General features: G+C 68.8%; 56 protein-coding genes (2 of these 56 cut by a window edge). 25 read left to right on the top strand and 31 right to left on the bottom strand.

The genetic code is table 11. The features are described from left to right. From WDZ95_RS20875 to WDZ95_RS20855, 5 genes are all read right to left on the bottom strand, one after another. Window positions 1-976: the 5' portion of a DUF58 domain-containing protein gene (locus WDZ95_RS20875; protein ID WP_425781343.1), read on the bottom strand. Its footprint begins 65 nt before the window's first position; the window shows 976 of its 1,041 coding nt (coding positions 1-976); the start codon lies at window positions 974-976; its stop codon lies off the left edge, out of view. Window positions 977-1,067: 91 nt separating this feature from the next. Continuing rightward, window positions 1,068-2,072 (bottom strand): AAA family ATPase, encoded by a 1,005-nt coding sequence (locus tag WDZ95_RS20870; protein ID WP_166223988.1) that lies wholly within the window; start codon window positions 2,070-2,072, stop codon window positions 1,068-1,070. A 22-nt stretch (window positions 2,073-2,094) separates the two neighbouring features. After that, a complete protein-coding gene (locus WDZ95_RS20865; RefSeq protein WP_425781340.1) occupies window positions 2,095-3,000 on the bottom strand; it encodes a S1C family serine protease in 906 nt (301 codons plus the stop codon). Window positions 3,001-3,053: 53 nt separating this feature from the next. After that, window positions 3,054-5,933, bottom strand: coding sequence for an aconitate hydratase (locus WDZ95_RS20860; protein ID WP_425781338.1), 2,880 nt, complete (start codon window positions 5,931-5,933; stop codon window positions 3,054-3,056). 99 nt (window positions 5,934-6,032) lie between these two features. After that, window positions 6,033-6,443 (bottom strand): hypothetical protein, encoded by a 411-nt coding sequence (locus WDZ95_RS20855; RefSeq protein WP_425781336.1) that lies wholly within the window; start codon window positions 6,441-6,443, stop codon window positions 6,033-6,035. A gap of 112 nt (window positions 6,444-6,555) precedes the next feature. Here WDZ95_RS20855 and WDZ95_RS20850 point away from each other — a divergent pair, with 112 nt between their 5' ends. The 3 genes from WDZ95_RS20850 (at window position 6,556) to WDZ95_RS20840 (ending at window position 9,561) form a co-directional block, all read left to right on the top strand. Continuing rightward, window positions 6,556-7,365, top strand: coding sequence for a helix-turn-helix domain-containing protein (locus WDZ95_RS20850; RefSeq protein WP_425781334.1), 810 nt, complete (start codon window positions 6,556-6,558; stop codon window positions 7,363-7,365). A gap of 81 nt (window positions 7,366-7,446) precedes the next feature. Beyond that, the gene (locus tag WDZ95_RS20845; protein ID WP_425781332.1) at window positions 7,447-7,914 is read left to right on the top strand and encodes a hypothetical protein; all 468 of its coding nucleotides are present in this window, start codon (window positions 7,447-7,449) and stop codon (window positions 7,912-7,914) included. Between the two features lie 48 nt (window positions 7,915-7,962). Then, complete coding sequence (locus WDZ95_RS20840; RefSeq protein ID WP_425781330.1) at window positions 7,963-9,561, top strand: hypothetical protein; 1,599 nt, start codon at window positions 7,963-7,965, stop codon at window positions 9,559-9,561. Window positions 9,562-9,639: 78 nt separating this feature from the next. Here WDZ95_RS20840 and acnB read toward each other — a convergent pair whose 3' ends face one another. Genes acnB through WDZ95_RS20825 form a run of 3 tightly spaced genes read right to left on the bottom strand, consistent with a single transcriptional unit; the run spans window position 9,640 to window position 14,254 of the window. Further along, window positions 9,640-12,240, bottom strand: a complete 2,601-nt coding sequence (gene acnB / locus WDZ95_RS20835; RefSeq protein WP_425781328.1) for a bifunctional aconitate hydratase 2/2-methylisocitrate dehydratase — start codon at window positions 12,238-12,240, stop codon at window positions 9,640-9,642. 32 nt (window positions 12,241-12,272) lie between these two features. Continuing rightward, a complete protein-coding gene (locus WDZ95_RS20830) occupies window positions 12,273-13,253 on the bottom strand; it encodes an HpcH/HpaI aldolase/citrate lyase family protein (protein WP_425781326.1) in 981 nt (326 codons plus the stop codon). A gap of 14 nt (window positions 13,254-13,267) precedes the next feature. After that, complete coding sequence (locus WDZ95_RS20825) at window positions 13,268-14,254, bottom strand: malate dehydrogenase (protein WP_287469642.1); 987 nt, start codon at window positions 14,252-14,254, stop codon at window positions 13,268-13,270. A 200-nt stretch (window positions 14,255-14,454) separates the two neighbouring features. Between WDZ95_RS20825 and WDZ95_RS20820 the strand changes: the two genes are divergently transcribed. The 19 genes from WDZ95_RS20820 (at window position 14,455) to WDZ95_RS20730 (ending at window position 33,204) form a co-directional block, all read left to right on the top strand. Further along, entirely contained in the window at window positions 14,455-15,249 is a 795-nt protein-coding gene (locus WDZ95_RS20820) for a GntR family transcriptional regulator (protein WP_425781324.1), read from the top strand. 161 nt (window positions 15,250-15,410) lie between these two features. Then, entirely contained in the window at window positions 15,411-15,842 is a 432-nt protein-coding gene (sdhC, locus tag WDZ95_RS20815; RefSeq protein WP_425781322.1) for a succinate dehydrogenase, cytochrome b556 subunit, read from the top strand. A 20-nt stretch (window positions 15,843-15,862) separates the two neighbouring features. Further along, window positions 15,863-16,228, top strand: a complete 366-nt coding sequence (sdhD, locus tag WDZ95_RS20810) for a succinate dehydrogenase, hydrophobic membrane anchor protein (RefSeq protein WP_166223958.1) — start codon at window positions 15,863-15,865, stop codon at window positions 16,226-16,228. 3 nt (window positions 16,229-16,231) lie between these two features. Further along, window positions 16,232-18,037, top strand: a complete 1,806-nt coding sequence (gene sdhA / locus WDZ95_RS20805; RefSeq protein WP_425781320.1) for a succinate dehydrogenase flavoprotein subunit — start codon at window positions 16,232-16,234, stop codon at window positions 18,035-18,037. A 22-nt stretch (window positions 18,038-18,059) separates the two neighbouring features. Further along, entirely contained in the window at window positions 18,060-18,761 is a 702-nt protein-coding gene (locus WDZ95_RS20800) for a succinate dehydrogenase iron-sulfur subunit (RefSeq protein ID WP_251709877.1), read from the top strand. Between the two features lie 21 nt (window positions 18,762-18,782). Continuing rightward, window positions 18,783-19,088: a succinate dehydrogenase assembly factor 2 gene (locus WDZ95_RS20795; protein ID WP_425781317.1), complete on the top strand. Its 306-nt coding sequence runs from the start codon at window positions 18,783-18,785 to the stop codon at window positions 19,086-19,088. Beyond that, complete coding sequence (locus tag WDZ95_RS20790) at window positions 19,085-20,395, top strand: citrate synthase (protein WP_425781315.1); 1,311 nt, start codon at window positions 19,085-19,087, stop codon at window positions 20,393-20,395. The genes WDZ95_RS20795 and WDZ95_RS20790 overlap by 4 nt, the downstream gene beginning before the upstream one ends. A gap of 120 nt (window positions 20,396-20,515) precedes the next feature. Further along, window positions 20,516-21,937 carry a 3-isopropylmalate dehydratase large subunit gene (gene leuC, locus WDZ95_RS20785; protein WP_425781313.1) on the top strand — a complete coding sequence of 474 codons (1,422 nt, stop codon included), beginning with the start codon at window positions 20,516-20,518 and terminating at the stop codon, window positions 21,935-21,937. Window positions 21,938-21,969: 32 nt separating this feature from the next. After that, window positions 21,970-22,131 (top strand): entericidin EcnAB, encoded by a 162-nt coding sequence (locus tag WDZ95_RS20780; RefSeq protein ID WP_166223941.1) that lies wholly within the window; start codon window positions 21,970-21,972, stop codon window positions 22,129-22,131. A gap of 10 nt (window positions 22,132-22,141) precedes the next feature. Further along, a complete protein-coding gene (leuD, locus tag WDZ95_RS20775) occupies window positions 22,142-22,792 on the top strand; it encodes a 3-isopropylmalate dehydratase small subunit (protein ID WP_166223938.1) in 651 nt (216 codons plus the stop codon). 12 nt (window positions 22,793-22,804) lie between these two features. After that, window positions 22,805-23,890 (top strand): 3-isopropylmalate dehydrogenase, encoded by a 1,086-nt coding sequence (leuB, locus tag WDZ95_RS20770; protein ID WP_166223935.1) that lies wholly within the window; start codon window positions 22,805-22,807, stop codon window positions 23,888-23,890. A gap of 80 nt (window positions 23,891-23,970) precedes the next feature. Further along, window positions 23,971-25,101 carry an aspartate-semialdehyde dehydrogenase gene (asd, locus tag WDZ95_RS20765; protein WP_425781310.1) on the top strand — a complete coding sequence of 377 codons (1,131 nt, stop codon included), beginning with the start codon at window positions 23,971-23,973 and terminating at the stop codon, window positions 25,099-25,101. 217 nt (window positions 25,102-25,318) lie between these two features. Beyond that, on the top strand, window positions 25,319-27,964 hold the full coding sequence (locus WDZ95_RS20760) for a FimV/HubP family polar landmark protein (protein ID WP_425781308.1): 2,646 nt from the start codon (window positions 25,319-25,321) through the stop codon (window positions 27,962-27,964). 51 nt (window positions 27,965-28,015) lie between these two features. Continuing rightward, window positions 28,016-28,804 (top strand): tRNA pseudouridine(38-40) synthase TruA, encoded by a 789-nt coding sequence (gene truA, locus WDZ95_RS20755; RefSeq protein WP_166223930.1) that lies wholly within the window; start codon window positions 28,016-28,018, stop codon window positions 28,802-28,804. Further along, window positions 28,801-29,484, top strand: coding sequence for a phosphoribosylanthranilate isomerase (locus tag WDZ95_RS20750; RefSeq protein ID WP_425781306.1), 684 nt, complete (start codon window positions 28,801-28,803; stop codon window positions 29,482-29,484). The genes truA and WDZ95_RS20750 overlap by 4 nt, the downstream gene beginning before the upstream one ends. A 45-nt stretch (window positions 29,485-29,529) precedes the next feature. Then, a complete protein-coding gene (gene trpB, locus WDZ95_RS20745; RefSeq protein WP_425781304.1) occupies window positions 29,530-30,816 on the top strand; it encodes a tryptophan synthase subunit beta in 1,287 nt (428 codons plus the stop codon). Beyond that, window positions 30,813-31,622 carry a tryptophan synthase subunit alpha gene (gene trpA / locus WDZ95_RS20740; RefSeq protein WP_166223921.1) on the top strand — a complete coding sequence of 270 codons (810 nt, stop codon included), beginning with the start codon at window positions 30,813-30,815 and terminating at the stop codon, window positions 31,620-31,622. Before trpB ends, trpA begins: the two co-directional genes overlap by 4 nt. A gap of 26 nt (window positions 31,623-31,648) precedes the next feature. Beyond that, window positions 31,649-32,527: an acetyl-CoA carboxylase, carboxyltransferase subunit beta gene (gene accD, locus WDZ95_RS20735; protein WP_166223918.1), complete on the top strand. Its 879-nt coding sequence runs from the start codon at window positions 31,649-31,651 to the stop codon at window positions 32,525-32,527. Next, window positions 32,524-33,204 (top strand): LON peptidase substrate-binding domain-containing protein, encoded by a 681-nt coding sequence (locus tag WDZ95_RS20730; RefSeq protein WP_166223915.1) that lies wholly within the window; start codon window positions 32,524-32,526, stop codon window positions 33,202-33,204. Before accD ends, WDZ95_RS20730 begins: the two co-directional genes overlap by 4 nt. A gap of 19 nt (window positions 33,205-33,223) precedes the next feature. Here the strand turns inward: WDZ95_RS20730 and nagZ are convergent, their stop codons facing one another. The 22 genes from nagZ to WDZ95_RS20620 all read right to left on the bottom strand — a co-directional run bounded on the left by nagZ (window position 33,224) and on the right by WDZ95_RS20620 (window position 52,510). Further along, window positions 33,224-34,303, bottom strand: a complete 1,080-nt coding sequence (gene nagZ, locus WDZ95_RS20725; RefSeq protein ID WP_425781301.1) for a beta-N-acetylhexosaminidase — start codon at window positions 34,301-34,303, stop codon at window positions 33,224-33,226. Further along, on the bottom strand, window positions 34,300-34,707 hold the full coding sequence (acpS, locus tag WDZ95_RS20720; RefSeq protein WP_425781299.1) for a holo-ACP synthase: 408 nt from the start codon (window positions 34,705-34,707) through the stop codon (window positions 34,300-34,302). The genes nagZ and acpS overlap by 4 nt, the downstream gene beginning before the upstream one ends. Further along, complete coding sequence (locus WDZ95_RS20715; protein WP_425781297.1) at window positions 34,704-35,456, bottom strand: pyridoxine 5'-phosphate synthase; 753 nt, start codon at window positions 35,454-35,456, stop codon at window positions 34,704-34,706. Before WDZ95_RS20715 ends, acpS begins: the two co-directional genes overlap by 4 nt. 2 nt (window positions 35,457-35,458) lie before the next feature. Beyond that, a complete protein-coding gene (gene recO / locus WDZ95_RS20710; protein WP_166223903.1) occupies window positions 35,459-36,250 on the bottom strand; it encodes a DNA repair protein RecO in 792 nt (263 codons plus the stop codon). Next, complete coding sequence (gene era, locus WDZ95_RS20705; RefSeq protein ID WP_425781295.1) at window positions 36,247-37,239, bottom strand: GTPase Era; 993 nt, start codon at window positions 37,237-37,239, stop codon at window positions 36,247-36,249. The genes recO and era overlap by 4 nt, the downstream gene beginning before the upstream one ends. 8 nt (window positions 37,240-37,247) lie before the next feature. Further along, window positions 37,248-37,931, bottom strand: coding sequence for a ribonuclease III (gene rnc, locus WDZ95_RS20700; protein WP_425781293.1), 684 nt, complete (start codon window positions 37,929-37,931; stop codon window positions 37,248-37,250). A gap of 19 nt (window positions 37,932-37,950) precedes the next feature. Continuing rightward, window positions 37,951-38,298 (bottom strand): DUF4845 domain-containing protein, encoded by a 348-nt coding sequence (locus WDZ95_RS20695; RefSeq protein WP_166223894.1) that lies wholly within the window; start codon window positions 38,296-38,298, stop codon window positions 37,951-37,953. Window positions 38,299-38,323: 25 nt separating this feature from the next. Next, on the bottom strand, window positions 38,324-39,289 hold the full coding sequence (gene lepB, locus WDZ95_RS20690) for a signal peptidase I (protein ID WP_425781291.1): 966 nt from the start codon (window positions 39,287-39,289) through the stop codon (window positions 38,324-38,326). Between the two features lie 11 nt (window positions 39,290-39,300). Continuing rightward, window positions 39,301-41,109, bottom strand: a complete 1,809-nt coding sequence (lepA, locus tag WDZ95_RS20685) for a translation elongation factor 4 (protein ID WP_166223887.1) — start codon at window positions 41,107-41,109, stop codon at window positions 39,301-39,303. A 520-nt stretch (window positions 41,110-41,629) separates the two neighbouring features. Next, window positions 41,630-43,111, bottom strand: a complete 1,482-nt coding sequence (locus WDZ95_RS20680) for a Do family serine endopeptidase (RefSeq protein WP_425781288.1) — start codon at window positions 43,109-43,111, stop codon at window positions 41,630-41,632. A gap of 93 nt (window positions 43,112-43,204) precedes the next feature. Next, entirely contained in the window at window positions 43,205-44,266 is a 1,062-nt protein-coding gene (locus WDZ95_RS20675) for a MucB/RseB C-terminal domain-containing protein (protein ID WP_166223882.1), read from the bottom strand. Continuing rightward, window positions 44,256-44,918 (bottom strand): sigma-E factor negative regulatory protein, encoded by a 663-nt coding sequence (locus WDZ95_RS20670; RefSeq protein ID WP_425781285.1) that lies wholly within the window; start codon window positions 44,916-44,918, stop codon window positions 44,256-44,258. Before WDZ95_RS20670 ends, WDZ95_RS20675 begins: the two co-directional genes overlap by 11 nt. Before the next feature lie 26 nt (window positions 44,919-44,944). Continuing rightward, entirely contained in the window at window positions 44,945-45,586 is a 642-nt protein-coding gene (gene rpoE, locus WDZ95_RS20665) for an RNA polymerase sigma factor RpoE (protein ID WP_166223876.1), read from the bottom strand. 40 nt (window positions 45,587-45,626) lie between these two features. Then, the gene (locus WDZ95_RS20660; RefSeq protein WP_425781283.1) at window positions 45,627-46,079 is read right to left on the bottom strand and encodes a hypothetical protein; all 453 of its coding nucleotides are present in this window, start codon (window positions 46,077-46,079) and stop codon (window positions 45,627-45,629) included. Between the two features lie 15 nt (window positions 46,080-46,094). Next, the gene (fabF, locus tag WDZ95_RS20655; RefSeq protein ID WP_425781281.1) at window positions 46,095-47,339 is read right to left on the bottom strand and encodes a beta-ketoacyl-ACP synthase II; all 1,245 of its coding nucleotides are present in this window, start codon (window positions 47,337-47,339) and stop codon (window positions 46,095-46,097) included. A 7-nt stretch (window positions 47,340-47,346) separates the two neighbouring features. Next, window positions 47,347-47,586: an acyl carrier protein gene (acpP, locus tag WDZ95_RS20650; protein WP_166223867.1), complete on the bottom strand. Its 240-nt coding sequence runs from the start codon at window positions 47,584-47,586 to the stop codon at window positions 47,347-47,349. 86 nt (window positions 47,587-47,672) lie between these two features. Further along, window positions 47,673-48,434 carry a 3-oxoacyl-ACP reductase FabG gene (gene fabG, locus WDZ95_RS20645; RefSeq protein WP_425781279.1) on the bottom strand — a complete coding sequence of 254 codons (762 nt, stop codon included), beginning with the start codon at window positions 48,432-48,434 and terminating at the stop codon, window positions 47,673-47,675. A 13-nt stretch (window positions 48,435-48,447) separates the two neighbouring features. Continuing rightward, window positions 48,448-49,398, bottom strand: coding sequence for an ACP S-malonyltransferase (fabD, locus tag WDZ95_RS20640; RefSeq protein ID WP_425781277.1), 951 nt, complete (start codon window positions 49,396-49,398; stop codon window positions 48,448-48,450). Window positions 49,399-49,442: 44 nt separating this feature from the next. Continuing rightward, window positions 49,443-50,420, bottom strand: coding sequence for a beta-ketoacyl-ACP synthase III (locus WDZ95_RS20635; protein WP_425781275.1), 978 nt, complete (start codon window positions 50,418-50,420; stop codon window positions 49,443-49,445). A gap of 41 nt (window positions 50,421-50,461) precedes the next feature. Continuing rightward, the gene (gene plsX, locus WDZ95_RS20630; protein ID WP_166223854.1) at window positions 50,462-51,520 is read right to left on the bottom strand and encodes a phosphate acyltransferase PlsX; all 1,059 of its coding nucleotides are present in this window, start codon (window positions 51,518-51,520) and stop codon (window positions 50,462-50,464) included. 120 nt (window positions 51,521-51,640) lie between these two features. Next, window positions 51,641-51,823, bottom strand: coding sequence for a 50S ribosomal protein L32 (gene rpmF, locus WDZ95_RS20625; protein ID WP_011794326.1), 183 nt, complete (start codon window positions 51,821-51,823; stop codon window positions 51,641-51,643). A gap of 99 nt (window positions 51,824-51,922) precedes the next feature. After that, window positions 51,923-52,510, bottom strand: a complete 588-nt coding sequence (locus WDZ95_RS20620) for a YceD family protein (RefSeq protein WP_425781272.1) — start codon at window positions 52,508-52,510, stop codon at window positions 51,923-51,925. A gap of 36 nt (window positions 52,511-52,546) precedes the next feature. Here WDZ95_RS20620 and WDZ95_RS20615 point away from each other — a divergent pair, with 36 nt between their 5' ends. Then, window positions 52,547-53,146 (top strand): Maf family protein, encoded by a 600-nt coding sequence (locus tag WDZ95_RS20615; protein WP_425781270.1) that lies wholly within the window; start codon window positions 52,547-52,549, stop codon window positions 53,144-53,146. Then, on the top strand, window positions 53,143-53,916 hold the full coding sequence (locus WDZ95_RS20610; protein ID WP_425781268.1) for an SAM-dependent methyltransferase: 774 nt from the start codon (window positions 53,143-53,145) through the stop codon (window positions 53,914-53,916). The genes WDZ95_RS20615 and WDZ95_RS20610 overlap by 4 nt, the downstream gene beginning before the upstream one ends. A gap of 16 nt (window positions 53,917-53,932) precedes the next feature. On the opposite strand, the gene galU is transcribed toward WDZ95_RS20610, so the two are convergent. Beyond that, entirely contained in the window at window positions 53,933-54,817 is an 885-nt protein-coding gene (galU, locus tag WDZ95_RS20605) for a UTP--glucose-1-phosphate uridylyltransferase GalU (RefSeq protein ID WP_166223842.1), read from the bottom strand. Between the two features lie 126 nt (window positions 54,818-54,943). Between galU and WDZ95_RS20600 the strand changes: the two genes are divergently transcribed. Continuing rightward, window positions 54,944-55,649, top strand: the start of a protein-coding gene (locus WDZ95_RS20600; protein WP_425781266.1) for a mannose-1-phosphate guanylyltransferase/mannose-6-phosphate isomerase. It continues 713 nt past the right edge of the window; only the first 706 of its 1,419 coding nucleotides appear in the window; it begins with the start codon at window positions 54,944-54,946; the stop codon falls past the right edge of the window.

The raw sequence follows: 55,649 nt of genomic DNA, 5'->3' as shown, positions 1-55,649 counted from the left end.
TCAAGCGCACACGCTGGCGGCGCATGTCCACGAAGCGCAGCACGGTGTCGGCGAGGTCGTCGTCGGTGCCGAGCTCGAGCGTGTCCACCCCGGCGCGCGCCAGGCCCTCGCGCAGCTGCGCCTCGCGCTGCGCCGCGATGCGCGCGAAGCGCTGGCGAAAGCCCTTGTCGTGCGTGTCCACCATCAGCTGCTCGCCGGTCTCGGCGTCGCGGATCGGGATCAGGCCCAGGTCGGGCAGTTCGAGTTCGAGCGGGTCGACCAGGCGCACGGCCACCACGTCGTGGCGGCGCGCGAGCTCGCCCAGCGGCTGCTCCCAGCCGGGCTGGCTGATGAAGTCGGACACCACGAACACGGTGCTGCGCTGGCGCACGCTGAGCGCGGCCCCGCGCAGCAGGTCGCCCAGCCGCGTGGCGTCTTCGCCGCTGGGCTTGTGCGCCGCGGGCGCGGCGGGTTGCATCAGCAGCTGCATGAGCTGCAGCACGTGCAGCCGGCCGCCGCGCGCGGGCAGCACCGCGTTCACGCGCGCCTGGCCTTGCTGGCCGTACACCATGGCGCCCACGCGGTTGCCGTGGCGCGAGATCAGCCGCGCGAGCACGGCGGTGAACTGCAACAGCACCTCGCTCTTGCGCTGCTCACCCGAGCCGAAGTTGACCGAGGGGCTGAGGTCGAGCAGGAACCAGGCCGCCATTTCGCGGTCCTCGGTGAACACGCGCACGTGCGGCTGCTGCAGCCGCGCGGTCACGTTCCAGTCGATGTGGCGCACGTCGTCGTGCAGCTGGTACTCGCGCAGGTCGGCCAGGTCGAGCCCGGTGCCGCGCATGAGCGTGCGGTGGTCGCCCTGCAGCAGGCCGTCGAGCCGGCGCATCACGGTCCATTCGAGGTGGCGCAGCAGCGCCTCGGCGCGCTGCACCGCGGGCGCGGCGGCGGCCGGTGCGGGGCTGGCCGGAGCGCGGGGGCCGAACAGGCGGGCGAACATGGTCAGGCCTCCCGCCGGGCCGCCCCAAGGGAGGCCTGCGCCCCCCCGGGGGGCAGCGACGACACGAAGTGCGGAGCGTGGGGGCTCATGGTCAGGCGCGTTTGCTGTCGGCCTCCAGCGGGCGGGCCGGCGCAGGGATGTGCTTCATGATGCGCGCGATCAGCGCGTCGCTCGTGAGGCCTTCGGACAGGCCTTCGTACGAGAGCACCACACGGTGGCGCAGCACGTCGGGCACCAGATCGACCATGTCCTCGGGCAGCGCGTAGCTGCGGCCGCGCAGCATGGCGAGCGCGCGCGCGCCTTCGACCAGGCCGATGGTGGCGCGCGGGCTGGCGCCGAAGGTGATGAGCCGGCCCATGTCCTTCAAGCCGTGCTTGTCGGGCGTGCGCGTGGCCGACACCAGCTTCACCGCGTACTGCACCAGCGACGGGTCCACGTAGACCTCGCGGCACTGGGCCTGCAGGGCCGCAAGCTGCTCGGTGGTGGCCACGGGGTTGAGGGTGATCGCGGGGCCGGTGACGCGCTCGACGATCACGTACTCCTCGTCGTCGGTCGGGTAGTCGACGATCACCTTCATCATGAAGCGGTCGACCTGGGCCTCGGGCAGCGGGTAGGTGCCCTCGGTCTCGATCGGGTTCTGCGTGGCCATCACGAGGAATGGCCGCGGCACCTTGTGCGTCTCGCCCGCGATCGTCACCTGGCGCTCCTGCATCACCTCGAGCAGCGCGCTCTGCACCTTGGCGGGCGCACGGTTGATCTCGTCGGCCAGCAGCAGGTTGGCGAACACCGGGCCCAGCGAGGTGCTGAAGTCGCCGGTCTTCTGGTTGTAGATGCGCGTGCCGACGAGGTCGGCGGGCACGAGGTCGGGCGTGAACTGGATGCGCTTGAAGCGGCCGCGCACCACGTCGGCCAGGCTCTTGACGGTGAGCGTCTTGGCCAGGCCCGGCACGCCTTCGACCAGCAGGTGACCCTGGGCCAGCAGCGCGACCATCACGCGTTCGAGGAAGCGGTCCTGCCCGACCACCATGCGCTTGACCTCGTAGAGGATCTGCTCCATGAGCTGGGCGGTTTCGGGGGCGTTGGGTGTGTCGCTCATGCAGCGCTCCGGTGGGGGGATGTCAGAACGGGGGCAGCCCCGCGGCGGACGCGGCACTTTCGATGGGCACGGCAAAACCGATGCCCACGAAGGTGCGCGCGCTGGTGGGATTGAGGATGCCGGTGACGATGCCGACCACCTCACCGTCCATGGTGACCAGCGGCCCGCCCGAATTGCCCGGGTTGGCGGCGGCGTCGAACTGGATCAGGTTGCCGATGACCTGCTTGCCTTCGGGCGACTTGAACTCGCGCTTGAAGCCCGAGATCACGCCGGCCGACACCGAGGGGCCGATGCCGAAGGGAAAGCCCACGGCCACCACGCCGTCGCCCGCCACGAGGTCGGCGGTGGAGCGCATGGTGGCGGCCGAGAGGTCGTCGGGAATGGTGTGGGCCTGCAGCACGGCGAGGTCGTTCTCGGGCTGCGCGCCCGTGACGCTGGCGCCCGACTCGGTGCCGTCGGCGAAGGTGATCTTGAGCCGGTCGGCGCCCTGCACCACGTGCAGGTTGGTGAGGATCACGCCCTTGTCGACGATCACCACGCCCGTGCCCACGCCCGACTCGTCCTCCTTGCCGTCCTTGTCGCGGTTGTAGGAGAGCACGCGCACCACCGAGGGGCGGATCTTCTCGGCCGCGCGCGCCGTGGGCGACGGCATCACCTGGGTGGTGAGCGTGCGCAGCACGGCGGCGTCGATCGCCTTCTGCGTGAGCGGCGCGGGACCGTTGCGCTGCTGCCAGATGGTGGCGATGAGCGCCAGCGAGAGCAGCGCCACGGCCAGCCACAGCAGCCGCTGCTGCGAGAGCTGTCGCGCCAGCGCCGCGCGCAGGCGCCCTGGCTGTCGAACCTGGCTGATGCCCTCGTCCGCCGCCGGCCCGGCCACCTCGGGGGCGGCGGGGCGTCGCGACGGGCTGTACTTCGCTGACTGGCGCATGGCGACCCCCGAAGAACCCGTGGGTCACATGATGCCGGGATGCAGCAACCGGCTCAAGCGGTCAACAATTGCCGCAGGACGTACGGGAGAATGCCACCGGCCCGGTAGTAGTCGACCTCGACCGGGGTGTCGATGCGCAGCGTGACCGCGACCTCGCGCCGCTGGCCGTCGGCGCTGGTGATCACCAGCCGGGCCTCGCTCTGCGGCCGCAGCCCGGGGTCGGGCAGCACCTCCACCGTCTCGTCGCCGCGCAGGCCCAGCGACTCCCACGAGTCGCCGGGCTTGAACTGCAGCGGCAGCACGCCCATGCCCACGAGGTTGCTGCGGTGGATGCGCTCGAAGCTGCGCGCGATCACGGCCTTGATGCCCAGCAACTGCGTGCCCTTGGCGGCCCAGTCGCGGCTCGAGCCGGTGCCGTACTCCTCGCCCGCGAAGATCACCGTGGGCACGCCCTCGGCGATGTAGCGCATGGCGGCGTCGTAAATCGGCAGCTTCTCGGGCCGCGCGCCGGTGGCCCGCGCCGCGGGCGTGGGCTGGTGCAGCGTGACGCCGCCCTCCTCGCGCGAGCCGTCCGGCCGGGCCGGGATCATGAGGTTCTTGATGCGCACGTTCGCGAAAGTGCCGCGCATCATCACCTCGTGGTGGCCGCGGCGCGCGCCATAGCTGTTGAAGTCGGCCGGCAGCACGCGCTGCGCCTGCAGCCACTGCCCGGCCGGCGAACTGGCCTTGATGTTGCCCGCGGGCGAGATGTGGTCGGTGGTGATCGAGTCGCCGAACAGCGCCATGATGCGCGCGCCCTTCACCGCCACCGGCGCCGCCTGTTCGCGTTCGGCCAGCGTGAAGCCCTCGAAGAACGGTGGCTCGGCGATGTAGGTGCTGGCCGGCCAGTCGTAGGTGGTGCCGCGCGTGCCCGGAATGGCCTCCCACAGCGCGCCGGGCTCGCTCTTCACGAGCGCGTAGTTGTCGCGGTAGGCCTTGCCGTTCATGGCGCTCTTCATGAGCGCGTGGATCTCGTCGCTGCTGGGCCAGATGTCGCCCAGGTACACGGGCTTGCCGCCCTTGCCCTGGCCCACGGGCTGGCTCATGAGGTCGACCATCACGTTGCCCGCGATGGCGTAGGCCACCACCAGCGGCGGGCTCGCGAGGAAGTTGGCCTTGAGGTTGGGGTGGATGCGGGCCTCGAAGTTGCGGTTGCCCGAGAGCACCGCGGCACACACCAGATCGTTCTCGACGATCACCGCGTTGAGCTCGGGCGCGAGGTCGCCCGCGTTGCCGATGCAGGTGGTGCAGCCGTAGCCCGCGAGCGCGAAGCCCAGCTTCTCGAGGTAGGGCAGCAGCCCGGTCTTGCTCAGGTACTCGGTGACGATGCGCGAGCCCGGCGCGAGCGAGGTCTTGATGTGCGGCTTGACCTTGAGCCCCTTCTCGACCGCCTTCTTGGCCAGCAGACCCGCGGCCAGCAGCACACCGGGGTTGCTGGTGTTGGTGCAGCTCGTGATGGCCGCGATCAGCACGTCGCCGTTGCCGATGGTGAGCTGGGTCTCGGGCGCGGGCGCGGCCGGGGCCTTGGCACGCACCGGCCGGTTCGACACCATCTCGGCCTCGTAGCGCGGCGCGCCCTCGGGCGTGGGCTTGACCTCGGGCGTGGGCGGCGGCGACGCCTCGGGCTCGGCGAGGTAGCGCGTGTGCAGCAGCTGGGCCGGGCGGTTGAAGCCGTTCTGCGCGCTGGGCAGGCTGAACAGGGTGCAGAACTGCTCGGCCACCTTGCCCAGTTCGATGCGGTCCTGCGGACGCTTGGGGCCGGCCAGGCTGGGTGTGACCTTGCCCAGGTCGAGCGTGACCACCTGCGAGTAGTCGATGTCGCCGCGGCGCGGCACCCCGAACAGGCCCTGCGCGCGGAAGTAGGCCTCGAAAGCCTCGATCTCGGCCTTGCTGCGGCCCGTGCCGCGGAAGTAGTCGATGGTTTTTTCGTCGACCGGGAAGAAGCCCATGGTGGCGCCGTACTCGGGTGCCATGTTCGCGATGGTGGCGCGGTCGGGCAGCGTGAGCGAGGCCGTGCCCTCGCCGAAGAATTCCACGAACTTGCCCACCACCTTGTGCTGGCGCAGGATCTCGGTCACCGTGAGCACCAGGTCGGTGGCCGTGACGCCGCCGCGCAGGCGCCCGGTGAGCTCGAAGCCCACCACGTCGGGCGTGAGGAAGTACACCGGCTGGCCCAGCATCGCGGCCTCGGCCTCGATGCCGCCCACCCCCCAGCCCACCACGCCGATGCCGTTGATCATGGTGGTGTGGCTGTCGGTGCCCACCAGCGTGTCGGGGTAGTAGAGCCCGCCCTTCATGTGCACGCCACGCGCGAGGTACTCGAGGTTCACCTGGTGCACGATGCCGAAGCCCGGCGGCACCACACCGAAGGTATCGAAGGCCTGCATGCCCCACTTCATGAAGCCATAGCGCTCGCGGTTGCGCTGGAACTCCAGCTTCATGTTCAGGTCGAGCGCGTTCTTCGTGCCGTAGTGGTCCACCATCACCGAGTGGTCCACCACCAGATCGACGGGCACCAGCGGCTCGATCTTCTTCGGGTCCTGGCCCAGGCGTTCGGCCGTGCTGCGCATGGCGGCCAGGTCGGCCAGCAGCGGCACGCCGGTGAAGTCCTGCAGCACCACGCGCGCCACGGTGAAGGGAATCTCGTCGGTGCGCGGCGCGTTGGGCTGCCAGTTCGCGAGCTGCTGCACGTGCTCGCGCGTCACGCGCTCGCCGTCGCAATGGCGCAGCACGCTCTCGAGCACGATGCGGATGGCCTGCGGCAGGCGCTGCACATTGGGAAATTCGCGCGCCAGCGCCGGCAGCGAATACAGCCGGCCGGACTTGCCGGCCGACGGGTTGAAGGTCTTGAGCGTGTGGGCGAAGGGGTGCGCGAAACGCGTGGGGGCGTTCATGAGGGGGTCTCTCCTGAAGATCGTTCGCAGAGCGGCCATTCTGCGACCTTCTGCAGACGCCGCAAGCGCGGCGCCCGATTGCCCCCTGCGCGGGCTGCGTCACACCGCCGGCCGCAGCCCAGGCGCCCGCCAGCCCAGGAACTCCAGATCGGCCAGCACCAGCACCGCGACCGCGAACGCCGTGAGGTAGGCCTGGCCCAGCGGCGTCACCCCGGTGCCGCCCCAGGCCAGTGCCAGGCAGGCCAGCGCCCAGCCCAGATTGCCCAGCACCAGCAGCAGCAGCCAAGCGCGCGAGGGCGTGCGCTGGCGCGCCAACAGGCCGGCCAGCAGCGCGTAGACCGGCAGGGCCCAGCCCATGGCAGTGAGCAGGCCCTGGGCCAGGCCGAACCAGGCCGCCAGCGGGGCAGCGAGCGCCAGGTGCAGCACGGCCAGGCCCGCGCCGGCCAGGGCGTCGAAGGCCAGCACCTGGCGCAGCTGGCGGGTGGGAAGGTGGAGCGTGGCAAAGTTCATGGAGGATCTCCTGAGGGGGTTGAACAGGCGGCCCATGGTGGCCACGCCCCCGCAGCGGGTCCATGACCCCGCAGGTCATGGCGGCCGCGCACGCCCGCCCTACCATGGCCCCATGCACGCCCACCACGCCGCCCCCGCCCCCTTCGGCGAACGCCTGCGCCAGTGGCGCCAGCGCCGCCGCCTGAGCCAACTCGAACTCGCGCTGCAGGCCGAGGTGTCCACGCGCCACCTGAGCTGCGTGGAAACCGGCCGCGCCAGCCCGAGCCGCGAAATGGTGATGCGCCTGGCCGAACGCCTGCAGCTGCCGCCCCGCGAACGCAACGCCCTGCTGGTGGCCGCGGGCTATGCGCCCATGTACCGCGAGCGTGCGCTCGACGATCCGGCCATGGCGGCGGCACGCGCGGCGGTGCAGCGCATCCTCGATGCGCACGAGCCCTGGCCCGCCCTGGCCATGGACCGCCACTGGAACCTCGTGATGCACAACCGGCTCGTGCCCTTGCTGCTGCAGGGCGTGGCGCCTGCGCTGCTGCAGCCGCCCGTGAACGTGCTGCGCCTGAGCCTGCACCCGCAAGGCCTGGCGCCGCGCATCCACAACCTGCCGCAATGGCGCGAGCACTTGCTGGAGCGCCTGCGCCAGCAGATCGCCGCCACGGGCGACGGCGTGCTGGCCACACTGGCCGAAGAGCTGCGCGCCCTGCCGGCGCCGTCGCCTGCGGCCGGCGCCACACTGCCCGGCGAGCACCTGGGCGTGCTCATGCCGTTCCGCTTCGACACCCCGGTGGGTGAACTCCACCTCGTGAGCACCACCACGGTCTTCGGCACGGCCGTCGACATCACCCTGCAGGAACTGGCGCTGGAGACCTTCTTCCCCGCCGACGAGACCACGGCCGAACGGCTGAGGGCGCTGGCCAGCGCCGGCTGATCGACCCGCCGGCCCGGGGGGCCCGGAACCGTCCCCCGGAGCGGGTTACTGAGGCAGGACGCAGCCCACCCGCGCCCCGCCATGACCCATGAGCCGTTCGACACCCTGTGCCACCGCGCCAGCCTGGCGCTGAACCTGGCCGATCCCCATGCCCTGGGCCGGGGCCACACCGTCACGCTCGACGGCGTGCACATCGAACTGCACCACCGCGAGCCCAGCGCCCACTTCCTGCTGTTGGCCGAAATCGCCCTGTTCCCCGAAGCCCAGCGCGCCGCGGTGCACGAGCACCTGCTCACGCTGCAGCTCATGACCACCGACCACCCCAACCTGCGCTTCGGCTTTCACGCCAAGCGCAAGACCACCCTGCTCTGCCTCTCGGCCACGCCGCCGCAAAAGGGCATGGCGCCTGAGGATTGGCTCGCGCAGCTGGTGCGTGACACGGTGCAGCAGGTGCTGGTGTGGCGCCAGGCCTTGCGCGAGTCGGGCCGCACCGGTCTGAACCACAACACCCACCCCGATTTCCTTCAACACGCCACCCAGCGCGCCTGAGTTCTCCTGCCCCCATCCGAAACCGGCACCTTCTCGCCCCAGATCGCCATGAATCCTCTGTCCAGAACGCCCAATCGCTCCGCCCTACAAGCAGCAGACAAGCCCACCCTGCAGCGAGCGCAATCGCAGCCCGCGCTCTCGGTCACGAGGGAACCATTGACCGCGGCCAATGGCGAGCCGCAGGACCTCACGGGCCCAACCAACCTGATGAGCGAGCCCGAGCCGGGCGAAGCGGATGCGACGCTGACGGTTTTGCTCCCCTTGACCCAGACGCAGGCGGAGCCCTTCGTCCTGGAGCGGGCGGCGGAGCGCCTGGCGCCCGAGCCCCGGTCCGACTGCAATGTGGTCCAGGAAGTGCCAACGGCCCCTGCGCCGCTGCCGGACCTGATGGCCATGAAGAACGGCATCAGGGTGCAGACCGATTTGGCCCTGTTTTTCGCCGAAATGCAGGGCGTGCTGAGCAAGGCTGTGACCGACCATGGACTGCCGGCCAATACCTTCCAGGGACTCGACCAACTCTTCACCCAGGCGAGAGACACCTGCCGCAAACTCGTCGAGCGAGACAGCCGTGAACTTCTGGGGTACGCCGCCCGTCTGAATGACGACGCCGAGCAATTCGGCCGATTGGCCAGACAAGCCCAAGGAGGCACGGCACTGCCCTCGGATGGCGAACTGGCCCGTGAAATCTCGAAGATTCCGGACGCCACCCAGCGCGACCAGGTCGCAGCGGCGGCGGGCCGCGCCCAGGACATTGTCGGTGGGCGACCAACCCCCGGTCGTTCAGCCAATGCCAAGGAACTTCGCGCCCGGTTTCTTCGGGAGGAACTGCCCGGCGACGCGGCCCCGCCACCTGCCAACACCATGGGCTTTTCCAGAAAGGCAGATTCGTCTCCCTCCAACGACGTGGACTACGACCCACTTGCTGAGCTGGTCGCCGATTTGAAAGGCGATCCTCGCTATTCGGGTCAGTTCGAAGACACTGAGGAATCGGAATTTGGCGATCAAGCGACACACCCGGTCGGGCCGCTCAAGCCACAACAATCGGCTCAGGGCGATCGGTCGGAGCTGCAGCCTCCCCCCATCACACCTGCGCCTGTTACTGCGGCTCGGTCGCCTATCGAAGAGGCCCAGAAGGAACTTGCCGCGGCATTGACGGCAAAGCCATTCAACCCTTCAAGCGTGGAGGCTGCGCGAGCGAAATTGGCCGAACTGGAAAATGGGGAAACCTCGAATTCCGATCGCGCTCCTGAACCTGACCTGTTTACAACCAGGGACGAGCAGCATTTCGAAGAGCTCAAGGCAAAGCTCGATGCCGATCGGCGCGAAATTGCGAGAGAAGAAGAAAAACAAGAAGAAATGCGGCGCCAGCACATGCTCAGGGCCGGCGCCAACGCCCATAACCAAAAGAAGCCTGCCAGTGAAAAATCCCCCCCGGGAGAGCTTGGCCCTGGCATGCGCTTCACATGGGCAGCCGCCAAAGCGCTGGAGGAAGAAGAGCAGAAACTGAAAATAGCCGACGTTATGCTGGATGAGCAGACGAGAGAACTCAACCAGCGCCAGGCCGAAACCGAAAAGCTGCATGCAAACAGCATGACCAAGTTGAATGAACTTTACGGTCGGCTTCAAAAACCATTCGGCAAAAAATAACAGCAGCAATTCCAAGAACTCAAAATAAAAAAGCGCCACCCGGCCGACCGGGTGGCGCTTTGCCTTGAAGCTCGAAGGTCAGGCCGTCACGCCCTTGGCCACGTCTGCGTACTCCTCGATCTGGTCGAAGTTCATGTAGCGATACACGCTGGCGGCGTCCTTGTTGATGATGCCCATCTCGGCGTGGTACTCGGCCACGGTCGGGATGCGGCCCAGCTTGGACGCGATGGCCGCCAGTTCGGCCGAGGCCAGGAACACGTTGGTGTTCTTGCCCAGGCGGTTCGGGAAGTTGCGGGTGCTGGTGCTGACCACCGTCGCGCCTTCACGCACCTGGGCCTGGTTGCCCATGCACAGGCTGCAGCCGGGCATTTCGGTGCGCGCACCGGCCGTGCCGAAGGCGGCGTAGTGGCCTTCCTTGATCAGCTCGCTCTGGTCCATCTTGGTGGGCGGGGCCACCCACAGCTTCACCGGGATGTCGCGCTGGCCGCCGAGCAGCTTGGCCGCGGCGCGGAAGTGGCCGATGTTGGTCATGCACGAGCCGATGAAGGCTTCATCGATCTTGGTGCCGGCCACTTCGGACATGAACTTGGCGTCGTCCGGGTCGTTCGGGCAGCAGACGATGGGCTCCTTGATATCGGCCAGATCGATCTCGATCACGGCCGCGTACTCGGCGTCCTTGTCGGCTTCGAGCAGCTGCGGGTTCGCCAGCCAGGCCTCGACCTTCTCGATGCGGCGCTGCAGGGTTTTGGCGTCCTGGTAGCCGTCGGCGATCATGTTCTTCATCAGCACGATGTTGCTGGTGAGGTACTCCTTGATCGGCTCGGGGTTGAGCTTGATGGTGCAGCCCGCGGCCGAGCGCTCGGCGCTGGCGTCGGACAGCTCGAAGGCCTGTTCCACCTTGAGGTCGGGCAGGCCTTCGATCTCAAGGATGCGGCCCGAGAACACGTTCTTCTTGCCGGCCTTGGCCACGGTCAGCAGACCGGCCTTGATGGCGTACAGCGGGATCGCGTGCACCAGATCGCGCAGCGTCACGCCAGGCTGCATCTGGCCCTTGAAGCGCACCAGCACCGACTCGGGCATGTCCAGCGGCATCACGCCGGTGGCGGCGCCGAAGGCCACGAGGCCCGAGCCGGCGGGGAAGCTGATGCCGATCGGGAAGCGCGTGTGCGAGTCGCCACCGGTGCCCACGGTGTCGGGCAGCAGCAGGCGGTTGAGCCAGCTGTGGATCACACCGTCACCGGGGCGCAGGGCCACGCCACCGCGGTTGCTGATGAAGGCGGGCAGCTCGCGGTGGGTCTTCACGTCCACGGGCTTGGGATAGGCCGCGGTGTGGCAGAACGATTGCATCACGAGGTCGGCGCTGAAGCCCAGGCAGGCCAGGTCTTTCAGCTCGTCGCGCGTCATGGGGCCGGTGGTGTCCTGGCTGCCCACGGTGGTCATCTTGGGCTCGCAGTAGGTGCCGGGACGCACGCCCTGGCCCTCGGGCAGACCGACCGCGCGGCCCACCATCTTCTGCGCCAGCGTGAAGCCGGCCTTGCTCGCGGCCGGGGCCTGCGGCAGGCGGAACGCGCTGGAGGCCGGCAGGCCCAGGAACTCGCGCGCCTTGGCGGTCAGGCTGCGGCCGATGATGAGGTTGATGCGGCCGCCGGCTCGCACTTCGTCGAGCAGCACCTCGCTCTTGAGCGCGAACGTCGCCACCACGGCGCCGTTCTTGGTGATCTTGCCGTCGTAGGGCAGCACCTCGATCACGTCACCCATCTCGAGCTTGCTCACGTCCACTTCGATCGGCAGCGAGCCCGAGTCTTCCTGCGTGTTGAAGAAGATGGGCGCGATCTTGCCGCCGAGCGTGACGCCGCCGAAGCGCTTGTTGGGCACGAAAGGGATGTCCTGGCCCGTGGCCCAGATCACCGAGTTGGTGGCCGACTTGCGCGAGGAGCCGGTGCCCACCACGTCGCCCACGTAGGCCACGAGGTGGCCCTTCTTCTTGAGGTCCTCGATGAACTGCATCGGGCCGCGCTTGCCGTCTTCCTCGGGCTTGAACGCCGCGTCGGGACGCGTGTTCTTGAGCATGGCGAGGTAGTGCAGCGGGATGTCCGGGCGGCTCCAGGCGTCGGGCGCGGGCGAGAGGTCGTCGGTGTTGGTTTCGCCGGGCACCTTGAACACGGTGACGGTGATGCTCTTGGGCACTTCGGGGCGCGAGGTGAACCACTCGGCCTCGGCCCAGCTCTTCATCACTTCCTGCGCCTTGGCGTTGCCGGCCTTGGCCTTGGCCGCCACGTCGTTGAAGTAGTCGAACATCAGCAGGGTCTTCTTCAGGCCCTCGGCCGCCACGGCGGCCACGCCCGGGTCGTCGAGCAGCTCGATCAGCGGATGCACGTTGTAGCCGCCCACCATGGTGCCCAGCAGCTCGGTGGCCTTGGCCTTGTCGATCAGGCCCACCTGAATGTCACCGTGGGCCACGGCCGCCAGGAAGCTGGCTTTGACCTTGGCCGCATCGTCCACGCCGGGCGGCACGCGGTGCGTGAGCAGCTCCAGCAGGAAGGCTTCTTCGCCACCGGGCGGGGTCTTGATCAGCTCGATCAGGTCGGCCACCTGCTGCGCCGAAAGCGGCAGCGGCGGGATGCCCAGCGCGGCGCGTTCGGCGGCGTGGGCGCGGTAGTCGGCGAGGAAGTTGGACATGGGGTTTCTCCGTGGGACAAACAAATGAGGGGTCAGGTGGCGGCGAACAGGGCTTGCACCGGCGCGGGCAGGCCCCGCCCGGTGCGTTGGGCGCGTTCGAGCACCTGCCAGTAGTAGCGGTAGCTCGCGCGGTCGTGCAGGCGGCCACCCACCTGCACCGGCGCCCAGGCCGCAGCAGCGGCGCGCTCGATGACGGTGGCGGCTTCGTCCACCTCGTCGGCCGCGGGCGTGAAGGCCGCGACGATGGGGCGGATCTGGTCGGGGTGGATGCTCCACATGCGCGTGAAGCCGAGCTCGTGCGCGGCGCGGCGCGCAGCGGTCTGCAATGCGGCCAGGTTCTTGAACTCGGTGACCACGCCGTGCGCGGGCACCTTGCCGTGCGCGTGGCAGGCACTGGCGATCTCGATCTTGGCGCGCAGCACCAGCGGGTGGCTGAACTGGCCCTGCGAGCTCATGCCCGCCGAGGGTATGGCCCCGCCGTGCGCGGACACGAAATCCATCAGGCCGAAGCTCAGGCTCTGCAGGCGCGGGTGGGCCGCGATGTCGAAGGCGCGGTGCACCGCGGCGGGCGATTCGATGAGCGCGTGCAGCGCAAGCGTGGGGGCGCCAGCCGCATCGAGCAGGGCCGCGGCGCGGTCCACGTCGGCCACCGATTCGACCTTGGGCAGCATCACGTGGCACAGCCGGGCGCCCGCGCGGCCCACGATGTGGGCGATGTCGCTTTCGAAAGCCGGGTGGTCGACCGCGTGCACGCGCACCGCGACGCGCGCACCCGGTGGCGCCGACAGCGCGAGTTCGGTGACCAGCGCGGCGTGTTCGGCCTCGCCGCCCACCGGGGCGCCGTCTTCGCAATCCAGGGTGACGTCGAACACGCAGGCGCCGAACTCGTCAGCGAGTTCGGCCTGCAGCGACAGGCTCTTGCGCATGCGCGCCTCAACCCCGCTGTAATGGTCACAGACCGGCAGCGCGATGGCGCCGGCCTGGGGCCCGAGCAGGATGGTGCGAGGGTTCACGCGCGAGGGCTGGATCAGAGCAGGTGCTTGACGCCGTCCTGCTCGCCCACGAGCTCGGCCAGGGTCTTGTCGATGCACTTCTGGCTGAACTCGTCGATGGGCAGGCCTTCGACGATCTTGTACTTGCCGCCTTCGGTGGTGACCGGGAAGCCGAACATCACGTCCTTGGGGATGCCGTACTCGCCGTTGGAGGGCACGCCCATGGTGACCCACTTGCCGTTGGAGCCCAGGGCCCAGTCGCGCATGTGGTCGATGGCGGCGTTGGCGGCCGAGGCGGCCGACGACAGGCCACGCGCTTCGATGATGGCGGCGCCGCGCTTGCCCACGGTGGGCAGGAACACGGTTTCGTTCCAGACCTGGTCGTTGATCAGGTCCTTGACGCTCTTGCCGCCGATGGTGGCGAAGCGGTAGTCGGCATACATGGTGGGCGAGTGGTTGCCCCACACGGTGAGCTTCTCGATCTCGCCGACCTTGCCACCGGTCTTGGCGGCGATCTGGCTGGCGGCGCGGTTGTGGTCCAGGCGCAGCATGGCGGTGAAGTTCTCGCGCGGCAGGTTGGGCGCGCTCTTCATGGCGATGTAGGCGTTGGTGTTGGCGGGGTTGCCGACCACCAGCACCTTCACGTCGCGGCTGGCCACGGCGTTCAGGGCCTTGCCCTGGGCGGTGAAGATCTGGGCGTTGGCGGCCAGCAGGTCGGCACGCTCCATGCCGGGGCCGCGGGGACGGGCGCCCACGAGCAGCGCGTAGTCGGTGTCCTTGAAGGCGGTCATCGGGTCGGCGTGAGCTTCCATGCCGGCCAGCAGCGGGAAGGCGCAGTCTTCGAGTTCCATCATCACGCCCTTGAGCGCCTTCTGGGCCTTCTCGTCCGGGATCTCCAGCAGTTGCAGGATCACGGGCTGGTCCTTGCCGAGCATTTCGCCGGAGGCGATGCGGAACAGCAGGGCGTAGCCGATCTGGCCGGCGGCGCCGGTGACGGCGACGCGAACGGGCTTCTTGGTCATGGTGGGAGCTCCAGGGATGGGTGTTGGAATGCGGAGGGACCGGGGCCGCTGGAACGGCGCGCCACGCGGGGTATCGGTGGCGGCGATCGGGGCTTGAGTCGGGCGGGAGTGTACCCGCGTAAACCCTAGGCGGTCAATTTGTCTTATGTCTTATATAAGATATCATTGGCCTTCGCGGCACCGCGCCGCCCATACCCCCCATGGCCACATCGCCCTCTCCTTCCGACACAACCCAGCCGGGCGAAGGCAGCACCGCTGCCGAGTCGGGGGCGCCTGCGTTCAGCCCGCTGTACCAGCAGATCAAAGGCCTGATCCTGCGCAGCCTGCAGGCCGGCGAGTGGAAACCCGGCGACATGATCCCGAGCGAGTTCGACCTCGCTGCGCGCTACAAGGTCAGCCAGGGCACGGTGCGCAAGGCCATCGACGAACTCGCCACCGACAACCTCGTGGTGCGGCGCCAGGGCAAGGGCACTTTTGTGGCCACCCACGCCGAGCAGCACATCCAGTTTCGCTTCCTGCGCCTGCTGCCCGACCAGGGCACGCTCGACGAGCAGGGCCCGGCCGAGCGCCAGATCATCGACTGCCGCCGCCTGCGCGCGAGCGCCGAGGTGGCGCGCCAGCTCGGTCTGCGCACCGGCGACGGGGTGCTGCAGGTGCGCCGCGTGCTGGCCTTCGGCGGCACGCCCGCGATCCTCGAAGAGATCTGGCTGCCCGGCGGCCCCTTCAAAGGTCTCACCATCGACACCCTGGCCAGCGACAAGGGCCCCATGTACGCGCTGTTCGAATCGCAGTTCGGCGTGCGCATGGTGCGCGCGGTCGAGAAGCTCAAGGCCGTGAGCGCCGATGCCGAAGCGGCTGAACGCCTGGCCGTCGCGCCTGGCCATCCGCTGCTCAGCGTGGAGCGGCTGGCCTTCACCTACAACGACACCCCCATGGAGCTGCGCCGGGGCCTTTACCGCACCGACGCACGCCATTACCGCAATGAATTGAGCTGAGAACCCGCGTACGGCACTTCGGTACCGGCTTGTCAGGTACACGACGGCCTGCTGCGTTGCAATAGAATTTGCCCGCTCCTGGTGCGAGTTACGAACGAGTTACCAGCGAGTTGCCAAACCCCTTCCCCCGCCCGAGCGCCTTTCCCACGAAAGCCCCATCCATGCCCGAGTTGACCAACAAGCGGCCCGAGTTCCGCAACATCAACGCGTTCAAGGATCTCACCACCTACCGCCTGCCCGCCGCAGGCTGGGTGTCGATCCTGCACCGCATCAGCGGCCTGTTGATGTTCCTGTTGCTGCCACTGATCGTGTGGCTGTTCGACACCTCGGTGTCGTCCGAGATCTCCCACGACGTGTTCGTCGGCGCCTTCGAGGGCGGCATCGGCTTCGTGCCGGGCTGGTTCCTCAAGCTCGTGGTGCTTGCCCTCATCTGGGCCTACCTGCACCACTTCATCGCCGGTGTGCGCCACCTCTGGATGGACGCCACCCACGCCGTGACCAAGTCGTTCGGCAAGTCCTCGGCCGTCGTCACGCTGGTGCTGAGCATCGGCCTGACCGTCGTGCTGGGCGCCAAGCTGTTCGGCCTGTACTGATCGCCCGCGAGGTTCCATTCATGTCCGTCAACTACGGTTCCAAACGCGTCGTCACCGGCGCCCACTACGGCATGCGCGACTGGCTCGCGCAGCGCATCACGGCCGCGCTCATGGCGCTGTTCACCCTCGTGGTACTCGCCAAGGTGCTGTTCACCAGCGGCCCGCTCGGCTATGAAGGCTGGGCCGGCATCTTCGCCCCGCAATGGATGAAGGCCCTCACCTTTGCGGTGTTCGTGGCCCTGGCCTACCACGTGTGGGTCGGCGTTCGCGACATCTGGATGGACTACGTCAAGCCCGCGGGCCTGCGCGTCGTCATGCACGTGTTCACCCTGGTCTGGCTGCTGGCCTGCCTTGGCTGGGCAGTCCAAGTTCTCTGGAGAATCTGAGTCATGTCCGCCCCCACCCCTGTCAACAAGCGCCAGTTCGACGTCGTCATCGTCGGTGCCGGTGGCTCCGGCATGCGCGCCTCGCTGCAGCTCGCGCGCGCCGGCCTCAAGGTCGCCGTGCTGTCCAAGGTCTTCCCCACGCGCTCGCACACCGTGGCTGCGCAAGGCGGCATCGGTGCCTCGCTCGGCAACATGAGCGAAGACAACTGGCACTACCACTTCTACGACACCATCAAGGGCTCCGACTGGCTCGGTGACCAGGACGCCATTGAATTCATGTGCCGCGAAGCACCCAAGGTGGTGTACGAGCTCGAGCACATGGGCATGCCGTTCGACCGCAACCCCGACGGCACCATCTACCAGCGCCCCTTCGGCGGCCACACCGCCAACTACGGCGAGAAGGCCGTGCCGCGCGCCTGTGCCGCGGCCGACCGCACCGGCCACGCCATGCTGCACACGCTGTACCAGCAGAACGTGGCGGCGCGCACCACCTTCTTCGTCGAATGGATGGCGCTCGACCTCGTGCGCGATGCCGAGGGCGACGTGGTGGGCGTGACCGCGCTCGAGATGGAAACCGGCGAGGTGTACCTGCTCGAAGCCAAGACCACACTGCTGGCCACGGGCGGCGCGGGCCGCATCTTCGCGGCCTCGACCAATGCGTTCATCAACACCGGCGACGGCCTGGGCATGGCCGCGCGCGCGGGCATCCCGCTGCAGGACATGGAGTTCTGGCAGTTCCACCCCACCGGCGTGGCCGGCGCGGGCGTGCTGCTCACCGAGGGCTGCCGCGGTGAAGGCGCCTTCCTGGTCAACAGCGAAGGCGAGCGCTTCATGGAGCGTTATGCGCCCACGCTCAAAGACCTGGCGCCGCGCGACTTCGTCTCGCGCTGCATGGACCAGGAAATCAAGGAAGGCCGTGGCTGCGGTCCCAACAAGGACTACGTGCTGCTGAACTTCAGCTACCTCAGCGCCGACACCATCCACAAGCGCCTGCCTTCGGTGTACGAGATCGGCGTGAACTTCGCGAACGTCGACATCACGCGCGAGCCGATCCCGGTCGTGCCCACCATCCACTACCAGATGGGCGGCATCCCGACCAACATCAATGGCCAGGTCGTCACGCCCGACGGCAACGGCGGCCAGAAGGTGGTCAACGGCCTGTACGCGGTGGGCGAATGCTCCTGCGTGAGCGTGCACGGCGCCAACCGCCTGGGCACCAACTCGCTGCTCGACCTGCTGGTGTTCGGCCGCGCGGCCGGCAACCACATCGTGCAGTACAACGACAAGAACAAGACCCACAAGCCCGTGCCCAAGGACGGTGCCGACTACACGCTCGCCCGCCTGGCGCGCCTGGACAACGCCACCACCGGCGAATACGCGCAGGACGTGGCCAACGACATCCGCTCGGCCATGCAGCAGCACGCCGGCGTGTTCCGCACCCAGGCCGGCATGGACGAGGGCGTCCAGAAGATCAATGCCATCCGCGAGCGCGTGAAGGCGATCGGTCTCAAGGACAAGTCCAAGGTCTTCAACACCGCGCGCATCGAAGCGCTGGAAGTCGAGAACCTGATCGAGTGCGCCCAGGCCACCATGACCTCGGCCGCCGCCCGCAAGGAATGCCGCGGCGCGCACACCGTGTACGACTACGAGCGCCCCGCCGACGACGCCCAGTTCCCGCTGGGTCGCAACGACGCCGAGTGGATGAAGCACACCCTGTGGCACAGCGCCGACAACTCGCTGACCTACAAGCCGGTGAACCTCAAGCCGCTGACCGTCGAATCGGTGCCGCCCAAGGTCCGCACGTTCTGAGCACGCCTTCCGGAGACCCCCCATGCTTCGCACTTTCAAGATCTACCGCTACGACCCCGAGAAGGACGCCAAGCCCTACATGCAGACCATCCAGGTCGAGCTCGACGGGCACGAGCGCATGCTGCTCGACGCGCTGATGAAGCTCAAGGCCGTGGACCCGTCCATCTCGTTCCGCCGCTCGTGCCGCGAAGGCGTGTGCGGCTCGGACGCGATGAACATCAACGGCAAGAACGGCCTGGCCTGCCTGACCAACATGAACACGCTCAAGGGCGACATCGTGTTGAAGCCGCTGCCCGGCCTGCCGGTGGTGCGCGACCTGATCGTGGACATGACGCTGTTCTTCAAGCAGTACCACAGCATCAAGCCCTACCTCATCAACGACAGCATCGCGCCCGAGAAAGAGCGCCTGCAGTCGCCCGAAGAGCGTGAAGAGCTCAACGGCCTGTACGAGTGCATCCTGTGCGCGAGCTGCTCCACGAGCTGCCCGAGCTTCTGGTGGAACCCCGACAAGTTCGTGGGCCCCGCCGGCCTGCTGCAGGCCTACCGCTTCATCGCCGACAGCCGCGACCAGGCCACGGGCGAGCGCCTCGACAACCTCGAGGACCCGTACCGCCTGTTCCGCTGCCACACCATCATGAACTGCGTGGACGTCTGCCCCAAGGGCCTGAACCCCACCAAGGCGATCGGCAAGATCAAGGAAATGATGGTGCTGCGCTCGGTCTGACCGAGGCCATCGAAGACCCCCATGACCGGCACCGACGACGCCCTCCTCGACCCGCGCGGCCTGAGCAAGCTGCGTTGGCGGTGCCGCCGTGGACTGCTCGAGAACGACCTGTTCATCGAGCGCTTTTTTGCCCGTCACGCCGAAGGCCTGACGGTGCGCCAGGCCGATGCCCTGGGCCTGCTGATGGACCTGTCGGACAACGACCTGCTCGATCTGCTGCTCGGCCGCAAGCCCCTCTCGGGCGAACTCGCACGCGACGACGTGACGCAAGTGCTCGCACTGATGCGCGACGTCAGCCCCACCTCCAGTACCAAGGAACCTGCATGAAACTCGTCGACAACAAGGCCACCCTGACGTTCTCCAACGGCAGCCCCAGTGTCGATCTGCCGGTGTACGCCGGCAACATCGGCCCCGATGTGATCGACATCCGCAAGCTGTACGCGCAGACGGGCATGTTCACGTATGACCCGGGTTTCCTGTCCACCGCTTCGTGCCAGTCGGCCATCACCTACATCGACGGCGACAAGGGCGAGCTGCTGTACCGCGGCTACCCCATCGAGCAACTGGCCACGCACTGCGACTACCTCGACGTGTGCTACCTGCTGCTCAAGGGCGAGCTGCCCGACGAGACGCAGCGCACCGACTTCCACAAGCTCGTGACCAACCACACCATGGTCAACGAGCAGATGCAGTTCTTCCTGCGCGGCTTCCGCCGCGATGCCCACCCCATGGCCGTGCTCACGGGCCTGGTGGGCGGTCTGTCGGCCTTCTATCACGACAGCACCGACATCAACAACCCGCAGCACCGCGAGATCTCGGCGATCCGCCTGATCGCCAAGATGCCCACGCTGGTGGCCATGGCCTACAAGTACGGCGTCGGCCAGCCCTACATGTACCCGCGCAACGAGCTGTCCTACGCGGGCAACTTCCTGCGCATGATGTTCGGCGTGCCCTGCGAGGACTACAAGGTCAATCCGGTGCTCGAGCGCGCGCTCGACCGCATCTTCATCCTGCACGCCGACCACGAGCAGAACGCCTCCACCTCCACCGTGCGCCTGTGCGGCTCGTCGGGCACCAACCCCTTCGCCGCCATCGCGGCCGGTGTGGCCTGCCTCTGGGGCCCCGCGCACGGCGGCGCGAACGAAGCCTGCCTGAACATGCTCGAAGACATCCAGCGCAACGGCGGCGTGGCCAAGGTCGGCGAGTTCATGGAGAAGGTCAAGGACAAGAACTCCGGCGTCAAGCTCATGGGCTTCGGCCACCGCGTGTACAAGAACTACGACCCGCGCGCCAAGCTCATGCAGGAAACCTGCAACGAGGTGCTCGAGGAACTCGGCCTGGGCAACGACCCGCTGTTCAAGCTCGCCAAAGAGCTCGAGAAGATCGCCCTCGAAGACGACTACTTCGTGCAGCGCAAGCTCTACCCGAACGTCGACTTCTACTCGGGCATCGTGCAGCGCGCGATCGGCATCCCGGTCAACCTGTTCACCGGCATCTTCGCGCTGGCCCGCACCGTGGGCTGGATCGCGCAGCTCAACGAGATGATCAGCGACCCCGAGTACAAGATCGGCCGTCCGCGCCAGCTCTTCACCGGTTCGGTGCGCCGCGACGTGCCGGCCGCCGCCAGGAAGTGATCGGCGTCTGCGCCTGATCCGCTCACGCCCGCCCTGGCGCTTCGCCACGGCGGGCGTGGTTTTTTCGCCGCGCACGTAAAATCGCCGGCCGGCCCACGAACCGCCGCACCGAGACAAGCCATGGCCCGCACGCTCTACGACAAGATCTGGGACGAACACGTCGTCCACACCGAAGAAGACGGCACCGCCGTTCTCTACATCGACCGCCACCTGGTGCACGAAGTCACCAGCCCGCAGGCCTACGAGGGCCTGCGCCAGGCCGGCCGCAAGGTCTGGCGCGTGAGCTCGGTGGTGGCCACGGCCGACCACAACACGCCCACCACGGGCTGGGAGCGCGGCTACGACGGCATCGCCGACCCGATCAGCAAAGAGCAGATCACCACGCTCGACGCCAACATCGCCGAGTTCGGTGCGGCGGCGTTCTTCCCCTTCCTGTCGCAGCGCCAGGGCATCGTGCACGTGATCGGCCCCGAGACCGGCGCCACCCTGCCCGGCATGACCGTGGTCTGCGGCGACTCGCACACCAGCACGCACGGCGCCTTCGGTGCACTGGCGCACGGCATCGGCACCAGCGAGGTCGAGCACGTGCTGGCCACGCAGACCCTGCTGGCCAAGAAGGCCAAGAACATGCTGATCAAGGTGGAAGGCGCCCTGGCCAAGGGCGTCACCGCCAAGGACGTCGTGCTCGCCATCATCGGCCGCATCGGCACCGCGGGCGGCACGGGCTACACCATCGAATTCGCGGGCAGCGCCATCCGCGGTCTGTCCATGGAAGGCCGCATGACGGTGTGCAACATGGCCATCGAGGCCGGTGCGCGCGCTGGTCTGGTGGCCGTGGACGACAAGACCATCGAGTACGTGAAGGGCCGCCCGCTGGCGCCCACCGGCGTCGAATGGGAGCAGGCCGTGGCCTACTGGCGCACGCTGCACTCCGACCCGGGGGCGCACTTCGACACCGTGGTCGAACTCGATGCGGCCCAGATCGTGCCGCAGGTCACCTGGGGCACCTCGCCCGAAATGGTGCTGGGCATCGACGCGCGCGTGCCCGATCCCGACAAGGAAAAGGACGCCAGCAAGCGCGGCGCCATCGAGCGCGCGCTGCAGTACATGGGCCTGGAGCCCGGCAAGCCGCTCAACGACATCTTTGTCGACAAGGTCTTCATCGGCTCGTGCACCAACAGCCGCATCGAAGACATGCGCGAGGCCGCGGCCATGGTGAAGAAGCTCGGCCAGAAAGTGGCCAAGAACGTCAAGCTCGCCATGGTGGTGCCGGGCTCGGGCCTGGTGAAGGCCCAGGCCGAGCGCGAAGGCCTGCACGAGATTTTCCGGGCCGCGGGCTTCGAATGGCGCGAGCCCGGCTGCAGCATGTGCCTGGCCATGAACGCCGACCGCCTCGAGCCCGGCGAGCGCTGCGCCTCCACCAGCAACCGCAACTTCGAAGGCCGCCAGGGCGCTGGCGGCCGCACCCACCTCGTGTCGCCCGCCATGGCGGCCGCCGCCGCGGTGCACGGTCATTTCGTCGACGTTCGAACCCTCGCCTGAACGCCTCCATTCCACCGTCCAAGGAGCATCGCATGAAGACCATCGCTTCCATCGCCGCGCTGGTGGCCCTGTGCATCGGCCTCACCGCCTGCAACACCTGGAGTGGCGTCAAGCAGGACGCCAAGGAAGTCGGCCAGGCCGCCGGCCGCGGCATCGAAAAAGCCGGCGAAAAGATCCAGGACGTCGCCAAGTAACGCCCCCACCATGCAGAAGTTCACCGTGCACAAGGGCCTCGTGGCCCCGATGGACCGCGAGAACGTCGACACCGACGCCATCATCCCCAAGCAGTTCCTCAAGTCGATCCGCAAGACGGGCTTCGGCCCCAACCTGTTCGACGAGTGGCGCTACCTCGACAAGGGCGAGCCGGGCCAGGACCCGGCCGCGCGCAAGCCCAACCCCGACTTCGTGCTCAACGAGCCGCGCTACGCGGGCGCGTCCATCCTGCTGGCGCGCAAGAACTTCGGTTGTGGTTCGAGCCGCGAGCACGCGCCCTGGGCCATCGAGCAGTACGGCTTTCGCGCGCTGATCGCGCCGAGCTTTGCCGACATCTTCTTCAACAACTGCTTCAAGAACGGCCTGCTGCCCATCGTGCTGCCCGAGACCACCGTGGCGCGGCTGTTCGATGAGGTGGCCGCCTTCCCGGGCTACGAGCTCAGCATCGACCTCGAGCGCCAGGTGATCGTCGAGCCGCAGGGCAATCAGATCCCCTTCGACGTGCAGCCTTTCCGCAAATACTGCCTGCTCAACGGGCTGGACGACATCGGCCTGACGCTGCGGCACAAGGACAAGATCACCCAGTTCGAAGCACAGCGCCTCGCCACCAAGCCCTGGCTGGCCCACACCCTCGCCGGCTGATTGCCCCACCCCATGAAAATTGCAGTTCTCCCCGGTGACGGCATCGGCACCGAAATCGTCGCCGAAGCGGTCAAGGTCCTCGACACGCTCGACCTGAAGTTCGAGATGGAAACCGCCCTGGTGGGCGGCGCGGCCTACGAGGCCCACGGCCATCCGCTGCCCGAATCCACGCTCAAGCTGGCCATGGCCGCCGACGCCGTGCTGTTCGGCGCCGTGGGCGACTGGAAGTACGACAAGCTCGACCGCCCGCTGCGCCCCGAGCAGGCCATCCTGGGCCTGCGCAAGCACATGGGCCTGTTTGCCAACTTCCGTCCCGCCATCTGCTACCCCGAGCTCGTGGGCGCCTCCAGCCTCAAACCCGAGGTGATCTCGGGCCTGGACATCCTCATCATCCGCGAGCTCACGGGCGACATCTACTTCGGCCAGCCGCGGGGCCGCCGCACCGCCGTCGACGGCCACTTCCCCGGTGCCGAAGAAGCCTTCGACACCATGCGCTACAGCAAGCCCGAGATCGAGCGCATCGCGCACGTGGCCTTCCAGGCCGCGCGCAAGCGCAACAAGAAGGTCACGAGCGTGGACAAGGCCAACGTGCTCGAGACCTTCCAGTTCTGGAAGGACGTGGTGACCGAGGTGCACGCCCAGTACCCCGACGTGGAGCTGGAGCACATGTACGTGGACAACGCCGCCATGCAACTGGTGCGCGCGCCCAAGAAGTTCGACGTGGTCGTGACCGGCAACATGTTCGGCGACATCCTGTCCGACGAGGCCTCAATGCTCACCGGCTCCATCGGCATGCTGCCTTCGGCCTCGCTGAACACCAAGAGCCAGGGCCTGTACGAACCGAGTCACGGCAGCGCGCCCGACATCGCGGGACAAGGCATCGCCAATCCTCTGGCTACAATCCTGTCCGCTGCCATGATGCTCCGTTTCTCTCTCAACCAGCCCGAAGCTGCCGCCCGCATTGAATCTGCGGTGGGCAGCGTGCTCGCGTCTGGCTTGCGCACGGCCGACATCTGGTCGCCTGGCACCACGAAGGTCAGCACCCGCGACATGGGTGACGCCGTCGTGGCCGCCATCACCAAAACCATTAAGGGCTGATCTCAGCTCCGGTTCGTCACGCCCACCCCCGGCACGACGAGCCGGGGGCAAACGGTTTTTCAACTGAAAAGGGCAATGTCATGACGAAACTCGTGGGACTCGTGGGCTGGCGCGGCATGGTCGGCTCCGTGCTGATGGACCGCATGGTCGAAGAAAAAGACTTCGACCTCATCGAACCCCTGTTCTTCTCCACCTCCAACGCCGGCGGCGCCGCCCCGGCCATGGCGAAGAACGAAACCAAGCTGCAGGACGCGCACGACATCGAGGCGCTCAAGCGCTGCGACATCGTCATCACCTGCCAGGGCGGCGACTACACCAACGAGGTGTTCCCCAAGCTGCGGGCCGCCGGCTGGAACGGCCACTGGATCGACGCCGCGTCCTCGCTGCGCATGAAGGACGACGCGGTCATCGTGCTCGACCCGGTCAACCTGCCCGTGATCCAGAACGCGCTGGCCAAGGGCGGGCGCAACTGGATCGGCGGCAACTGCACCGTGAGCTGCATGCTGATGGGCGTGGGCGCACTCTACAAAGCGGGTCTCGTGGAGTGGATGAGCACCCAGACCTACCAGGCCGCCAGCGGCGGTGGCGCCCAGCACATGCGCGAGCTGCTCACGCAGTACGGCACGCTCAACGCCGAGGTTCGCAGCCTGCTCGACGATCCCAAGAGCGCGATCCTCGAGATCGACCGCAAGGTGATCGCCAAGCAGCGCAACCTGTCCGACGCCGAGACCTCCAACTTCGGCGTGCCCCTGGGCGGCTCGCTCATTCCCTGGATCGACAAGGACCTGGGCAACGGCATGTCCAAGGAAGAGTGGAAGGGCATGGCCGAGACCAACAAGATCCTCGGCCAGGGCGAAGGTTTCGGCAGTGCCGCCGTGCCGGTCGACGGCTTCTGCGTGCGCGTGGGCGCCATGCGCTGCCACTCGCAGGCCCTGACCTTCAAGCTCAAGAAAGACGTGCCGCTGGCCGACATCGAATCCATGATCGCGGCCGACAACGCCTGGGTGAAGGTGGTGCCCAACACCCGCGAAGCCACGCTGCGCGACCTCACGCCCGTGGCCGTCACGGGCACCATGACCATCCCCGTGGGACGACTGCGCAAGATGGCCATGGGCCCCGAGTACCTGGGCGCCTTCACCATCGGCGACCAGCTGCTGTGGGGCGCGGCCGAGCCGCTGCGCCGCATGCTGCGCATCCTGCTGCAGGGCTGATCCGGCGGCGCCTCGACAAGGCATGGCCCCTGGTCACGTTGCACACCTGCAACGTGACCAGACGCACGTTCAGTGACGAGCGGTAGGCTCCGAAACTCAAGCGGATTCTCAGCTTGTAACCGTAATGCGTTGATGCTATGGTCAATTCTCGGATTTTGACGTCGAGGTAACAGTGCCAGCCCACCCCCGCCACACCCCATCGCCGCTGACTGCGCCCGTGTCAAAACGCACGGGCCGCCGCGGCCTTGCGAGCCTGCACGCGATCGCGGCCGCGGCGCTGGTGTCCACGCTGCTGCTGCAGCCCGGCGACGCGCAGGCGCTCGCCCTGGGTCGTGTGATCGTGCAGTCGGCGCTTGGCGAACCGCTGCGCGCCGAGATCGACGTCCCCGACATCACGCCCGCCGAAGCGTCGAGCCTGCGCATCGGCCTGGCCCCGAGCGCCACCTACCGCAGCGCCGGCGTCGAGATCAACCCCGCGCTCAGCCAGCTTGAAGTCACGCTGCAGCGCCGCGCCGATGGCCGTGCCTACCTGCGCCTGCGCAGCCCGAACCCGATCAACGACCCCTTCGTCGACCTGATCATCGAAGCCAACTGGGCCAGCGGCCGCCTGGTGCGCGACTACACGCTGCTGTTCGACCCGCCCAACCTTCGCGCGGCCACGCCCGCCCCGGCGCCGATCGCCCCGGTGACGCCTGCGCCGCGCGCGAGCGCGCCGGCCCCTGCGCCCGCTCCGGCCGTGGTGGCGCCCGCTCCGGCGCCCGCGGCCAGTGCACCCTCAGCAGCCCCCAGAGCCCCGGCCCCCGCAGCGGCCCCGGCCGGCGCCGACACGCCGCGCCAGGTGACCGTGCAGCGCGGCGACACGGCCGGCCGCATCGCTGCCCAGAACAAGCCCGCTGGCGTGTCGCTCGATCAGGTGCTGGTCGCGATGCTGCAGGCCAATCCCAATGCCTTCATCGACGGCAACGTCAACCGCATCCGCGCCGGTGCCGTGATCGATCTGCCCGGCCGTGAAGCCGCCGCCGCGGTGAACGCCACCGAGGCGCGCCAGACCATCGCCGCCCAAAGCCGCGACTTCGACGAGTACCGCCGCCGGCTGGCGGGTTCGGCGCCCGCCGCGCAGGTCGAGGCCGCCGACCGCCGTGCCGCCGGCCGCGTGCAGACCGAGGTGCAGGACCGCGCGGCACCCGCGCCATCGAGCGACCGCCTCACGCTCAGCCAACCGCAGGGCGGGGCCGCGGGTGAAGCCAAGATCGCCCAGCAGCGCCAGGCGCAGGACGCGGCACAGCGCTCGGCCGAGCTGAGCCGCAACATCGAAGAACTGTCCAAGCTGGGGCAGCAGGCGGCCGCGCCTGCGGCACCGGCACCGGCACCGGCGGCCGCACCGGCTGCACCCGCCGCACCGGCCCCTGCCGCTCAGGCGCCTGCAGCAGCCCCCGCGCCCGCTGCCCCGGCCCCGGCCCCGGCGGCCGAAGCGCCTGCTGCCGCACCGGCACCTGCGCCCGCCGCCGAAGCACCGGCCGCCGCACCGGCGCCCGCCCCCGCAGCGCCCACGGTCACGGCCCCGACGCCGCCCGCGCCGCCCGCACCGGCGGGCGACGAACCCGGCTTCTTCGGCAGCCTCACCGAAAACCCGCTGCTGCTGCCCGCCGCGGGCGGCCTGCTGGCCCTGCTCGCGGGCCTGGGTCTGTGGCGCGTGCGCCAGCGCAAGACGGCGTCCAACGTCGACAGCTCCTTCCTCGAAAGCCGCCTGCAACCCGACTCGTTCTTCGGCTCCAGCGGTGGCCAGCGCATCGACACCGCGGAGGCATCGGCCTCGGGCTCGTCCATGGTCTATTCGCCCAGCCAGCTCGACGCGGCGGGCGACGTCGACCCGGTGGCCGAGGCCGACGTGTACCTCGCTTATGGCCGCGACCTGCAGGCCGAGGAGATCCTCAAGGAAGCGATGCGCAGCACGCCCACGCGCGTGGCCATCCACACCAAGCTGCTCGAGATCTACGCCAAGCGCCGCGACGCGCGCGCGTTCGAGGTCGTCGCCAGCGAGGCCTTCGGGCTCACACAGGGCATGGGCGCCGAATGGGAGCGCGCCTGCGAGCTGGGCCGCGAACTCGATCCCGGCAACCCGCTGTACCAGCCGGGGGGCCACCCGGTGTCCAAGCCCGGCGCCGCCGGCACGGCCACCATGGGGCTGCACCCCGCGCCCTTCGCACCGAGCACCGTCAACATGGTGGCCGGCGCGGGGGCGGCCGCGGGCGCTGCAGGCGCGCTCGACCTCGACCTCGATTTCTCGCTCGATGAAAGCCCCGCCGCGCCCGAATCGCGGCCGCCCGAATCGCCCACCTCCAACCTCGACGACCTCGAGGCCACGGCAGCGCTCACGGCCGAGCCCGCCGCCAGTGGCCCGCCGTCGATGTTCGACCTCGACGACCTGCCCGACCCCTCGCCCGCGGTGCACGAGCGCGCCGAGACCGCACCCGTGACGCTCGAAGTGCCCAGCCTCGATCTGGACAACAGCGACCCGGTCGTGGCCGAGCCGAATTTCGACCTCGACCTGGGCGAGCCGCTTGCACCGCCTGCGGTGGCGGCCGAACCCACACCCGTGTCGGGCATGATGGACTTCAACCTCGGCGACCTGAACCTCGATCTCGGCGACGGCACGGGCAAGGCGCCTGAAACCGAAACGGTGGCCCCCACGCCGGCCGAACTCACCGAGGAGAACCCGCTCGAGACCAAGCTCTCGCTGGCCGAGGAATTCCGCGCCATTGGCGACTTCGAAGGCGCGCGCTCGCTCGCCGAAGAGGTGCTGGCCGAGGCCTCGGGCCCGCTCAAGTCCAAGGCCAGCACCTTCCTGGCCGACCTGGCCTGACGCCATCGCTTGACCGTCACCGACGTCCCCTCCCCCGCCACGCCCAGCCCGATGCAACGCATCGCGCTGGGCGTGAGCTTTAACGGCCGGCCTTTCGATGGCTGGCAGAGCCAGCCCAGCGGCAACACGGTGCAGGACCACCTCGAACAGGCCCTGGCCCGCTTCTGCGACCGCCCCGGCGTGAACACCCTGTGCGCCGGCCGCACCGACGCCGGCGTGCACGGCCTCATGCAAGTGGTGCACTTCGATACCCCGCTGCGGCGCAGCGAGTACGCCTGGGTGCGCGGCACCAACAGCTTCCTGCCGCCCGAAATCGCGGTGCAGTGGGCGCGTGAGGTGCCTGCGGCCTTTCACGCGCGCGCCAGCGCGGTGGCGCGGCGCTACGCCTACGTGCTGCTCGAATCGCCCGTGCGGCCCAGCGTGGACAACGGCCAGGTGGGCTGGGTGTTCCGCCCGCTGTCGCAGCCGGCCATGCAGGCCGCGGCCGACGCGCTGCTGGGCGAACACGACTTCACCTCCTTTCGCGCCTCGCAGTGCCAGGCGCACACGCCGGTGAAAACGCTGCGCCGCATCGAGATTTCGCGCCGCGGCGCCTACTGGCGCTTCGAGTTCGAGGCCAACGCCTTCCTGCACCACATGATCCGCAACATCATGGGCTGCCTGATCGCCATCGGCAGCGGCAACCGCCCGCCCGAATGGATGGCCGAGGTGCTGGCCGCGCGCAGTCGCGACGCCGCCGCGCCCACCTTCTCCCCCGACGGCCTGTACTTTCTTGGCCCGGTCTACGATGCCGCCTGGGGCCTGCCCGAGCGCACCCCCGCTTTCGACTGGCTGCCATGACCCTCCCCCCGCACCGCACCCGCATCAAGTTCTGCGGCCTCACGCGCGAGGCCGACGTGGACGCGGCCGTGCAAGCCGGCGCCGACGCCGTGGGCTTCGTGCTCTACCCGCCCAGCCCGCGCTTCGTGACGCCCGAGCGCGCGGGCGAGCTGGCGCGCCGCCTGCCTGCCTTCGTCACGCCGGTGCTGCTGTTCGTCAACGCGCAGGCCGACGAGATCGCGCGCGGCGTGCAGGCCGTGCCCCAGGCCCTGCTGCAGTTCCATGGCGACGAATCCCCCGCCGACTGTGCTGCGCCGGCACGGCCCTACCTGCGCGCCGCGCGCATCCCGACCGGTGAAGCGGGGAAAAGCTTCGATCTCCTACAATTCGCCGACCGCTTCGCCTCCGCGCAGGCCATCCTGCTCGACGCCCACGTCGAGGGCTTCGGGGGCGGCGGCCAATCCTTCGACTGGACGGTCTTCCCTTGGTCACACCCGCGTCTAAACGCCAGCTCTCGCCTCGTTTTGTCTGGTGGACTCACGCCTGCAAACGTGACCGATGGCATTCGCCTCGTGCGGCCCTGGGCCGTTGACGTGAGTTCCGGCATCGAGGTGTCCAAGGGCATCAAGAGCGCCGACCTGATGCAGGCCTTCGTGGCCGCCGTGCGCGCCGCCGATGCGGCGCCCCTCCGACCGAGCTGAACCCCGCACCGGGGACAGCCGGGCCACCCCCGACAGGATTTCCCCATGCAGACCCCTTACCAGCAACCCGACGCCCGCGGCCACTTCGGCATCTACGGCGGCAGCTTCGTGAGCGAAACGCTCACCCACGCGATCAACGAACTCAAGGCCGCGTACGCGAAGTACCAGCACGACCCCGAGTTCCTGGCCGAATTCCGGCGCGAGCTCGCGCACTTCGTGGGCCGGCCCAGCCCGGTCTACCACGCCGCGCGCACCAGCCGCGAGATGGGCGGCGCGCAGATCTTCCTCAAGCGCGAAGACCTCAACCACACGGGCGCGCACAAGGTCAACAACACCATCGGCCAGGCCATGCTGGCGCGCCGCATGGGCAAGCCGCGCATCATTGCCGAGACCGGCGCCGGCCAGCACGGCGTGGCCACGGCCACCATCTGCGCGCGCTACGGCCTCGAATGCGTGGTCTACATGGGCAGCGAAGACGTCAAGCGCCAGAGCCCCAACGTCTACCGCATGAAGCTGCTCGGCGCCACCGTGGTGCCTGTGGAAAGCGGCAGCAAGACGCTCAAAGACGCGCTCAACGAGGCCATGCGCGACTGGGTCGCCAACGTGGACAACACCTTCTACATCATCGGCACCGTGGCCGGCCCGCACCCCTACCCGATGATGGTGCGCGACTTCCAGAGCGTGATCGGCGAGGAATGCATCAAGCAGATGCCCGAGATGCTGCGTGACGCCGGTTGCAGCGGCGAGCAGCCTGATGCGGTGGTGGCCTGCGTGGGCGGCGGCAGCAACGCCATGGGCATCTTCCACCCCTACATTCCCTTCGAGGGCACGCGCCTGATCGGCGTCGAGGCCGCGGGCGAAGGCCTGGACAGCGGCAAGCATTCGGCCTCGCTGCAAAAAGGCAGCCCCGGCGTGCTGCACGGCAACCGCACCTACGTGCTGCAGGACGACAACGGCCAGGTCACCGAAACGCACAGCGTGAGCGCGGGCCTGGACTACCCGGGCGTTGGCCCCGAACACGCCTTCCTCAAGGACATCGGCCGCGCCGAGTACGTCGGCATCACCGATGCCGAAGCCCTCGACGCCTTCCACTACCTGTGCCGCACCGAGGGCATCATCCCCGCCCTCGAATCGAGCCACGCCGTGGCCCACGCGCTCAAGCTCGCCAAAACCATGAAGCCCACGCAATCCATCCTGGTCAACCTTTCGGGCCGTGGCGACAAGGACATCGGCACCGTGGCCGATCTGGCCAAGGCCGACTTCTATTGCCGCCCGAGCTGCCGCGGCCAGTCGGTCAAGGGAGGCGAAGCCACCATCGAGGTGAAGCGATGAGCCGCATCCAGCCCACGCTGTCGGCCCTGCAGGCGCAGGGCCGCAAGGCGCTCATTCCCTACGTCACGGCCGGCTTCCCGTATGCCGACATCACGGTCGACCTCATGCACGGCATGGCCGAAGCGGGCGCCGACGTGATCGAGCTCGGCGTGCCCTTCTCCGACCCCTCGGCCGACGGCCCCGTGATCCAGAAGGCGGGCGACCGGGCGCTGGCGGCCGGCATCGGCCTGGTGCAGGTGCTGGCCATGGTCAAGCGCTTCCGCGAGCGCAACCAGAACACCCCGGTGGTGCTCATGGGCTACGCCAACCCGGTGGAGCGCTACGACCAGAAACACGGCGCCGGCGCCTTCGTGAACGACGCCGCCGATGCGGGCGTGGACGGCGTGCTGGTGGTCGACTACCCGCCCGAGGAGTGCGAGGACTTCGCGCAGGCCCTGCGCGCGCGCGGCATGGACCTGATCTTCCTGCTCGCCCCCACCTCCACCGACGAACGCATGGCCCAGGTGGCGCGCGTGGCCAGCGGCTACGTGTACTACGTGTCGCTCAAGGGCGTGACGGGCGCGGGCACGCTCGACGTGGGGCAGGTCGAGGCCATGCTGCCGCGTATCCGCCAGCACGTGAGCATTCCCGTGGGCGTGGGTTTCGGCATCCGCGACGCCGACACCGCGCGCGCCATCGGCCGCAGCGCCGACGCCGTGGTGATCGGCAGCAAGCTGATCCAGCTCATCGAGGACGAGCCCCACGAAAAGGTGGTGCCCGTCGCCGTCCAGTTCCTGCGCACCATCCGAAAAGCGCTGGACGCATAATCCGCCCTCCTCCCCTGGAGTACCGCATGTCCTGGCTCGAAAAACTGCTCCCCCCCAAGATCTCCCCCACCGACCCCACCGAGCGCCGCAGCGTGCCCGAAGGCCTGTGGGTGAAATGCCCGAGCTGCGAGGCCGTTCTGTACAAGAACGACCTCGAGAAGAACCAGAACGTGTGCCCCCACTGCTCGCACCACCACCGCATCGGTGCGCGCGCGCGCCTCAACGCCTTCCTCGACGCCGAGGGCCGCTACGAGATCGGGCAGGAGGTGCTGCCCGTGGACGCGCTGAAGTTCAAGGACAGCCGCAAGTACCCCGAGCGCCTGAAAGAAGCCCTGGAGAGCACCGGCGAGACCGACGCGCTGATCGTCATGGGCGGCGCGGTCAAGGGCATCAGCCTGGTGGCCGCGTGCTTCGAGTTCGATTTCATGGGCGGCTCCATGGGCTCGGTGGTCGGCGAGCGCTTCGTGCGCGGCGTCGAGGAAGCCATCGCGCAGAAGGTGCCCTTCCTGTGCTTCACCGCCACCGGCGGTGCGCGCATGCAGGAGGGCCTGCTCTCGCTGATGCAGATGGCCAAGACCAACGCCGCGCTCACGCGCCTGGCCAAGAAGGGCCTGCCCTACATCAGCGTGCTCACCGACCCCACCATGGGCGGCGTGAGCGCCGGCTTCGCCTTCGTGGGCGACGTGGTCATCGCCGAGCCCAAGGCCCTGATCGGCTTCGCGGGCCCACGCGTGATCGAGAACACCGTGCGCGTGAAGCTGCCCGAGGGCTTCCAGCGTGCCGAATTCCTGCAGACCAAGGGCGCGGTCGATTTCATCTGCGACCGCCGCGAACTCGCGGGCACCGTGGCCAACCTGCTGGCCATGCTGCAGCGCCAGAGCGCCGACGCGGTGGTGAACGATTGAGCAGCGGCCCGGCGGCCGAAGCACTCAAGCTCTCGCAGCTGCCCCTTTTCCCGTTGCAGACCGTCCTGTTCCCGGGCGGCTGGTTGCCGTTGCGCATCTTCGAGGTGCGCTACCTCGACATGATCGGCCGCTGCCACAAGGCGGGCGCGCCCTTCGGCGTGGTCTGCCTGAGCCAGGGCAGCGAGGTGCGCCGGCTCGACCCGGGCGCGCCGCCCGGGGGTGACGGCTTCGCCAAAGAGGTGTTCCACCCGGTCGGTGTGCTGGCGCAGATCGAATCGCTCGAAAAGCCTCAACCCGGCCTGTTCATGATCCGCTGCCGCGGCCTGCAGCGCTTCGAGGTGATGCGCCGCAGCCAGTTGCCGCACGGCCTGTGGGTGGCCGACGTGGCCCTGCAGCCCGCCGACACAGCCGTGGCACCGCCCGACGAATTGCGCCCCACGGTCGAAGGCCTGCGGCGCGTGCTCGCCAACCTGCAGGAGCGCCACGCCGACGCGCTCGACCAGCTGCCGATCCAGCCGCCCTACCTCTGGGACGACGCGGGCTGGGTGGCCAACCGCTGGGCCGAGCTGCTGCCCACGGCACCCGAGCTCAAGCAGCGCCTGATGGCGCTCGACAACCCCCTGCTGCGGCTCGAACTCGTGGCCGACCTGCTCGAAAAGCTCGGTCTCGACCGCTGAGGCCCTGCGGGCCCCGCCCTCAGGGCAGCAGCGACAGCGCGTGCATGTAGCGCGCGCTCACCATCAGCTCGTCCCAGGGCATGGCCGGCCCGGCCGGCAGCAGCGCGCGCCGGCGCTCGTCGCTGGCCGGCGAGGGCTGCCAGTCGCCCTGCACCACGGCGCGCGACAAGGCCTCGATCGCCTCGTCGATCGGCCGTCCGCCGTCGACCACGCTCTGGTTGCACAGCAGCACCATGTCGCAGCCCGCCGAGAGCGCGGCCAGCGCGGCCTCGCCGAAGCTCACCGGGCGGCCTTCGATCTCGCGCGCCGCGGCCATGCCGAGGTCGTCGCTGAACACCGCACCGGTGAAGCCCAGGCGATCGCGCAGCACGTCCTGCAGCCAACGCGCCGAAAAGCCCGCGGGCCGGCGATCGACCTTGGGGTAGATCACGTGCGCGGGCATCACCGCGCTCAGGCTCGCCGACAGCCAGGCGTAGGGCTGGGCATCGTCGGCCAGGATGGCCTTGAGCGAACGCGGATCGCGCGGGATTTCGTGGTGCGTGTCGCCCTGCACGTGGCCGTGACCGGGAAAGTGCTTGCCGCAGTTGGCCATGCCGGCCTGGCGCATGCCGTGCATGAGCCCCTGTGCGAGCAGGCCCACCACGCGCGGGTCGCGGCCGAAGGCGCGGTTGCCGATGACCGAATTGCCCACGTGGTCGAGGTCGAGCACGGGCGCGAAGCTGAGGTCGACGCCGCAGGCGCGCAGCTCGGCGCCCAGCACATAACCGGCCGCAGTGGCCGCGTTGACCGCGCGCATGGCGGCGTCGCCGTCGCCCGCGCCCGACCGCCACAGCTCGCCGAAGGCGGCCATGGGCGGCAGGGGCGTGAAGCCGTCGGTGCGGAAGCGCTGCACCCGGCCGCCTTCGTGGTCCACGGTGATCAGCAGGTCTTCGCGCACGGCCTTGATCTCGGCGCACAGCGCACTGAGCTGGGCGCGGTCGCGCCAGTTGCGGCCGAACAGCGTCAGGCCGCCCACGATCGGGTGCGCGAGGCGCTGGCGGTCGCTGTCGGTGAGCGCGTGGCCGGCGATGTCGATGAGGAGCGGGGCGTGCAGTGTCATGGGGTGCGGGAGTCGGTCTGTTCAACGACGACGAAACTTGCGGCGTAGTCGGTCTCGTCGGTCACGGTCACGTGGGCGCGCAGGCCGCGGGCTTCGAACCAGGTCTTGAGTTCGCCGTGCAGCACGATCACGGGCTGGCCGCTGGGGAGGTTGGCGATCTCGCAGCGTCGCCAGCTCATGGGCATGCGCATGCCCAGGCCGATGGCCTTGGAGAAGGCCTCCTTGGCCGAGAAGCGCGTGGCCAGGTAGCTCAGGCCGCGCGCGGGCCAGCGCGCGCGGCGCCGTTCCCAGACCGCGTACTCGGCGTCGCTGAGCACCTTGCGCGCGAAGCGATCGCCCTGGCGCTCGAAGGTGGCACGCACGCGGCGCAGGTCGCAGATGTCGGTGCCGATGCCGTAGATCATGCGAAGGCGTCGGCGATGCAGCGGTTGTAGGCGCGGATGGTCTCGGCATAGCCGAGCTCGAGCGCATCGGCGATCAGCGCGTGGCCGATCGAGACCTCGCTCACGCCGGGCACGGCGCGCAGGAAGTCGGTGAGGTTGTCGCGGTTGAGGTCGTGCCCCGCGTTCACACCCAGGCCGGCGTCGAGCGCAGCCTGGGCGGCCTGCGCGAAGCGGCGCAGCTGCGCGTCGCGCGCGGGCGTGGCGTGGGCGGCCGCGTAGGGCTCGGTGTAGAGCTCGATGCGGTCGGCCCCGACGGCCCGGGCCGCGGCCATCTGGTCGGCCTCGGCGTCCATGAACAGGCTCACGCGCACGCCCAGCGCGCGGCACTCGTCGATCAGCGGGCGCAGCCGCCCGGCGTCGTCGGGGAAGCGCCAGCCATGGTCGCTCGTGAACTGGCCCTCGGCATCGGGCACGAAGGTCGCCTGCTGCGGGCGCAGCGCGCGCACGAAGTCCATGAGGTTGTGGAAGGGGTTGCCCTCGATGTTGAACTCGCGATCGGGCCAGGCCTTGAGCAGCGCGGCGAGGTCGTGCACGTCGTGCGCGCGGATGTGGCGCTCGTCGGGCCGCGGGTGCACGGTGATGCCGGCGGCACCGGCCTCGAGGCACAGCGTGGCCGCGCGCGTGACCGAGGGGATGCCCAGGTGGCGCGTGTTGCGCACCAGGGCGACCTTGTTGAGGTTGACCGACAGCGCGGTGCGGGCATGGGCCATGCTCAGGTCTCGTTCGAAGGGGGAGGAGCACTGCCGCGGCGGCGCGCGAGCGCCTGCACGTCGAGCAGCATCTGGCGCGTGCGGAACACGCGCACGCCACCATGGTAGTGCAGCAGGTTTCGCAACGGGATGCGCAGCACCGAAGCCACCTCGGCGCAGGCCTGCATCACGGGCACGAAGGGCGCGGGCTCGTCGAGCGCAGCCTGCAGCGCCAGCCAGTGCGCCGCGGGCAGCGGATGGTGGTCGTCGTCGTGCGCGAGGCGCAGGCCCGCCTCGGGCAACAGCACGTAGGCCGCGCCGGCGTCGAGCGGGGCGAAGGTCTGGCCTTCGCTCGCGAGGTCGGGCAGCTGGCCGGTGTCGCGCAGCAGCAGCAGCTCGAAGGCGCGTACCACCACGGCCTGTGCCTCGGGGCGCTCGGCCAGCAGTTGCACGGCGGTGGTGAAGTGGTCGAACAGGCGCGGGTGCGGGTCGTCGCGCGCGAGCAGGCGCATCAGCAGCTCGTTGAGGTAGGCGCCCGCGATCAGCGCGTCGCCGGTCGGCATCACGTGGCCGCCGCGCCATTGCGCGGCCTTGAGCGCACGCACCTCGGCCTCGCCGGTCCAGGTGATCTGCAAAGGCTGCAGCGGCAGCAGCACGGGGCGGAATTGCGAGGTGGGCCGCTTCACGCCCTTGGCCACCAGTGCGATGCGCCCGTGGTGGCGGGTGAACACCTCCAGCACCAGGCTGGACTCGCTCCAGTCGTAGCGGTGCAGTACGAAGGCGGGTTCGTCGACGGTGCGGCGGGCCGTGCTCACTCGTAGCCGAACGATCGCACGCGGGCGTCGTCGTCCGCCCAACCGGAGCGGACCTTCACCCACAGCTCGAGGAACACCTTGCCGCCCCAGAGCTTTTCGAGCTCCACGCGCGCCTCGGTGCCGATGCGCTTGAGCTTCTCGCCCTTGTCGCCGATGACCATGCCCTTGTGGCCTTCGCGCTCCACCACGATGGTGGCGGCGATGCGGCGCAGCTGGCCCTCCTCCTCGAAGCGGTCGATCACCACGGTGGAGGTGTAGGGCAGTTCGTCGCCGGTCAGGCGGAACAGCTTCTCGCGCACCATCTCGGCGGCCATGAAGCGCTCGCTGCGATCGGTCAGGTCTTCGGGGTCGTGGATCCAGGGCTGCTGCGGCAGGTACTTCTCGCAGATGCCGAACAGGCGCTCGATGTCCTTGGGCGCCTTGGCCGACATGGGCACGAACTCGGCGAAGGGGTGGCGCTCCTGCATGGACCGCAGCCACGGCGCAAGCTCACCGCGGCGGTGCACCTGGTCGAGCTTGTTGGCCAGCAGCACCACGGGCACGCTGGGCGGCAGCAGCGACAGCACTTTGGCATCGGCCAGGTTGAAGTGCCCGGCCTCGACCACGAAGAGGATCAGGTCGACATCGGCCACCGCGCCCAGCACGGTCTTGTTGAGCGAGCGGTTGAGCGCATTGCCGTGGCGCGTCTGGAAGCCCGGCGTGTCCACGAAGATGAATTGCGAGGCCGCGACCGTGCGGATGCCGGTGATGCGGTGGCGCGTGGTCTGCGCCTTGCGCGAGGTGATGCTTACCTTCTGGCCCACGAGCGCGTTGAGCAGCGTGGACTTGCCCACGTTGGGCTTGCCGACGATGGCGACGTAGCCGCAGCGCTGGGTGGCGGGGTCGACCTCGACCGGCGCGGCCGCCTCGGGGGCGGCCTTGCCGAGGGCACGCGCGAGCATGGCCTCGAGGTCGGTGTCGGCGGGGGCGGGAGCGGGGGTGTTGGCCATGGGTGGGTTCAAGCGGGCTTGGCCTGAAGGTGTTGCAACATGGCCGCGGCGGCCGCCTGTTCGCCGGCCCGGCGCGACGCGCCGATGCCGCGTTCGCTGTGGCCGGTTTCCTGCACGGTGCACTCCACGTCGAAGGTCTGTTTGTGGGCCTCGCCCAGCGTGGCCACCACGCGGTACACAGGCAGCTTCATCTTGCGCGCCTGCAGCCACTCCTGCAACTCGGTTTTCGGGTCTTTGCCGAGCGCGCTCATGCGCGTGTTGAGCTCGACGCCGGCGTACAGGCGGCGCACCAGGGCCGCCGCGGGTTCGTAGCCGCCGTCGAGGAACACCGAGCCGATCACCGCTTCGAGCGCGTCGGCCAGGATCGAGGGGCGCTTGTGCCCGCCCGAGCGCTTCTCGCCGTCACCCAGGCGCAGGGCGTGCGACAGGCCCAGGGCCTGGGCCAGTTCGAACAGCGTGTCCTGCTTGACCAGGTTGGCGCGCACGCGCGAGAGATCGCCTTCGGGCAAGGCGCCGAGCTTCTCGAACAGCAGGCCCGAGATGGCGAGGTTGAGCACCGAGTCGCCCAGGAATTCCAGGCGCTCGTTGTGATCGGCGCTGAAGCTGCGGTGGGTCAGCGCCCGCTCGAGCAGGCGGGGATTGGCAAAGCGGTGCTGCAGGCGGGCCTGCAGCGCAAGCAGTTCGGAATTCAAACGGTCCAGCGGGCCCGGCTCACTTGGAGCGGCCCTTGTATTTCATGACCAGCCAGGCGGGGCCGGCGAGGTGGATCTCGCGCACGTAGTCGAAGGACACGACCACGCGGTCGCCCTCCTTGCCCACCGTGAGGTCCTTGGCCGTGATGGTGCGGATGTCGTCGATGGTGGCGGCCTTGTCGAAAAGGTCGCGCACCTCGGCCACGGTGGAGCCGCCCGATGCCTTGTTCACGGCCTTCTGCACGGCCATGTACTCGAGGTAGGTGGGAAACACCTGGGCGGCCACCAGGCCCGCCAGTGCCAGCAGCACACCCACCACCACCAGGCCCACAAAGGTCAGCCCTTGTTGCTGCCGCTTGAGCTTCATACGCAGTTCTCCCGGGGAGCGAAGGTCATTCGAAGGAACCGATGCGGCTGAGATCGCCGAAGTTCATCCACACGAAAAACGCCTTGCCAACGATATTCGCCTCGGGCACGAAGCCCCAATACCGCGAGTCGAGCGAATTGTCGCGATTGTCGCCCATCATGAAGTAGTGCCCCGCGGGCACCTTGCACACCACGCCCTCGACGCTGTAGCGGCAGCCATCGGCGAAGGGGAACTCGGTGGCGCCGGGCACGAAGGCCGGGCGATCGGCGTCGTTGAGCGTGTTGTAGGCCTTGCCGTCCAGCGTTTCGCGCCATTGCTTGGCGTAGCGCATGGAGTCCTTGTCGAAGAAGTCGGGCTGGGCCACGCGCGGCACCGGCTTGCCGTTGACCGTGAGCTGCTTGTTCAGGTAGGCCACTTCGTCGCCGGGCAGGCCGATGACGCGCTTGATGTAGTCGAGGCTGGGCTGCGGCGGGTAGCGGAACACGATCACGTCGCCGCGCTGGGGGTCTTGGTTGTGCCAGACCTTGGTGTTGAGCACCGGCAGGCGGATGCCGTAGTGGTACTTGTTGACCAGAATCAGGTCGCCCACGCGCAGCGTGGGAATCATCGAACCCGAAGGAATCTTGAACGGCTCGAACAGGAACGAGCGCAGCAGGAACACCGCCAGGATCACCGGGAACAGGCCCGCGGTCCAGTCGAGCCACCAGGGCTGGGCGAGCACCTTCTGGCGCGCGGGCTCGATATCGCCTTCGATCTGGCTGAACCCTTGCTTGGCGAGCGCCGCCTTGCGCTGTTCGTGTTCCGCGGCCAGCACCTCGGCGACACGGCGTCGCTGGGGCAGGAAGTACAGCCGCTCGGCCACCCAATACACCCCGGTGACCACCGTGGCCAGGAACAGCAGCAGCGAGAAGTTGCCTTCGATGGCGCCGGCGTACCAGCCCGCGGCGTACGCAACAAAAGCGGCGAGCACCACGCCCGTGATCGGACCCATGATCGCCTGCATCAGTCTTGCACCTGGAGAATGGCCAGAAAGGCCTCTTGAGGCACTTCGACGGACCCGATCTGTTTCATGCGCTTCTTGCCTGCCTTCTGCTTTTCGAGGAGCTTGCGTTTGCGGGTGATGTCACCGCCGTAGCATTTTGCCAGCACGTTCTTGCGCAGCGCCTTGATGGTTTCGCGCGCAATGATGTTGCCGCCGATGGCTGCCTGGATCGCCACGTCGAACTGCTGGCGGCTGATGATCTCGCGCATCTTGGCCGCCACCGCGCGGCCACGGTATTGGGCCTGGGTGCGGTGCACGATGATGGACAGCGCGTCCACCTTGTCGCCGTTGAGCAGGATGTCGACCTTGACCACGTCCGAGCGGCGGTACTCCTTGAACTCGTAGTCCATGGACGCGTAACCGCGGCTCACCGATTTGAGCTTGTCGAAGAAGTCGAGCACGATCTCGCCGAGCGGCAGGTCGTAAGTGAGCATCACCTGCTTGCCGTGGTAGGCCATGTTGAGCTGCACGCCGCGCTTCTGGTTGCACAGCGTCATGACCGGGCCCACGTACTCCTGCGGCATGTACAGGTGCACCGTGACGATGGGCTCGCGGATCTCCTCGATGCGGCCAGCCTCGGGCATCTTGGAGGGGTTTTCCACCATCAGCACCTCGCCATCGCCGCGCACCACCTGGTAGACCACGCTCGGGGCGGTGGTGATCAGGTCCTGGTCGAACTCGCGTTCGAGGCGCTCCTGCACGATTTCCATGTGCAGCAGGCCCAGGAAGCCACAACGGAAGCCGAAGCCCAGCGCCTGCGAGACCTCGGGCTCGAAATGCAGCGAGGCGTCGTTGAGCTTGAGCTTTTCCAGCGCGTCGCGCAGCGCGTCGTACTGGTTGGCCTCGGTGGGGTACAGGCCGGCGAACACCTGAGGCTGCACCTCCTTGAAGCCGGGCAGCGGTTCGCTCGCTGGGCCCGCGTTGTTGGGCAGCTTCTTCTCGAGCGTGATCGTGTCGCCGACCTTGGCCGCCTGCAGCTCCTTGATGCCCGCGATGATGTAACCCACCTCGCCCGCCTCAAGCGCCTCGCGCGGCTGGTTGGCGGGCGTGAACACACCCAGGTTGTCGGCGTTGTAGACGGCGTTGGTCGCCATGAGCTTGATGCGCTCGCCCTTGCCCAGGCGACCGTCAACCACGCGCACCAGCATCACCACGCCCACGTAGGCGTCATACCAGCTGTCGATGATCATGGCGCGCAACGGCGCGTCGGGGTTGCCGCGCGGCGCCGGCACCTTGGCCACCACCGCCTCCAGGATGTCTTCGACGCCCATGCCCGTTTTCGCGGAACAGGGAATCGCGTCGCTGGCGTCGATGCCGATCACGTCCTCGACCTCGCGCTTGGCGTTCTCGGGGTCGGCGTTGGGCAGGTCCATCTTGTTGAGGACCGGCAGCACCTCCACGCCGAGGTCGAGTGCGGTGTAGCAGTTCGCCACCGTCTGCGCTTCCACGCCCTGGCTGGCGTCCACCACCAGCAGCGCGCCTTCGCAGGCCGAGAGCGAACGCGAGACCTCGTAGCTGAAGTCCACGTGGCCGGGCGTGTCGATCAGGTTGAGGTTGTAGACCTGACCATCGCGCGCCCGGTACTGCAGCGCGGCCGTCTGCGCCTTGATGGTGATGCCGCGCTCTTTCTCGATGTCCATCGAGTCGAGCACCTGCTCGCTCATCTCGCGATCGGAGAGGCCACCACAGCGCGAGATGATGCGATCGGCCAGCGTGGACTTGCCATGGTCGATGTGCGCGATGATGGAGAAGTTGCGGATGTGATTCATCGAAGAAACCGGGCTTTCGCTCACGGTCAGAGGCGCCGCGACAGCGCCCGAGAGACCATAAAAAAGGGCGCGTCAGCTGCTGACGCGCCCGTAACCAACAATCAATGGCAACTGCGATAGTTGGAGTTTCATTGTAGGCAAAAAGCCCCGCTCGCACAGCCGCCAGCCACCTCAAAACCCTTGTCGCCGGGCCGCAACAGGGGTCTTTATCAACAAGTTATCCACATCAATTATGAACAAGCTGTGAACCGCTTGTGGACGCGCTGGGGACGGTTCTCGCTGGCTCCCGCATCATGAATTGAGCAGGGCCCGCATGACAGCAATCGCCGCGGCGCGCCCGGGATTTTATCGAATACGGTCAAGATTGATCGCCAGGAAGTTGGTGCCCGCTGACTTGTCACCCTCCCCGGGAGGTCTTGGTCAACCGACTGACCTGTGGCGAATCGACCACCCGACGACGGACGGACGGCGATGACCCAGGGCCGATCGGGGACTTTGGCCAGGCACCCCGGTTTTGCGTTTACCGCGGGGGTCGCACCACCGCGTAGTGCGCCCACTCGCCACGGCGCAGCAACAAGGTGATCGGCTTGCCCTTTTCGGCTTTGGCCAGCACGGCCTCGACCTCCTTGGCCGAGCCCACGTCGGTGTTGGCCACCGCCACGATCACATCGCCCTCGCGCACGCCTGCGCGGGCGGCAGCCCCCGTGGCGCCAGCCACGCGCACACCGCCGCGCACGTTCAGGCCCTTGGCATCGGCCGCGCTGAGCTCGGCCAGCAAGAGGCCCAGCGACTGCACCGCACCGCCCGTGGGGGCCGGTGTGGGCTCGGGCGTGGCGGCGGCCCGGGTCTCGGGCTTCTCGGGTTCGATTTCGGCCACCACCACGCTGAGTTCGCGTTGCGCGCCCCGGCGCAGCACCGTCATCGTGCTGCGGCTGCCCGGGCGCGTATTGCCCACCATGCGCGGCAGGTCGACCGACTTGTCGATCTCCTTGCCGTCGAACTTGAGGATGATGTCGCCCGGCTCCACGCCAGCCTTGGCGGCCGGCGAGTCGGGCTCGACGCCGCGCACCAGCGCGCCCTTGGCCTGCGACAGGCCCAGCGACTCGGCCACCTCCTTGCTCACCTGGTCGATGCGCACGCCGATGCGCCCGCGCGTGACGCGCCCCGTGGCGCGCAACTCGTTGGACACACGCACCGCTTCGTCGATGGGGATGGCAAACGAGATGCCCTGGAAACCGCCCGAGCGCGAATAGATCTGGCTGTTGATGCCGATCACCTCGCCGCGCATGTTGATCAGCGGACCGCCCGAGTTGCCGGGGTTGATCGCCACGTCGGTCTGGATGAAGGGCAGGTAGTCGCCGGTGTCGCGCTGCTTGGCGCTCACGATGCCAGCCGTGACCGTGTTCTCCAGGCCGAAGGGCGAACCGATCGCCATCACCCACTCGCCCACGCGCAGGCGGTTGACGTCGCCAAACTTCACGGGCGTGAGGCCGGTGGCCTCGATCTTCACCACCGCCACGTCGGTGCGCGTGTCGGCACCCACCACGCGGGCCTTGAACTCGCGCTTGTCGGGCAGCGTCACCACGAGCTCGTCGGCGCCGTCGACCACGTGTGCGTTGGTCATGATGAAGCCGTCGGCACTGAGCACGAAGCCCGAACCCACGCCGCGCGGGCGGGCCTCGCCGCCGCCATCGGGCCCCGGTTGCTGGCGCGGCGTGCGCGGCACGGCGCCGGGCGGGATCGGGATGCCGAAGCGCCGGAAGAACTCGAGCATGTCTTCGTCGGGCGCCCCGCCCTGTGCGTTGCGACCGGCGCTGCGCTCAAGCGTGCGGATGTTGACCACCGACGGCCCAACCATGTCGACGAGATCGGTGAAGTCGGGCAAGCCGCGCACGCTGGGTGCAGACTGCGCCGCCACAGGCAGTGGCGCCAGCAAGGCCACCGGGCCCAGCGTGGCCGCCAGGGCCAGAGCCAGAAGGGAACGCGAGAACGGGACGGACATCGGGATCCTCCTACGGTCGATCAGGAAAAGGCGCACGGAGCTGCGAGGCCCGATTGGGCCATCAATGCGCTGCCCATTCGGGCCAGTCGGGCATCAGGGAATGCGCTCGAGCGACTGGGCAAAGCGCTGCAACGTGGCGGGTGGCACCTCGCCCACCGCCGTGACCCAGTGATCGCCCACGCGGCGGCTCACCGAGTAGGTCGCACCGAGCGCGGCCTCACCCTCCTGACCATGGCGCTGGGCATCGAAGGGTTCGACGAACAGCGACACCGAGGCCAGGCCATCGGAAAACACCCACTGCATGGGCGCCTGGCCAGGCGGGGTCGAGGCGTCGGCATCGCGCGTGTGGCAGCTCATGGACGCGAAGCCCGGCACCGTTTCCTTCAGGCGCCAGCCCTCGGCCTGCGGCGTGGTCTTGCGCATCGTGGGCTTGACCACCTCGTAGCCGCGCGTGTCTTTCATGAGGCGCGCGAGCTTGTCCATGCTCACGGGCGCGTCGAGCTGGAGTTCGGAGAAGGCCACCTGCTCGAGCACGCGGCCGCGGCTGTCGAGGGTCTGCAGCTTCACCACGAGGCCCGACTTCTGCTCTGACCACACGCGGTAGCCGAAGCGGAATTCGTCGCGAGGGAGGATTTCGACCATGTCGGCGAGGTGGCCGGCCACGCGCTGGGCCCCGATCTCACGCGACCCGTAGAACTGCGGGATCACGTTCTTGGGCGTGCGCACGAGGTCGGGGAACATGCCCAGCGACTCGCGCTTCTCGACCACCGCCTTGCGGGTTTCGGGCTCGAAGGTGATGACCTCGTTGTTGCGGCGCATGGTCGTGCGCGGCGCGCCGGTCAGCATCTCGACGCGCTCCATCTGCTGGTTGCCGTCGCACACGTGCCAGATCTTGGAGGCCGACATGGCCGAGCCAGAGGTCACGACCAGCGTGCCCGTGTAGGCGCGGTAGCGCGAGGCCTCGTGCATGCGCGACAGCCAGTCGTTGACGCTGCGCGTGCTGGGCAAGGGTGCCGCGCCACCGCTCGACGAGGTCTGCGCCATCAAGGGGGCGCTGGCCCATCCGGCGCAGGCCGACACGATGAGGGCAGCGCCCCAGCGGCGCAGACGCAGTGGCCGCGGGCGCCGGACGACGGTCAGGGCATCAACGGGCATCGGCGTCATAGGTGGCGTTGCGGATGAAACCCGTGGACGACTGGAACGCCGACATGCCGCCGTGCTGGCGGTGTTCCGCGAGCAGACGTTCGAGTGCGGCGTCGCGGATCACGCGGCCCTGCGGCGTGGACACCACCACCGGGCGCGGCTCGGCGGTGGGCGCCGCGACCAGCACCGGTGCGGCCGCCGGCACGGCGGCCGGCGCAGCGGGCGCGGCCTGCACCAGCTGGGCATCTGCGCGGACGGCGGGCGCCGTGGTGCCCATCAGATTCCAGCCGATGGAAGCCACGGCCACCACGCTCGCAAAACCCGAGACCATCTTCCAGCGGAACACGCCGTCGTTGGCCGCTTCGGTGCGCGCGGGCGGTACCTCGGGCGCGGGCGCCATCACCGGGCGCGGCAGCGGCGCATCGGCGGCCAGCCCCGCGTGCAGGCGATCCAGGAAATCGCTCGGGGCGCTGGCCGGCAGCACCGCGCTGTGGCCCCGCAGCACGTCGCCGATCAGCTGGTACCGGTGCCATCGGGCCTGTGTTTCGCCGTCGTCTGCGGCCAGCAGCCGGCTCAGCGCCTGCTCATCCAGCTCGCCGTCGCACAGAGCGGACACCGGTTCGCCGTGCGCGACGGCGTGAGGGTTTTCGTGCAGCGGGTTCATCGTGACTACCTCAGCGATCAAGACACTCACCAGCGCTTGCCCGACTGCCGATCAAGCAAGGGCTTGATGCGCGCGGAGATGGCTTCGCGCGCCCGGAAGATGCGCGAGCGCACCGTCCCGATGGGGCAATCCAGGGCTTGGGCGATTTCTTCGTAACTCAGACCTTCAATCTCGCGCAGGGTGATGGCCATGCGCAACTCTTCGGGCAAGGCCTCCATGGCGGCATTGACCGCATTGGCGATTTCCTTGCTCGCCAGCACCGCCTCAGGCGTCTCGGTGTCGGCAACGTTGGGGTTTAGTTCGCGCTCCGGAGCGGAAGTTTCATCGTCCTCGGCGGATTTGAGCTGTGACTGGTAGACCAGCGGGTCGCGCTTGAGTTCGAGCAGCTGCTTCTTGGCGGTGTTCACCGCGATGCGGTAGAGCCAGGTGTAGAACTGGGCGTCACCGCGGAACTGTGCCAGCGCGCGGTAGGCGCGGATGAAGGTTTCCTGGGCAATGTCCTGGACCAGATCGGCATCGCGGACCATGCGCCCGATCAGGCGCTCGACGCGGCGCTGGTACTTGATGACCAGCAGGTCGTAGGCGCGCTGCTCGCCGGCCAGAGTCCGTTGCACCAGCATGGCGTCGCTGTCGGGCGGCGGCGGAGCGGTGTGGTCTTCCGGAATCATGCGCGCGGGACTATACCCGATGGGGTCTCACCGGCCCGGCTCAGGGCCGGGTAGCGGCGCGCACGGCACGGCGCAGGGCCGGCCAGTCGGCCGGCGCGCGGCCCGCGTCGAGCCAGAGCCAGCGCGGCGCATCCGTGTCTGACGCGAGCTCGAGCAGCAGGATGCGCTGCAGATCGAGCGCCACCCGGACCGCCGCCAATGGCCGCTCGTGCAAGCCCGCCGCGTCCCGCCAGTGCCATGGCGCATCGCCATCGCACCGCGCCACCGATCCCCCGCCGTAGCACAGCCAGCCGCACGGCTGTCGCGCCAGGCTGCGCCCGGCGAGCACACACCAGCCCAGCCAAATGGACCCGAGCGCGCCGACGGCCAGCGAGGACAGCCCCGGAGCGCTCAGGAAGAGCACGGTGGGCAAAGCCAGTGCAAGCACGACCAGGCCGCCGGCCCAGACGGCAGAACGCCCCACCGGATAGGTCACCGATGGGGCGTGCTGCATGCGGGCGGCCCGGGCTCAGACGCGCTTGAACACCAGCGTGCCGTTGGTGCCGCCGAAACCGAAGTTGTTCTTCACGGCCACGTCGACCTTGCGATCCCGCGCGGTGTTGGCGCAGTAGTCGAGGTCGCACTCGGGGTCCTGGTTGAAGATGTTGATCGTCGGCGGGATCTGCTGGTGGTGCACGGCGAGCACAGTGAACACGCTTTCGATGCCCCCAGCGCCACCCAGCAGGTGGCCGGTCATGGACTTGGTCGAGCTCACCACCATCTTCTTCGCGTGGTCGCCCAGCGCGGCCTTGATGGCGTTGGACTCGTTGACGTCACCCAGCGGCGTCGAGGTGCCGTGGGCGTTCAGGTAGTCGACCTGGTCGGCGTTGAGGCCCGCGTTGCGCAGCGCATTCACCATGGCGCGGCGCGGGCCGTCCATGTTGGGCGCGGTCATGTGACCGGCGTCGGCGCTCATGCCGTAGCCCGAGAGCTCGGCGTAGATCTTCGCGCCACGCGCCTTGGCGCGTTCGTACTCCTCGAGCACCATCACACCGGCACCCTCGCCCAGCACGAAGCCGTCGCGGTCCCTGTCCCAGGGGCGGGACGCCGTGGCCGGGTCGTCGTTGCGCGTGGACAGCGCGCGCATCGCGGCAAAGCCCCCCACGCCCAGCGGCGAGACCGTGGCCTCGGAGCCACCCGCCACGATCACGTCGGCGTCGCCGTACTCGATCTTGCGGGCCGCTTCACCGATCGCGTGCAGACCGGTGGTGCAGGCCGTCACGACCGCCAGGTTCGGCCCCTTGAAGCCGAAGCGCATGGACACGTGCCCCGAGATCATGTTGATGATCGAGGCCGGCACGAAGAACGGCGAGATGCGGCGCGGGCCGCGGTTGACCAGTTCGGAATGGGTTTCTTCGATCAGCGGCAGACCGCCGATGCCCGAGCCGATGATGCAGCCGATGCGGGTGGCGGTCTCTTCATCCAGGGCGTCGCCCGTGGGCAGACCCGAGTCGACCACCGCCTGGTGCGCGGCGGCGATGCCGTAGTGGATGAAGGTGTCCATGGTGCGCGCCTCTTTGACGCTCATGTAGGACTCGAGATCGAACCCCTTGACCTCACCCGCGATGCGGCACGCCATGTTCGACGCGTCGAACTTCGTGATCGCGGTGATGCCGGAACGGCCGGCGATGAGGTTGGCCCAGGCATCGGCCACCGTGTTGCCCACGGGGGTGATGCAACCCAGGCCGGTCACGACAACGCGACGTCGGCTCATGGGCGGATCAGGCCTTCTGGTGCTTGAGCGCGTAGTCGATGGCGTTCTGCACCGTGGTGATCTTTTCGGCTTCTTCGTCGGGGATCTCGATGCCGAACTCGTCTTCGAGGGCCATCACGAGTTCCACCGTGTCCAGCGAGTCGGCACCGAGGTCGGCGACGAAGGCCTTCTCGTTCGTGACCTGACCTTCTTCCACGCCGAGTTGTTCGGCAATGATCTTCTTGACGCGTGCTTCGATATCGCTCATAGGTCCCTCAAAGGGTGGTTGGAATGCAGCCCGGCATTTTAGCCGGGGGATGATGACGGGGCCGAAGGGGGCAGGATGCCCGCCCATCAGGCCATGAACATGCCGCCGTTGACGTGGAGCTCCTGCCCCGTGACGTAGCTGGCGCGCGGGCTCGCGAGGAAGGCCACCGCGTGCGCGATGTCGGCCGGCTTGCCCAGGTGGCCCAGCGGGATCTGGCCGAGCAGCGCCTTCTGCTGCTCTTCGGGCAGCGAGGCGGTCATGTCGGTTTCGATGAAGCCCGGCGCCACGCAGTTGACGGTGACGTTGCGGCTGCCGAGTTCGCGCGCCAGCGCGCGCGTCATGCCGGCCACGCCGGCCTTGGCGGCCGCGTAGTTGGCCTGGCCCGCATTGCCCGACGCGCCCACCACGCTGGTGATGCTGATGATGCGGCCGTAGCGCTGCTTCATCATGGGCCGCATGACGGCGCGGCTCAGGCGGAACACGGCCTTGAGGTTGGTGTCGAGCACGGCGTCCCAGTCGGCGTCTTTGAGGCGCATGGCGAGCATGTCGCGCGTGATGCCGGCGTTGTTCACCAGCACGTGCAGCGCGCCGTGGGTCTTCACGATTTCGTCGACCAGCGCGTCGGCCGAGGCCGCGTCGTTGACGTCGAGCACGGCGCCGCGGCTGCCGGCGCCCGCGCCGGGCACGGCCTTGAGGGCCGCGTCGAGCTTGGCTGCGCCCTCGGCGCTGGTCGCCGTGCCGACCACGATCAGGCCCTGCTGGGCGAGCTCGTGGGCGATGGCCGCGCCGATGCCGCGCGAGGCGCCCGTGACCAGGGCCACCTGGCCCGCGAATTTCACTTCAGACATGGGTTTTCTCCGCTCAGGCCAACAGGGCCTTCACCTCGCCCAGCGTGGCCGGGTCGAACAGGGGCGCGCCTTGCAGCGACGCGTCGATGCGCTTGGTCATGCCGGCAAGCACCTTGCCCGGGCCGCATTCGACGAGGGTGTCGATGCCGCGCGCACGGATCGCCTGCACGCACTCCACCCAGCGCACCGGGCCGAAGGCCTGGCGGTACAGCGCGTCGCGGATGCGTTCGGGGTCGGTTTCCACCGCCACGTCGATGTTGTTGACCAGCGGGATCTGCGGCGTCAGCAGCGGGGTCTGTGCGAGTTTTTCGCGCAGGCGTTCGGCCGCTGGCTTCATGAGGCTCGAATGGAACGGCGCCGACACCGGCAGGGGCAGCGCGCGCTTGGCGCCCTTGGCCTTGAGCACCTCGCAGGCCTTCTCCACCGCGGCCTTGCTGCCCGCGATCACGGTCTGCACCGGGTCGTTGAAGTTCACGGCTTCCACCACCTCGCCGCTGCCGGCCGCGAACCCGGCCTGCACCTCGGCGCAACCGGCCTTCACCTGCTGCGCGTCCATGCCGAGGATGGCGGCCATGGCCCCGGTGCCCACGGGCACGGCGTCCTGCATGGCGGCGGCGCGAAAGCGCACCAGCGGCGCGGCCTGCGCCAGCGTGAGCGAACCCGCGGCCACCAGGGCCGAGTACTCGCCCAGCGAATGGCCCGCGACCGCAGCCGGCGTGGCACCACCTTCGGCCAGCCACACGCGCCAGGCGGCCACACCGGCCACCAACATCACGGGCTGGGTGTTGGTGGTGAGCGCCAGGGCTTCTTTCGGGCCTTCGTGAATGAGCTTGGCCACGTCTTCGCCGAGCGCCTCGGAAGCTTCGCGCAGGGTCTCGGCCACGGCGGGGTGGTCGCCCCACGCGTCGAGCATGCCCACGGCCTGCGATCCCTGGCCGGGGAACACGAATGCAAAGGGTTTCATCGTTCGCTTGTCTCTGTGGTTGTCGGATCGCGGGCGCGGTGGGCTCAGAAATCGAGCAGCACGGCGCCCCAGGTGAAGCCACCGCCCACGCCCTCGAGCATGACGGTGTCGCCAGCCTTGACTTTGCCCGCGCGCACCGCATGGTCGAGCGCGAGCGGGATGGACGCCGCCGAGGTGTTGCCGTGTTCGTCCACGGTGACCACCAGCTTGTCCAGGGGCAGCTTCAGCTTCTTGGCCGTGCCCTGCATGATGCGGATGTTGGCCTGGTGGGGAATCAGCCAGTCGATGTCGGCGTCGGTGCGGCCGGCCTTGTCGAGCACGGCGCGCGCGGCGCTCTCGAGCACACCCACCGCGAGCTTGAACACCGCCTGGCCGTCCATCTTGAGCAGCGGATCGCCGAGGACCTGACCGCCCGACACATGGCCGGGCACGCACAGGATGCCGACGTGCTTGCCGTCGGCGTGCAGGTCGCTCGCGAGAATGCCCGGCTTGTCGGACGCCTCGAGCACCACGGCGCCCGCACCGTCGCCGAACAGCACGCAGGTGGTGCGGTCATCGAAGTTGAGCAGGCGCGAGAAGATCTCGGTGCCGATCACGAGCGCGCGGTTCGCGCTGCCGGTGCGGATCATCGCGTCGGCCACGGTGAGCGCGTACACGAAGCCGCTGCACACGGCCTGCACGTCGAAGGCCGGGCAGCCGGCGATGCCGAGCTTGTTCTGGATGATGGCCGCGGTCGACGGAAAGACCATGTCGGGCGTGGACGTGGCCACCACGATCAGGTCGATGTCGCCAGCCTCGCGGCCTGCGGCCTCGAGCGCTGCGCGCGCCGCGAGCACGCCGAGGTCGCTCGCGAACACGCCGTCGTCGGCGAAGTGTCGGGCGCGGATGCCGGTGCGCTCGATGATCCACTGGTCGCTGGTCTCGACGCCGCGCGGGGCCAGCAGGGCCACCATGTCGTCGTTGGTGAGTCGGCGCGGCGGCAGGTGGCTGCCGGTGCCGGTGATGCGGGAGAAACGGGTCATGCCGGGCGGGGTTCGCTCAGAGAGTGGCTCCAGGGAGTCGCTCAGATGGTCGGGATGTTGCCGAGTTCGCTCAGGGTCTCGGGCGAGAGCAGCGGTCTGGCACGGGCGATGCGCTGCCGGACGTTGTCGAGCAGGCCGCGGGAGGCCGCATCATAAGCGCGCGCCAGCGCGTGCTCGAAAGCGAAGGCGTCGGCCGAACCGTGGCTCTTGAAGACCAGGCCCTGCAGGCCCAGCAGCGCCGCGCCGTTGTAGCGGCGGTGGTCCACGCGGTCGCGGAAGGCGTTGAGCACCGGCATGGCCACCAGCGCGCTGAGCTTGCGCCAGGGGCTGCGCGTGAACTCCTCGCGGATGAAGCCGGCGATCATCGACGCCAGGCCTTCGCTGGCCTTCAAGGCCACGTTGCCCACGAAACCGTCGCACACCACGATGTCGGTGGTGCCCTTGAAGATGTCGTTGCCTTCCACGTTGCCGTGGAAATTGAGGTCGCCCGAGAGGCTGGCCGCGCGCAGCAGCTGGCCGGCCTGCTTGATGACCTCGCTACCCTTGATGACCTCTTCACCCACGTTGAGCAGGCCGACCGAGGGCGCGTCGCGGCCGGTGATGGCGGCCACCAGGGCCGAGCCCATGACCGCGAACTGCAGCAGGTGCTCGGCGCTGCAGTCGACGTTGGCACCGAGGTCGAGCACCGTGGTGGCGCCGCCCGCCGCATTGGGCATCTGGGTCGCGATCGCGGGGCGCTCGATGCCGTCGAGTGTCTTGAGCAGGTAGCGCGCGATGGCCATCAGCGCGCCGGTGTTGCCGGCCGACACGGCTGCCTGCGCATGACCGTCCTTGACCTGCTGGATCGCCACGCGCATGGACGAATCCTTCTTGCGGCGCAGCGCGATCTCGATCGGATCGTCCATGCTCACCACCTCGCTGGCGGGCACCAGCGACACGCGGGGGTGATCGAGCAGCCCCGACCCGTCGCGCAAGGCATCGGGACGCCCCACCAGCAGCAGGCGGGCATCGGGCTGGGCTTTCAGGAAGGCCGCACACGCCGGCAGGGTGGCCCCCGGACCGACGTCTCCCCCCATGCAATCCACAGCGACGGTGATCATCTCAACATCCCGAACGGGCGCGCGCAACGCCCTTGTTGTAATGAAAAAGGCCCGCATGCGGGCCCGTGTCTCCGTGAGTCCGAGGGCACGCCAGCGCGCGCCCGCCGGTCAGCCCGAGGGTCAGGCTTCGGATTTGTTCTTGAGCACCTGACGGCCGCGGTAGAAGCCGTTGGGGCTGATGTGGTGACGCAGGTGCGTTTCGCCGGTGGTGGGCTCGACGGCGATGCCGGGCACGGTCAGGGCGTTGTGCGAACGGTGCATGCCACGCTTTGAGGGCGACTTTTTGTTTTGCTGGACGGCCATGTTGGGCTCCTGGGAATGTTGGACTGGGACGGAAATGGCCCGCCCTGGCGCAAAGCCAAGCATTATAGCCCGATCGGATCGGACCGTCCAAGCCAGGCTTCACGAACTGTCCCCGGGCTTGCGGCCCTTGAGCTGCTGCAGGGCCGCAAAAGGGTTCGGCCGTCCGGGCGCCGCGGCCTCCGCCGGCGCCGCCGAGGCTTGCAGCGCGGCGGGCGTTTCCGGGCAGGCTTCGTGCATCGGCACCAGCGGCAGCGCCATGATCAGTTCGTCCTCGATCACCTCGAACAGATCGGGTCGCGGCTCGAGCGCGAGCAGGTCTTCCTCGGCGTCGTCGTCCTGGGCCTCGGCGGCCGCTTCGTCGGCCACGAAGCGGAACCAGCGGTCGACCAGCAGCTCGGTGTCGACCGCGCCCAGGCAGCGCTGGCAGGCCAGTGGCACCACGGCGCGCACCTGCAGGCGCAGCCAGGGCTGGGGGCCCGACCCGGTGGGGCCGTCGCGCCATTCGCCGCGGGCCGACCAGTACACCCGCGCGTCGGGTGGGAGTGGCGCCTGCAGGTCGGGGGCCAGGCGCTTCAGGTCGGCCAGCGGCAGTTCGCCGTCCAGCGTGGCCGCGGCCTGGGCGAAGCGCAGGGCGTCGAAGCGGCGCGGATTGAAAGGGCCCGTCGAGGGCTTCTGGGCGGAAGGCATCCGGCGATTGTAGGGAGGGGTCTTCACAATACGCCCATGTCCACCTCCCCCTCCTCCTCCCGGGCCCTGGTGCTCGGCTCCACGTCCCGCTACCGCAGCGAGCTGCTGCAGCGCCTGGGATTGCCCTTCGACGTGCTCGGCCCGGGGGTCGATGAAACCCCGCTGGCCGGCGAAACCCCCGAGGCCCTGGCCCGGCGGCTCGCGCTCGCCAAGGCCCGGGCCGTGGCCCGGCAACGGCCGGCCGCGGTGGTGATCGGCAGCGACCAGGTGGCCGACCTGAACGGCGAGCCCCTGGGCAAGCCGGGCACGCACGAACGCGCGGTCGAACAGCTGCGCCGCATGCGCGGCCAGACCGTGGTGTTCCAGACCGCGCTCTCGGTGGTGTGCCACGAGAGCGGCTTCGAGGCCAGCGAGCTCGCGCCCGTGCGTGTGCGCTTTCGAGATCTCGACGACGCCGAGATCGAGCGCTACCTGCGCGCCGAGCAGCCCTACGACTGCGCCGGCAGTGCCAAGAGCGAGGGCCTGGGCATCGCCCTGCTCGAGCGCATCGACAGCGACGACCCCACCGCGCTGATCGGCCTGCCGCTGATCCGCACCTGCCGCCTGCTGCGCGCCGCCGGCCTGCGCCTGCCATGACGCCCGGCCGCCTCTACCTGGTGCCGACGCCGCTCGATTTCGGCGCCGAGCCCCAAGCCCTGGCGCAGGCCCTGCCGGCCGAGACCATCGCCACGGCCGCTCGGCTCACGCACTGGATCGCGGAGAACGCCAAGAGCGCCCGCGCCTTCCTCAAGCGCGTGGACGGCTTGAGCCCGCTGGCCGCGCCGCTGCAGGCGCAGCAGATCAGCGAACTGCCGCGGCAGGCGCACAAGCAGGGCGACCACAACGGCCACGCGCTCGACGCCGCCGCCAAGGCCCTGCTCGCCCCGGCGCTGCAGGGCCACGACATCGGCCTGCTGAGCGAAGCGGGCATGCCCGCGGTGGCCGATCCGGGCAGCAGCGTGGTGCGCGCCGCCCATGCACTGGGCCTGCCGGTGCTGCCGCTGGTGGGACCGGTGTCACTGATGCTCGCGCTGGCGGCCAGCGGCCTCAATGGCCAGCACTTCGCCTTCGTGGGCTACGTGCCGCAGGACGCGGCGGCGCGCGCGAAGCGCCTGCGCGAACTCGACGCCAGCGCCGCACGCACCGGCCAGACGCAGATCCTCATCGAAACGCCCTACCGCAACGCCGCGCTGCTGCAGGCGCTGCTCGAACAACTGTCGCCGGCCTCGCGGCTGGCCGTGGCCTGCGGCCTGGGGCTGCCGCAGCAGGCGGTGCGCAGCGCGCCCGTGGCCCAGTGGCGCCAGCACTCCGGCTGGCGCGAGGCGCTGCCGCTGTCGCTGCCCGCGGTGTTCCTGTTCGGGCCCTGAGGCGGCGCGTGACCGATCAGGCCATCACGCGCTGCAGGTGGGCGCGCACCGCCTCGCTGAGCGCCGGGTTGGCCAGCGCGAGGTCGATCGTGGCTTCGAGGAAGCCTTCCTTGCTGCCGCAGTCGTAGCGCCGGCCGTCGTAGCGGAAGGCCTGCACGCGCTCCTTGCCGATCAGCGCCGCGATGCCGTCGGTGAGCTGGATCTCGCCACCGGCGCCGCGCGGCTGCTGGCGGATGCTCTCGAACACCGCGGGCGTGAGGATGTAACGGCCCGCCACCGCGAGCGTGGACGGGGCCTTCTCGGGGGCGGGTTTCTCGACCATGCCGAAGACCTCGGCCAGCGTCGCGTTCACGCCGTGCACGTCGACCACGCCATAGCGCCGGGTTTCGGCGCGCGGCACGTCCTGCACCGCGAGCACGGTGCCCGGGCTCTGCGCGTAGGCCTGCACCATCTGCGCCAGCACCGTCGGTCCGCCCGACATCTGCTCGCGGCCGATCATCAGGTCGTCGGCCAGCAGCACGGCGAAAGGCTCGTTGCCCACCAATCGCTCGGCGCACAGCACCGCATGGCCCAGGCCCAGGGCGCGCGGCTGGCGCACGTAGAAGCAGTCCATGTCGTCGGGCTTGATCGAGGTGACCAGCTCGAGCAGCGCGCCCTTGCCGGCCGCCTCAAGCTCGGTCTCGAGCTCATAGGCCACGTCGAAGTGGTCTTCGATCGCGCGCTTGTTGCGACCGGTGACGAAGATCATCTCGCGGATGCCGGCCGCATAGGCCTCTTCCACCGCGTACTGCATCAGCGGTTTGTCCACCACCGGCAGCATTTCCTTGGGAATGGCCTTGGTGGCGGGCAGGAACCGGGTGCCCAGGCCACCCACGGGAAACACGGCTTTTCGGATCGTCATGGTGTGGAATATTTCGGCATTGCCTGTCAAACAAGCCACCCATAATACCGACGGCTTAAGTCGATCCCCTGCCGCGCGGGGCAAAACGCACCGCTTCGTGCAGCGAAGCTGAAACAGAACATTTCCATGAACATCACCCCTGTCGTGCTGTGCGGCGGCTCCGGCACCCGCCTGTGGCCGCTGTCGCGCCAAAGCCTGCCCAAGCAGTTCGTGCCCCTGGTCGGTGACAAATCCTTGCTGCGGTTGACACTCGAACGCCTGGCCTGGTGCGGCCAGCCGGCCTTGTGCGTGGCCTCGGAGGACCACCGCTTCCTGGTGGCCGACGAGATCGAACGCGCGGGCCAGCGCGGCACGGTGGTGCTCGAGCCTGCCGCCCGCAACACCGCCGCGGCCATGGCCCTGGCCGCGCTGCAGGCCGGCGACGACGCGCTGCTGCTGTTCTGCCCGTCGGACCACCACATCCCCGATCCCGTGGCCTTCGGCGAAACCGTGCGCCAGGGGGTAGCGGCCGCCGAGGCGGGCGCCATCGTCACCTTCGGCGTGGTGCCCACCTTCCCGAGCAGCGCCTACGGCTACATCGAGCAGGGCGAGCCGCGCGCCGACGGCAGCCGGCGCGTGGCGCGCTTCATCGAAAAGCCCCAGCCCGCCGCCGCGGCCGAGCTGCTGCTGCGCGGCGGTGTGCTCTGGAACGCGGGCATCTTCCTGGTCAAGGCCAGCGCGCTCAAGGCCGCGCTGCAGCGCCACGCGCCCGACATCCTGGCCGCTTGCGAGCCGGCCATGGCGGGCGCCACCACCGAAACCATTGCACGCATCGAACTCGTGCGCCCGCAGC

Origin of the sequence: Hydrogenophaga sp. T2 (assembly GCF_049843535.1) — a bacterium.
Lineage (GTDB): Bacteria > Pseudomonadota > Gammaproteobacteria > Burkholderiales > Burkholderiaceae_C > Hydrogenophaga > Hydrogenophaga crocea.
Note: the sequence above shows the minus strand (reverse complement) of the source record. Positions and strands in the feature narration are given on the sequence as shown.

Excerpts from the sequence above, each read along its gene's own strand:
- sdhC (WP_425781322.1), top strand. The coding sequence starts at position 15,411 with ATGCCCGAGTTGACCAACAAGCGGCCCGAGTTCCGCAACATCAACGCG.
- WDZ95_RS20795 (WP_425781317.1), top strand. The coding sequence starts at position 18,783 with ATGACCGGCACCGACGACGCCCTCCTCGACCCGCGCGGCCTGAGCAAG.
- WDZ95_RS20790 (WP_425781315.1), top strand. The coding sequence starts at position 19,085 with ATGAAACTCGTCGACAACAAGGCCACCCTGACGTTCTCCAACGGCAGC.
- leuB (WP_166223935.1), top strand. The coding sequence starts at position 22,805 with ATGAAAATTGCAGTTCTCCCCGGTGACGGCATCGGCACCGAAATCGTC.
- WDZ95_RS20635 (WP_425781275.1), bottom strand. The coding sequence starts at position 50,420 with ATGACCCGTTTCTCCCGCATCACCGGCACCGGCAGCCACCTGCCGCCG.
- asd (WP_425781310.1), top strand. The coding sequence starts at position 23,971 with ATGACGAAACTCGTGGGACTCGTGGGCTGGCGCGGCATGGTCGGCTCC.
- nagZ (WP_425781301.1), bottom strand. The coding sequence starts at position 34,303 with ATGACACTGCACGCCCCGCTCCTCATCGACATCGCCGGCCACGCGCTC.
- WDZ95_RS20870 (WP_166223988.1), bottom strand. The coding sequence starts at position 2,072 with ATGAGCGACACACCCAACGCCCCCGAAACCGCCCAGCTCATGGAGCAG.
- truA (WP_166223930.1), top strand. The coding sequence starts at position 28,016 with ATGCAACGCATCGCGCTGGGCGTGAGCTTTAACGGCCGGCCTTTCGAT.
- leuC (WP_425781313.1), top strand. The coding sequence starts at position 20,516 with ATGGCCCGCACGCTCTACGACAAGATCTGGGACGAACACGTCGTCCAC.
- leuD (WP_166223938.1), top strand. The coding sequence starts at position 22,142 with ATGCAGAAGTTCACCGTGCACAAGGGCCTCGTGGCCCCGATGGACCGC.
- WDZ95_RS20695 (WP_166223894.1), bottom strand. The coding sequence starts at position 38,298 with ATGAAGCTCAAGCGGCAGCAACAAGGGCTGACCTTTGTGGGCCTGGTG.
- WDZ95_RS20840 (WP_425781330.1), top strand. The coding sequence starts at position 7,963 with ATGAATCCTCTGTCCAGAACGCCCAATCGCTCCGCCCTACAAGCAGCA.
- acpS (WP_425781299.1), bottom strand. The coding sequence starts at position 34,707 with ATGATCTACGGCATCGGCACCGACATCTGCGACCTGCGCCGCGTGCGT.
- WDZ95_RS20820 (WP_425781324.1), top strand. The coding sequence starts at position 14,455 with ATGGCCACATCGCCCTCTCCTTCCGACACAACCCAGCCGGGCGAAGGC.
- lepB (WP_425781291.1), bottom strand. The coding sequence starts at position 39,289 with ATGGGTCCGATCACGGGCGTGGTGCTCGCCGCTTTTGTTGCGTACGCC.
- WDZ95_RS20660 (WP_425781283.1), bottom strand. The coding sequence starts at position 46,079 with ATGCAGCACGCCCCATCGGTGACCTATCCGGTGGGGCGTTCTGCCGTC.
- trpB (WP_425781304.1), top strand. The coding sequence starts at position 29,530 with ATGCAGACCCCTTACCAGCAACCCGACGCCCGCGGCCACTTCGGCATC.
- WDZ95_RS20670 (WP_425781285.1), bottom strand. The coding sequence starts at position 44,918 with ATGAACCCGCTGCACGAAAACCCTCACGCCGTCGCGCACGGCGAACCG.
- era (WP_425781295.1), bottom strand. The coding sequence starts at position 37,239 with ATGGCCAACACCCCCGCTCCCGCCCCCGCCGACACCGACCTCGAGGCC.
- plsX (WP_166223854.1), bottom strand. The coding sequence starts at position 51,520 with ATGATCACCGTCGCTGTGGATTGCATGGGGGGAGACGTCGGTCCGGGG.
- WDZ95_RS20860 (WP_425781338.1), bottom strand. The coding sequence starts at position 5,933 with ATGAACGCCCCCACGCGTTTCGCGCACCCCTTCGCCCACACGCTCAAG.
- trpA (WP_166223921.1), top strand. The coding sequence starts at position 30,813 with ATGAGCCGCATCCAGCCCACGCTGTCGGCCCTGCAGGCGCAGGGCCGC.
- WDZ95_RS20800 (WP_251709877.1), top strand. The coding sequence starts at position 18,060 with ATGCTTCGCACTTTCAAGATCTACCGCTACGACCCCGAGAAGGACGCC.
- galU (WP_166223842.1), bottom strand. The coding sequence starts at position 54,817 with ATGACGATCCGAAAAGCCGTGTTTCCCGTGGGTGGCCTGGGCACCCGG.
- WDZ95_RS20865 (WP_425781340.1), bottom strand. The coding sequence starts at position 3,000 with ATGCGCCAGTCAGCGAAGTACAGCCCGTCGCGACGCCCCGCCGCCCCC.
- sdhA (WP_425781320.1), top strand. The coding sequence starts at position 16,232 with ATGTCCGCCCCCACCCCTGTCAACAAGCGCCAGTTCGACGTCGTCATC.
- WDZ95_RS20620 (WP_425781272.1), bottom strand. The coding sequence starts at position 52,510 with ATGCCTTCCGCCCAGAAGCCCTCGACGGGCCCTTTCAATCCGCGCCGC.
- WDZ95_RS20845 (WP_425781332.1), top strand. The coding sequence starts at position 7,447 with ATGACCCATGAGCCGTTCGACACCCTGTGCCACCGCGCCAGCCTGGCG.
- WDZ95_RS20825 (WP_287469642.1), bottom strand. The coding sequence starts at position 14,254 with ATGACCAAGAAGCCCGTTCGCGTCGCCGTCACCGGCGCCGCCGGCCAG.
- rpmF (WP_011794326.1), bottom strand. The coding sequence starts at position 51,823 with ATGGCCGTCCAGCAAAACAAAAAGTCGCCCTCAAAGCGTGGCATGCAC.
- WDZ95_RS20615 (WP_425781270.1), top strand. The coding sequence starts at position 52,547 with ATGTCCACCTCCCCCTCCTCCTCCCGGGCCCTGGTGCTCGGCTCCACG.
- rpoE (WP_166223876.1), bottom strand. The coding sequence starts at position 45,586 with ATGATTCCGGAAGACCACACCGCTCCGCCGCCGCCCGACAGCGACGCC.
- WDZ95_RS20855 (WP_425781336.1), bottom strand. The coding sequence starts at position 6,443 with ATGAACTTTGCCACGCTCCACCTTCCCACCCGCCAGCTGCGCCAGGTG.
- WDZ95_RS20780 (WP_166223941.1), top strand. The coding sequence starts at position 21,970 with ATGAAGACCATCGCTTCCATCGCCGCGCTGGTGGCCCTGTGCATCGGC.
- acpP (WP_166223867.1), bottom strand. The coding sequence starts at position 47,586 with ATGAGCGATATCGAAGCACGCGTCAAGAAGATCATTGCCGAACAACTC.
- fabF (WP_425781281.1), bottom strand. The coding sequence starts at position 47,339 with ATGAGCCGACGTCGCGTTGTCGTGACCGGCCTGGGTTGCATCACCCCC.
- WDZ95_RS20715 (WP_425781297.1), bottom strand. The coding sequence starts at position 35,456 with ATGGCCCATGCCCGCACCGCGCTGTCGGTCAACCTCAACAAGGTCGCC.
- lepA (WP_166223887.1), bottom strand. The coding sequence starts at position 41,109 with ATGAATCACATCCGCAACTTCTCCATCATCGCGCACATCGACCATGGC.
- WDZ95_RS20610 (WP_425781268.1), top strand. The coding sequence starts at position 53,143 with ATGACGCCCGGCCGCCTCTACCTGGTGCCGACGCCGCTCGATTTCGGC.
- fabD (WP_425781277.1), bottom strand. The coding sequence starts at position 49,398 with ATGAAACCCTTTGCATTCGTGTTCCCCGGCCAGGGATCGCAGGCCGTG.
- WDZ95_RS20680 (WP_425781288.1), bottom strand. The coding sequence starts at position 43,111 with ATGTCCGTCCCGTTCTCGCGTTCCCTTCTGGCTCTGGCCCTGGCGGCC.
- WDZ95_RS20850 (WP_425781334.1), top strand. The coding sequence starts at position 6,556 with ATGCACGCCCACCACGCCGCCCCCGCCCCCTTCGGCGAACGCCTGCGC.
- acnB (WP_425781328.1), bottom strand. The coding sequence starts at position 12,240 with ATGTCCAACTTCCTCGCCGACTACCGCGCCCACGCCGCCGAACGCGCC.
- fabG (WP_425781279.1), bottom strand. The coding sequence starts at position 48,434 with ATGTCTGAAGTGAAATTCGCGGGCCAGGTGGCCCTGGTCACGGGCGCC.
- accD (WP_166223918.1), top strand. The coding sequence starts at position 31,649 with ATGTCCTGGCTCGAAAAACTGCTCCCCCCCAAGATCTCCCCCACCGAC.
- WDZ95_RS20750 (WP_425781306.1), top strand. The coding sequence starts at position 28,801 with ATGACCCTCCCCCCGCACCGCACCCGCATCAAGTTCTGCGGCCTCACG.
- WDZ95_RS20675 (WP_166223882.1), bottom strand. The coding sequence starts at position 44,266 with ATGCCCGTTGATGCCCTGACCGTCGTCCGGCGCCCGCGGCCACTGCGT.
- sdhD (WP_166223958.1), top strand. The coding sequence starts at position 15,863 with ATGTCCGTCAACTACGGTTCCAAACGCGTCGTCACCGGCGCCCACTAC.